The organism is Photorhabdus noenieputensis (genome assembly GCF_018448935.1).
GTDB lineage: Bacteria > Pseudomonadota > Gammaproteobacteria > Enterobacterales > Enterobacteriaceae > Photorhabdus > Photorhabdus noenieputensis.
In genome coordinates, this window is sequence record NZ_RCWC01000011.1 from 1 (window position 1) to 57,671 (window position 57,671).

General features: G+C 44.5%; 36 protein-coding genes, 1 pseudogene and 1 other annotated feature (1 of these 38 running past the window's edge). Of the genes and pseudogenes, 24 read left to right on the forward strand and 13 right to left on the reverse strand.

Annotated features, from left to right (window positions below; translation table 11 throughout):
* Together EAE91_RS09775 and EAE91_RS09780 are read right to left on the reverse strand one after the other, a co-directional pair.
* A pseudogene (locus EAE91_RS09775) lies at positions 1–208 on the reverse strand (site-specific tyrosine recombinase XerC); the annotation flags it as partial.
* Positions 195–3,518 carry a CHC2 zinc finger domain-containing protein gene (locus EAE91_RS09780; RefSeq protein WP_214088331.1) on the reverse strand — a complete coding sequence of 1,108 codons (3,324 nt, stop codon included), beginning with the start codon at positions 3,516–3,518 and terminating at the stop codon, positions 195–197. The gene EAE91_RS09780 and the pseudogene EAE91_RS09775, both read right to left, overlap by 14 nt.
* Positions 3,519–3,617: 99 nt before the next feature.
* Here EAE91_RS09780 and EAE91_RS09785 point away from each other — a divergent pair, with 99 nt between their 5' ends.
* Positions 3,618–4,016 (forward strand): helix-turn-helix domain-containing protein, encoded by a 399-nt coding sequence (locus EAE91_RS09785; RefSeq protein ID WP_036838980.1) that lies wholly within the window; start codon positions 3,618–3,620, stop codon positions 4,014–4,016.
* A 74-nt stretch (positions 4,017–4,090) separates the two neighbouring features.
* Positions 4,091–4,333 carry a SymE family type I addiction module toxin gene (locus tag EAE91_RS09790; protein ID WP_214088332.1) on the forward strand — a complete coding sequence of 81 codons (243 nt, stop codon included), beginning with the start codon at positions 4,091–4,093 and terminating at the stop codon, positions 4,331–4,333.
* A 92-nt stretch (positions 4,334–4,425) separates the two neighbouring features.
* Here EAE91_RS09790 and EAE91_RS09795 read toward each other — a convergent pair whose 3' ends face one another.
* From EAE91_RS09795 to EAE91_RS09810, 4 genes are all read right to left on the reverse strand, one after another.
* Positions 4,426–4,767, reverse strand: a complete 342-nt coding sequence (locus EAE91_RS09795) for a DUF6572 domain-containing protein (RefSeq protein WP_214088333.1) — start codon at positions 4,765–4,767, stop codon at positions 4,426–4,428.
* 9 nt (positions 4,768–4,776) lie between these two features.
* On the reverse strand, positions 4,777–19,674 hold the full coding sequence (locus EAE91_RS09800; RefSeq protein WP_214088334.1) for a hemagglutinin repeat-containing protein: 14,898 nt from the start codon (positions 19,672–19,674) through the stop codon (positions 4,777–4,779).
* 59 nt (positions 19,675–19,733) lie between these two features.
* The gene (locus tag EAE91_RS09805) at positions 19,734–21,398 is read right to left on the reverse strand and encodes a ShlB/FhaC/HecB family hemolysin secretion/activation protein (protein WP_244868767.1); all 1,665 of its coding nucleotides are present in this window, start codon (positions 21,396–21,398) and stop codon (positions 19,734–19,736) included.
* 607 nt (positions 21,399–22,005) lie between these two features.
* The gene (locus EAE91_RS09810) at positions 22,006–22,650 is read right to left on the reverse strand and encodes a YtjB family periplasmic protein (RefSeq protein ID WP_214088410.1); all 645 of its coding nucleotides are present in this window, start codon (positions 22,648–22,650) and stop codon (positions 22,006–22,008) included.
* Between the two features lie 115 nt (positions 22,651–22,765).
* On the opposite strand from EAE91_RS09810, the gene serB reads away from it, so the two are divergent.
* The 4 genes from serB (at position 22,766) to EAE91_RS09830 (ending at position 27,834) form a co-directional block, all read left to right on the forward strand.
* Positions 22,766–23,743, forward strand: a complete 978-nt coding sequence (serB, locus tag EAE91_RS09815; protein WP_214088336.1) for a phosphoserine phosphatase — start codon at positions 22,766–22,768, stop codon at positions 23,741–23,743.
* Between the two features lie 34 nt (positions 23,744–23,777).
* Complete coding sequence (gene radA, locus EAE91_RS09820; RefSeq protein ID WP_214088337.1) at positions 23,778–25,160, forward strand: DNA repair protein RadA; 1,383 nt, start codon at positions 23,778–23,780, stop codon at positions 25,158–25,160.
* A gap of 13 nt (positions 25,161–25,173) precedes the next feature.
* A complete protein-coding gene (gene nadR, locus EAE91_RS09825) occupies positions 25,174–26,409 on the forward strand; it encodes a multifunctional transcriptional regulator/nicotinamide-nucleotide adenylyltransferase/ribosylnicotinamide kinase NadR (protein WP_214088338.1) in 1,236 nt (411 codons plus the stop codon).
* 678 nt (positions 26,410–27,087) lie between these two features.
* Positions 27,088–27,834, forward strand: a complete 747-nt coding sequence (locus tag EAE91_RS09830; RefSeq protein ID WP_214088339.1) for an ABC transporter ATP-binding protein — start codon at positions 27,088–27,090, stop codon at positions 27,832–27,834.
* A 38-nt stretch (positions 27,835–27,872) separates the two neighbouring features.
* On the opposite strand, the gene ettA is transcribed toward EAE91_RS09830, so the two are convergent.
* Complete coding sequence (gene ettA, locus EAE91_RS09835; protein ID WP_214088340.1) at positions 27,873–29,540, reverse strand: energy-dependent translational throttle protein EttA; 1,668 nt, start codon at positions 29,538–29,540, stop codon at positions 27,873–27,875.
* Between the two features lie 496 nt (positions 29,541–30,036).
* Between ettA and sltY the strand changes: the two genes are divergently transcribed.
* Entirely contained in the window at positions 30,037–31,953 is a 1,917-nt protein-coding gene (gene sltY / locus EAE91_RS09840) for a murein transglycosylase (RefSeq protein WP_214088341.1), read from the forward strand.
* A gap of 59 nt (positions 31,954–32,012) precedes the next feature.
* Positions 32,013–32,333 carry a trp operon repressor gene (gene trpR, locus EAE91_RS09845; protein ID WP_214053857.1) on the forward strand — a complete coding sequence of 107 codons (321 nt, stop codon included), beginning with the start codon at positions 32,013–32,015 and terminating at the stop codon, positions 32,331–32,333.
* A 36-nt stretch (positions 32,334–32,369) separates the two neighbouring features.
* Here the strand turns inward: trpR and yjjX are convergent, their stop codons facing one another.
* A complete protein-coding gene (gene yjjX, locus EAE91_RS09850) occupies positions 32,370–32,900 on the reverse strand; it encodes an inosine/xanthosine triphosphatase (RefSeq protein ID WP_036777059.1) in 531 nt (176 codons plus the stop codon).
* 54 nt (positions 32,901–32,954) lie between these two features.
* On the opposite strand from yjjX, the gene gpmB reads away from it, so the two are divergent.
* The gene (gene gpmB / locus EAE91_RS09855) at positions 32,955–33,602 is read left to right on the forward strand and encodes a 2,3-diphosphoglycerate-dependent phosphoglycerate mutase GpmB (RefSeq protein ID WP_214088342.1); all 648 of its coding nucleotides are present in this window, start codon (positions 32,955–32,957) and stop codon (positions 33,600–33,602) included.
* Here gpmB and robA read toward each other — a convergent pair.
* Positions 33,599–34,474, reverse strand: coding sequence for an MDR efflux pump AcrAB transcriptional activator RobA (gene robA, locus EAE91_RS09860; RefSeq protein WP_214088343.1), 876 nt, complete (start codon positions 34,472–34,474; stop codon positions 33,599–33,601). The genes gpmB and robA overlap by 4 nt on opposite strands.
* Positions 34,475–34,977: 503 nt before the next feature.
* On the opposite strand from robA, the gene creA reads away from it, so the two are divergent.
* Positions 34,978–35,463 carry a protein CreA gene (gene creA / locus EAE91_RS09865; RefSeq protein WP_214088344.1) on the forward strand — a complete coding sequence of 162 codons (486 nt, stop codon included), beginning with the start codon at positions 34,978–34,980 and terminating at the stop codon, positions 35,461–35,463.
* A gap of 67 nt (positions 35,464–35,530) precedes the next feature.
* On the opposite strand, the gene arcA is transcribed toward creA, so the two are convergent.
* On the reverse strand, positions 35,531–36,247 hold the full coding sequence (gene arcA, locus EAE91_RS09870) for a two-component system response regulator ArcA (protein WP_214088345.1): 717 nt from the start codon (positions 36,245–36,247) through the stop codon (positions 35,531–35,533).
* A gap of 658 nt (positions 36,248–36,905) precedes the next feature.
* Between arcA and thrL the strand changes: the two genes are divergently transcribed.
* From thrL to thrC, 4 genes are all read left to right on the forward strand, one after another.
* Positions 36,906–36,974 carry a thr operon leader peptide gene (thrL, locus tag EAE91_RS24965; RefSeq protein WP_110882773.1) on the forward strand — a complete coding sequence of 23 codons (69 nt, stop codon included), beginning with the start codon at positions 36,906–36,908 and terminating at the stop codon, positions 36,972–36,974.
* Positions 36,913–37,032: a sequence feature (Thr leader region), on the forward strand. (Overlaps the previous gene by 62 nt.)
* A 25-nt stretch (positions 37,033–37,057) precedes the next feature.
* Positions 37,058–39,517 (forward strand): bifunctional aspartate kinase/homoserine dehydrogenase I, encoded by a 2,460-nt coding sequence (gene thrA, locus EAE91_RS09880; protein ID WP_214088346.1) that lies wholly within the window; start codon positions 37,058–37,060, stop codon positions 39,515–39,517.
* A gap of 2 nt (positions 39,518–39,519) precedes the next feature.
* Complete coding sequence (thrB, locus tag EAE91_RS09885; protein ID WP_214088347.1) at positions 39,520–40,449, forward strand: homoserine kinase; 930 nt, start codon at positions 39,520–39,522, stop codon at positions 40,447–40,449.
* Positions 40,450–40,452: 3 nt separating this feature from the next.
* On the forward strand, positions 40,453–41,751 hold the full coding sequence (thrC, locus tag EAE91_RS09890; protein ID WP_214088348.1) for a threonine synthase: 1,299 nt from the start codon (positions 40,453–40,455) through the stop codon (positions 41,749–41,751).
* Between the two features lie 49 nt (positions 41,752–41,800).
* On the opposite strand, the gene yaaA is transcribed toward thrC, so the two are convergent.
* Positions 41,801–42,577, reverse strand: a complete 777-nt coding sequence (gene yaaA, locus EAE91_RS09895; RefSeq protein WP_214088349.1) for a peroxide stress protein YaaA — start codon at positions 42,575–42,577, stop codon at positions 41,801–41,803.
* Positions 42,578–42,801: 224 nt separating this feature from the next.
* Here yaaA and EAE91_RS24585 point away from each other — a divergent pair, with 224 nt between their 5' ends.
* The 7 genes from EAE91_RS24585 (at position 42,802) to EAE91_RS09925 (ending at position 51,716) form a co-directional block, all read left to right on the forward strand.
* Positions 42,802–42,924, forward strand: a complete 123-nt coding sequence (locus EAE91_RS24585; protein ID WP_280520277.1) for a hypothetical protein — start codon at positions 42,802–42,804, stop codon at positions 42,922–42,924.
* Positions 42,921–45,428 (forward strand): hypothetical protein, encoded by a 2,508-nt coding sequence (locus EAE91_RS09900; RefSeq protein WP_214088350.1) that lies wholly within the window; start codon positions 42,921–42,923, stop codon positions 45,426–45,428. The genes EAE91_RS24585 and EAE91_RS09900 overlap by 4 nt, the downstream gene beginning before the upstream one ends.
* Before the next feature lie 133 nt (positions 45,429–45,561).
* Positions 45,562–46,515, forward strand: a complete 954-nt coding sequence (tal, locus tag EAE91_RS09905) for a transaldolase (protein WP_214088351.1) — start codon at positions 45,562–45,564, stop codon at positions 46,513–46,515.
* A gap of 90 nt (positions 46,516–46,605) precedes the next feature.
* On the forward strand, positions 46,606–47,181 hold the full coding sequence (gene mog, locus EAE91_RS09910) for a molybdopterin adenylyltransferase (protein WP_214088352.1): 576 nt from the start codon (positions 46,606–46,608) through the stop codon (positions 47,179–47,181).
* A 137-nt stretch (positions 47,182–47,318) separates the two neighbouring features.
* Entirely contained in the window at positions 47,319–47,879 is a 561-nt protein-coding gene (locus EAE91_RS09915; RefSeq protein ID WP_214088353.1) for a chorismate mutase, read from the forward strand.
* 490 nt (positions 47,880–48,369) lie between these two features.
* A complete protein-coding gene (locus EAE91_RS09920) occupies positions 48,370–49,476 on the forward strand; it encodes an AAA family ATPase (RefSeq protein WP_214088354.1) in 1,107 nt (368 codons plus the stop codon).
* Between the two features lie 5 nt (positions 49,477–49,481).
* Positions 49,482–51,716 (forward strand): S8 family serine peptidase, encoded by a 2,235-nt coding sequence (locus EAE91_RS09925; RefSeq protein WP_214088355.1) that lies wholly within the window; start codon positions 49,482–49,484, stop codon positions 51,714–51,716.
* 216 nt (positions 51,717–51,932) lie between these two features.
* Here EAE91_RS09925 and EAE91_RS09930 read toward each other — a convergent pair whose 3' ends face one another.
* Positions 51,933–53,564, reverse strand: a complete 1,632-nt coding sequence (locus EAE91_RS09930) for a sodium/sugar symporter (RefSeq protein ID WP_214088356.1) — start codon at positions 53,562–53,564, stop codon at positions 51,933–51,935.
* 492 nt (positions 53,565–54,056) lie between these two features.
* On the opposite strand from EAE91_RS09930, the gene EAE91_RS09935 reads away from it, so the two are divergent.
* Genes EAE91_RS09935 through galM form a run of 3 tightly spaced genes read left to right on the forward strand, consistent with a single transcriptional unit; the run spans position 54,057 to position 57,404 of the window.
* A complete protein-coding gene (locus EAE91_RS09935; protein ID WP_214088357.1) occupies positions 54,057–55,130 on the forward strand; it encodes a UDP-glucose--hexose-1-phosphate uridylyltransferase in 1,074 nt (357 codons plus the stop codon).
* Between the two features lie 22 nt (positions 55,131–55,152).
* A complete protein-coding gene (galK, locus tag EAE91_RS09940; protein WP_214088358.1) occupies positions 55,153–56,313 on the forward strand; it encodes a galactokinase in 1,161 nt (386 codons plus the stop codon).
* Positions 56,314–56,321: 8 nt separating this feature from the next.
* Positions 56,322–57,404: a galactose-1-epimerase gene (gene galM, locus EAE91_RS09945; protein ID WP_244868769.1), complete on the forward strand. Its 1,083-nt coding sequence runs from the start codon at positions 56,322–56,324 to the stop codon at positions 57,402–57,404.
* A 110-nt stretch (positions 57,405–57,514) separates the two neighbouring features.
* Here galM and satP read toward each other — a convergent pair whose 3' ends face one another.
* Positions 57,515–57,671, reverse strand: partial view of an acetate uptake transporter gene (gene satP / locus EAE91_RS09950; protein ID WP_036777030.1) — the 3' portion only. Its footprint extends 413 nt past the window's final position; only the last 157 of its 570 coding nucleotides appear in the window; the start codon falls outside the window, past its right edge — the gene reads right to left on this strand; the stop codon is at positions 57,515–57,517.

Sequence of the window (57,671 nt, forward strand, 5' to 3'; positions counted from 1 at the left end):
CCCGGTCCGTGGCCCACAGGATAAAGTGATAGGTGTGATGGGTCTGCACTTTCAGCGTGGTTTCCGACCAGTTCCGTTCCTGCCGCCAGGCCACGAAGCGCAGCAGCAGTGCATACAGGCTTTTCGGGTCATGTGCCGGCCCTACAGGCTGACGATAGACGTCATCGACGGTCAGGAGACTTCCTTTGCGCGGTTTACGGTTTGCCATGATTAACCTCCGTTTCGGATTGGGGATGGGCGGCTGAGGCAGCGGGCGGTGGGGCCTTTTGCGTTTTATGTCTGTTAACCGTTTTCTTTCCGGCTCCGCCCGGTTCTGTTGTTAAGCCTTGTGCTGTCTGTGCTGAGGCCGGATTTTGTCTGTCCGGCTGTGTACCGACCTGGGGCCGACCTGTACCCGACTGAACACCCTCTGACCCCGACCGGAACGCCTTGCCCGCAACAGCGTCATTCGTCATTTCTGTTTCATCGGGCAGGGGGATTGAAGTCGGTTTTTTTTCTGTCTTGATAACTGCTTTTTGCTTTACCCCGGCCACTTCCGCCGACAGGTCTGATGTTGCCTGCCCTGAGGCCGGATTCTGATTTACCGACGGACTGCCGACCATGCCCCGACCCGTGCCCGACTGAACATCTCCTGACCCCGACTGGAACACATTGCCTGTCATTTCTGACCGGGATTCAGTCATCTCCAGTAACCCGCACAGATGCGGTTGCCCGGTATCTTCACCATCCCACAACAGCGTATATTCGTAGGTCAGCCCGCGGCGATGCAGCAACAGGTATTCCATTTCCAGCAACCGCGCCAGATGCACTTTCAGTTGCGTATCGCCCCAGTGCAGAGCGGTCCGAATATCCCGCCGGGTAAAATGCAGTTCATCGACCTTGACCGCCTGTTGTCCGGCGGTTTCCCGTACCCAGTCCTGTATCAGCAGCAACAGCTTGCGCGTCTGCGGCGGCATTTCATCCAGCGTGCGACCCAGCACCTCATGCGCCAGCCGGTTAGCCAGGGCAATGTCGTCCTGGGTGACTTCGATATATTCGATAACCTGCCCGCGGTGGGTGGTTTTCTTCACTTCACGTTGATACTGGTGCAGCAGGGCAATGGCCTGTATCAGCGTCAGGTATTTCATGTGGTCGCGCCGCATCCGGGTTTTGTCTGACAGGAACGTCAGTTGGTGGGCGTAAGGATTGACCACTTTCAGCGGCCTTAACAGACGCTGGGCGTTCTGGTGTAACTGCGTCAGATAGCCTTTCTCCGAGTCAGCCAGCAACCCGGCCAGTGTCTGGCGGTGCCGCTGCATGGCGTGGATAGCCTGCGTCTGCTCGCGCGATTCGTTGACCGTCAACACCAGACAGCGGTTCAGCAGTTCTTCATCCACATCAATGGCCGTCGTCGTTAACATCAGCATCACCGGTCCCTGTACCTTGTATTCCCGCGTCACCAGTTCGCCGCTCTGTTCGTTCTTGCCGGTGCTGGCGATTTTCAGCTCGCCGTCGGACTGCAACAGTTTCAGGGCATAAGCCGCCTGCCGTACGCCTTCTTCTTCGGCTATCGCCAGTATCTTGTGTTGCAGGCTGGTTTCCCCCAGATAGTAGAGGCTCTGCCCGGTCATTGCCGAGTACTGGATACGCTCCTCTTCCGGCATCAGGTTCAGCACCGCCTCCATCAATGACGATTTCCCGGCAGCGGAACTGCTTTGTATCAGCACGGCCAGCGGTTTATCGAGTTTGCGCGAGACTGCCGCCAGATACCCGGTCAGCAGATTGGTGGATTCGCCGACCACCCCGCAGGCGGCCATGTCGTTGATAATCTGTTCTGTTAAGTTCGGCGATGTCAGCAACGCTAGCGCGGCGGCTTCGTCTTCCGCGCTGACCGTGACCGCCGTTGTCCCTGAGGCTTCGGCGTCGGCCTGCTGTTGCGCGTCCTGTTGCTGCTCCAGCATCAGCAAGACCCGCCCGGCTTCGCGTTTGATGACCGACAGCTCGCATTCCAGCTCTTGCGCCGCCGTGCTGATGTAGTTCTGACGATGCCGCGCGTGATACATGTCCAGCGTATCCACATGGAACAGGCCGGACGTTTCATCCCGCACCTGCACATTGACTTTCATCACATCGGGCACCGGCGATTTTTTCATCCCCCGTATCCGCCAGATACGTGGCCCGCTTTTCATCAGCAGTTCACCGCAGGCCGTGCGCTCACAGGGCACGGGGGCAACAGTCAGCTCTGGTGGGGCGGCTAAGGCAGCCGGTTTAGCCACCCCGGCATTGTGAGGCTTTTCCGTCACACCCGGCGATACGGATACGGGTAGCTCATGGCTGAACACCGCGCCCGGGGCCGTTCCCTGTCCCAGCCAGACCGCCTGTTGCAAGGCCAGCCCCAGCGCATGTTCGGCATTGCCGCTTTTCAGCGCATAGTCATTGGCATCCATGCCCGGTGGGAACTGCACCCGCCACGCCTCGATACCGGCTTCCAGTAAATCAGCCGCCACATTAGCCGCGCCACGGTCTCCGGCCTCGTCCCGGTCAAAGGCAATCAGCACCCGTTTCACGCCGTGATACTGCAAGGCTTCGAGGTGCTCACGGTTAAACCCGTTCACCCCGAACGCGGCAATCACGTTACGGAACCCGGCACACCAGAAGGTCATGGCATCGATCAGCGCTTCGCACAGGATAATTTCCGCAGCGGCTTTCATCGCTGCCTCATTCCAGACCCCGGCCAGTGGTGAGGACAGGTACAGATGCTTTGGGCTGTCTTTCAGGACTTTGTAATCCGGCTGGGTTCGGCGACCATACAGTTGCAGCACCCGCCCGCGGCTGGCCACACTGGCCGATTCGGCCCAGCCGATTATCGGCACCACGACGCAGCCCCGGAAGTGGTCCTGCCGGGTGGTGGTACGCAACACGCCCAGCCCCGACAGCTTGCCGCGCAACTGCTGACCTTCCTGACTGTCTTTGGACGGCAACAACCCCGCGGAACCGCTGATACCGTGATGGCCCGCATACCCCAGTTTAAAGTGGCTGACCAGTTCAGGATGATTCAGCCCGCGTCGTGCCAGCCAGGCTTTGGCTTCCGGTGACGCCAGTAAGTGCTGATGATAAAAATCAATCACCTGATGCAACAGCGCCTGCCCGTCATCGTCCAGGTCGGCCAGTTTCGGGCGCGGCAGGGGGGCCGCCTGTGATCCCGGCGGGGCGGCTAACGAAGAAGCGGCTATAACTGCATTGTCCATGTCCGGCAACCCGGCCAGCTCCCGCAGACGGCGGATAGCGATTTTCAGCGTCACCCCTTCCGTTTGTATCACCCAGTCCAGCACTGACCCCGCTGCGCCACAGCCAAAGCAGTGATACAGGTTCTTAGCCGGCGATATCACCATTGAGGGCGTTTTCTCGTGATGGAACGGACAGCGCAGCACATAATCCTCACCGCGTTTTTTCATCGGACGGCCTTGCTTACGCGCCAGCCCCAGTAACGAGACGGTTTGCTTTAAGCGGGCTAAATCGGTATCGGGAATGCGGGTCATAAGTCTTTCCTTTTGAACCTTGTCAATAGACATGTTTGCGATATATAATAATCGCATTAAAGAGATTTTACAACAGCCAGCTAAAAAGGAAGGGGTACAATGGCGGACATTTGTGTTTTGCAAACAGGTATTGATATGTCCGTATTTTCTGAACGGCTTAAGATGCTCAGAGAAGCTCGGGGATTAACCCAGTCACGGCTTGCCGAGATGATTGAGGTACTGCCCAGAGTGTATAACCGCTGGGAGCGGGGACACATCGTCCCTCAACTGGAGTCCCTGATTAAGCTGGCTGATGTTTTACAGGTTTCTCTCGATGAACTGGTTGGCCGCCGCGAGACCAGCAAAGATGTGAAGATACGTAACCACATATTGCATGAACTCTGGCAACAGGCTGATTCGTTATCCGATGAGGAGCAGAAGGCGTTGATTATGGTGATTGACAGTTTTGTTACCAAGTCAATGATGGAAAAAGTTGTTATGAAGAGCGCTAAACGCTGAGATGACGCGGCAACCATGAGTTCGCACCTCATGATGGCCGCTGACCACACAACCAACTATGTAGGAGTTGATTTATGGCTGAACGCGATTGTAATGTAAATTCAGGCGGTTCGAAAGCGCAACGCCGCTATAAAGTCGGCTATATCAGCCGATGTCACGCCGACCGCCACACTGGCATGACCCGCTATTACAGCCAGCACCCCAGTTTGCATCTTAAAGGTAACTGGCTGGAAGAAGCGGGCTTTGCCACCGGGCAGTCGGTGCAAGTGAGGGTTGAGCGGGGGCAATTGGTTATTCAGGTTGTTACGGAAGATTGAGTTTGCAACTGGAAAGTTAAAAAGGGTCGAAATTAGCGCAGTGAGCAAGCCCTCTGCGCTAATTTGGTCATTGAGATCATATAATTAATTTTTTAAATGACCTCACTTTCCTCATAAGTTAATTCTATGTTAATGGAAGATAATATTGCGTTTACTCTCTCCATAAAATCAATACATTCCTGAGGGATCTTGTACTGGAAAAACACTTTAAACGTTATATTCCTACCCTGAGCATCTGGGAGTTTTTCGTATACTTCTCCGCTTTCAACAAATGCAATATATCTATTAATTTTTTCTTGCAATTTGAAGAGGTGTTCATTAATACAAGATGACCATTGCAAATGATCAGTTATAACCAAGATTACCTGTTGGGAAGCTATATCCTCTTGGGTCATTGTAATTAAATCAATTTTATTTATATCTTCTACAGACATATAGCCTCCTTAATTATCCTTTGCGTTTGGCCTTACTATTTCAACTTCTGTCGGTGGTATCTTAGTTCCACTTTCAAATCCCGGCCTACCTTTCCCAACAACTGTACCTCCTCCCTCTTTGAGTTCTGGAAAACCAGTCTTTTGATTCTTTGTTAGTGGTGCAGTTTGAGAACTTTTACATTCTATGCACCTGATAGATCCATCTCTATCTTTAGCCATAATATCAACCCTAACTTTGGTCCCTTCGTTTGTCTCTATGGTAACTTCCCTAACCGGGGTTTTTAATTTAGGGTCTTGTTTTAACTTATCGTAAACAGATTGTTCAAATTCCTTACCCTTCTCATAATTCTGCCGTATTTGTGAATCAGAGTTAGGTGATTGAACTTTTGTTTTCACGCCATTTTCAAACGTATAGTACCCACCGTTGTTACTATAAATCGTGTTTCCTGAGGCATCTACTTTTCCTGTATTGCCATAAACACTACCTTTTGGCCCAGTAACTGAATTTCCTTTTGGGGTATAACCAGTAGGTAATGCTGCGCCTTTTCCGACTACATTTATAGAAGTTCTATTAGCTTTTGCCCCAATAGCCCCGACCGCAGTCTCCAGCAACATCAGGTTCCGCTGCTCTTCCTTCACGTACTGCGCCGCATCCGCTTTGGACAAGCCCGATTTTTCCAGCTCTTTTTGACGCAGTTCCGTGTTAAAGAACCCGGAGAGGGGTCCGTTGCCGCCATTTAACCAGCTGCTCTGCTCTGAACGACCTATTTTGTCATTGGCACGGTATCCCGATACCGCCAGTTCTTTACCCAACTCATGGTTGATGAATGCCAGTTCTTCACGACTCAACTCACCATTCAACGCCATCTGTTTCAGGGTATTGATGGTTGCATCACTGGCCTGCCGATATTCAGTCCAGACCCCTTTACGGCAGCTGTCATCCTGACACGATGCCAGTTTACCGCGCATGTCCTCCACTGACGGCAAGCCTTTATCCAGAATGCGCTGGCTCAGCTCCTTAGCCTTACCGCACGCTTCCGGTGACAGCGTGCGGCAATCACCCAGATTTCGCGAGGCCAGCGCATTATTCTCAATCGCATTCTTCCCGGCTTGGGCACCGGTGACGGCGCTGCCGGTGGAGTCACCGGCAATGCCGCCTGCCAGCCCTGCTGCCAGGGTAGAAAGAGTGCTGATGGTCTGTTTTTCCTCTTCACTTAAGTCACTGACTTTAGCATTTTCTCCGTGAATATGCTTCATCAGTTCTCGGGCGGCCAGTTCACCGCCCGCCGCTCCTGCTGCCCCCGCCAGCGCATTGTTACCACTGACTTCGGCGGCCACTGCCCCCAGAATGGCATGGGCCAGGGTATTGGTGACGACATCGACCTTGTGAGTTTTCGGGTCGGTAGTCAGGTCTTTAATCACTCCGGCCAGGTAAGGGGAAGCGCCGCCCGCCAGTGCCTGACCAATATTTCCGCCCGCGAGTCCCTGAATGGCCGCGGTAGCCGCCTGTAAAGCGGTGTGGTATTTCCCACCGGTGCCCAGGCCAGACTCATTCAATGCCTGATTATAGGCGGTCTTGTAAATCTGGTCTTTAATGAGTTCCGGGGTGATGTCGGTTTTACCTTCATCCTCCAGTACTTTTATGGCCGCTTCTCTATCCGGCTTACTGATGTTCTCCAGTTTGGCGTTGGCCGCTTTGGTGGCGATAATGGCCCCTTCGGTGCTGGCGATATCAATCACCTGCGCACTGATTTCGCCAATCAGTTGGGCCTGTTTCAGCCGTTGCTGTTCTTTCTCTTTGTCAAAGATAGGACTGAGAGCATTATTGGCATGGTCGGTATCCCGGCTCAGGGTGGTGACATCCTGTTGCTGGTTGTCTTTGTCCCGGATAATCAGGGTACCGTCGCTGACCGCGGCGTGAGTGGTGCTTTGGTCATGGCCTTCCCGGTTAACGCCGCCCAGGGTATTGGCCGCCAGATTACTGAGAATCATGCCGCCGGCTGAACCGCCCGTGCTGATACTCACGCTATGGTGTTCGGTTTTAAAATCCGCTTTGTTTTTGATATCGCCAAAGCCCAGAGTGCCGGTATCGAGGGTGTTTTTGTCTTTGTCTGCGGTACTGGCAATGACTGCGCCGTCAAGCTGGGTGTGTTCCCCCACTTTCACTTGATAGCCGCCTTTACCGGCGAACAGTCCGGTTTGTTCCTGTACGGAGTCAAAGTTGCTGTGGATTTTGTCGCGGCTGGCGCTGAGGTTCAATGAACCGCCCGGTTGTGGACCGAGAGTAACACTGACACCGGCACTGACGTTCTGCTGCTTCATATCGTAGCGGTTGCTGTCCTGCTCGCTGCTGAGCGTCAGGTGGCGTTTGATGTCGGCGGTAATCTGTTCGCCGCTGACCTGAGCGCCTTTGAGCGTCGCATCACGACCGGCGTTGAGGGTGACGGTTTGCCCCGCATCCAGCGTAGTTTCGTTATGGCTGATGCCGTTGCCGCTTTCACTGCCTTTACCGCGGTTAGTGCTGGCAGAGAGGTTGATACCCGTGCCCCCCGGTCCGGCAGTGAAACCGATGCCCAGTGAGCTGCCGCGACTGCTGTTTTTGCCGGTGGTCTGTTCGGTGTTCTGGCTGGATGAGAGCTGGATATCCCGGCTGGCATTGAGTTGCAGGTCTTTGCCCGCCTGCAACTGGCCGCCATGAATGCGGATATCGCCGTTCTGGTCTGGTGTGCCGGAAGCGGTGAGGGTGAGATTATCCCCGGTCATCAGGCTGCTGCCCTGTTGAGTGGTCTGGTGCTGTTTCAGCTCTGACTGGGAGGACTGGCTGCCGTAGGAGAGGTTGACGCCCACCAGATTGTTATTAGCTTTGTCGCCACCGCCTTTAGCGTCGGCCAGACGGGCTGCCTGGACTGCCTGTATCCCGTTAAGGGCGGCTTTGGTGCCTTGTAAGGCTTTCAGGCGGCTGTCACTTTCATTGTTGGCGGTTTGAACCGTTTGAACGGCGGAATTTATGGCCCCGCCTGCGGTGCCGGACAACGCCACGGTCAGGCCGCTTTGTTTCTGTTCGGTTTTGGTGATAGCGGTGTGACTGTTTTCCGCGCTGGTGATGTTAATGTTTTGACCGGAAAGTTGCATATCTTGGCCCGCCACTACATCACTGCCGTGAATGTTGAGCTGTTTTCCGGCGCTGAATGTCACACTGCCCTGGCTGCTGCCTACCGTACTGCCTTTGTTGAGGTTGCTGTCGATATCGGTAGTGGATTTTTGGCTGGCTTTGCCGACGGAGAAGCCGATACCGCCGGTTCCCATCAGACCGGATTTTTTCTCTTGTTTGAAGTGTATTTCATGACGGGCTTCATCAGCGGTGGTGATGGTGAGCTGATTGCCTGCGGCCAGATTAACGTCCTGAGTGCCTGCCACGTTACTGCCGGTGATATTCAGGTTATTCCCGGCCTGTACAGTCACGCTGTCGCCACTGAGCGTGGTGCTCTGTGCGCGGCGTTCATGCACTTCGTCGTGGGTTTCGACGGAGGATTTGGAGAGTAAGCCTTTACTGGTCTGTTTGCTGTGTTCTACCAGGTCTGATGAAGCGGTACCGGCATCTAGTGTGATGTTGTTCCCGGCCTGAGCGGTAAGCTGTTGACCGGCGTTCACGTTAGCCGCAGTAGCATTGAGGTTATTACCCGCTCGCAGTGCCAGGTTGCCGGCGGTGGTTATCTGGCTACCGACGTCACGTTGTTGTGTCAGATGGCGATAGTTGTCGCTCCCCCAGTCACTGTTTTCTGTGCGATGAGTGCGCAGGGTGTCCAGAGTCAAGTCGAGGCCCGCTGTTATCTCTGTCTGACCGTCTTTGCCCGCGTTCTCCACATCACTGGCCGTGAGATGGATGTTGTTGAGGGCTTTTAGCGATAAGGTGCCGTTGTCATTCTGGACATAAATGCCCGCAGGCCGATCTTGCCAACGGTCAGCACCTGCTCCGCGCAGGGTAGAGGCACTGGTGATATCCCGATCTGCCTGTGCAGAAACGCGGTCACGGCCCCGAATTTGTCCGCCGAGGTTGGTGATGTCCTGCCGGGCGGTTAAATCCACTTTGCCGCTTTGGATAAAGCCGCTGTTGGTCAGATTGCTGGCTGTCAATTTGGTGACTTCACGTCCGCTGATGGAGCCGCTGTTGGTAATATCTTTTCGGCTATTTATTGTTACTTTTTTGCCGGAGAGCAGGGCGCCGTCACCGGTCAGGTCGCCTTTATTTACGCGAGCGTAGACCTGTGGCACGGTGACCACCTGCGTGGTGCCGTCTGGCAGAGTCACGTTCCGGTTGGTCAGCCAGATAATGTCAGAGGTGAGCAGCGCCATCTGAGAGGGACTCAAGGCGATGCCGGGGGTGAGCTGTTGCTGTTTGCTGAAGGCAACACCGGCTTCCATTAACGCTTTGAACTGGGTTTCATCGTTGTTGTGGCCGGCCAGATAACGCTGACCAGTCAGTTGGGTGATTTGATCACGTACCAAGCGTTGTTCGTAGAATCCATCTCCCAGGCGTTTGTGCGCTAGTGACGGGTCGCGGGTTAACTGTTGTTGCATGTAATCCGTGCCTAGCCACTTTTTATATTGGGTGAATTTAGGGTCGGTTTCCACTAAATAATGGCTGTCACTGCCCGGCTGTACGACAAACAGGCTGTTGTCCGGCAGGCGGGTATCTGGAGCAACGATACGGATAAGAGGTTCGACGCTTTGACCTTGGACGGTATCAGACGGTAGCGTCAGTTCAAATTGTTGGCCTGTTGGTAACACCAGTGGGCGATCATCTAATGCACTACTGTTTGGTAGGATGACCGTCACAGGAGGGAGTACCGGTTCAGTTTGTTGAACTGGTGGAAGTACCGGGTGTTCAGTCAGAGCATCTCTGTTTGGTAGTGCCACTGCGCCGGACGATAATATCTGCTCAGTCTGTTGACCTGTTGTAGGTGAAAGTGTTGGGTATTCAGTGAGTGCATCTCGGCTTGGTAGTGCCACTGCGCCGGACGATAATATCTGCTCAGTCTGTTGACCTGTGGGTGAAAGTGTTGGGTATTCAGTGAGTGCATCTCGGCTTGGTAGTGCCACTGCGCCGGACGATAATATCTGCTCAGTCTGTTGACCTGTGGGTGAAAGTAATGGGCGATCAGTCTGTATGTCTCTGGTCGGTAGTGTGATGGCGTTGATAGTGGCATTGGTGAATGTAACTTCACCAGCTTCCGCCATTCTTGAGGTCAGATTAATCCCGGTTGGTATACTTTGAACACGGCTTGTTTGCCTGTCATCTATTGTTATGCCGGTAGAGTTTGGACGAGTGTTGCCCTGCCAGGCTAGGGCTTTCAGGTCAATGGTTTCGGTTATCGGTGCTGGGTTATAGTCGTCCCAGTCTTTTCCCTGGGAGGTTTTGGTTCCTCTGAATCGACGTTTTTTCTTTTTGGCATACCAGCGGATTTCGCTACCTTCATCTGTGATGATACGTTCGCCTTTGGTGGCGTTATTGTGTAGCTCGTCAATATCACCCCCGAGTATTCCACCCGCTACGATCTGACTGTCGTCATTGGTCAGCATCGCGCTATTGATGGTCATATTACCCCCGGACAAAATTTTACCCGGATCACTCTCTTTTATCTGGGTTTCATTGATGGTACGGGTATATCGGTACTCGTAAAACTCATCATCACTGCTACCATCCGGCATAACAGCAGTGTGTACGCCGTATTTGTTGCTGTAGGAAGTGTCTACTTGTGACCAGTCATAGCGGGTAGTGTGGCCGCTCAATACTGCTTCATGACGCCGGGATTTTTCTGTTTCGACGATATGGGTGACCAAACCGTTGTTGGTATTTTTGATAATAGCGGCATCAATCTTTAGGCTACCCCCGGCCTCAATGGTTGCCGCGTGGTTGTTGAGTCGGCCAGCTTGACTAGTAGCAGCCAGGTTCTCATCCAGTTGTCCACCAATGCGCATATCCCCCACGCTGAAAATATGAGCATGGTTACGGTTGTTGAGGGTTCCGGTGCCGATATCTAGTCGATCTCTAGCGGCAATGACGGCGGCTTTGCCATCTTTTGCTGTGTTATTGAGAGTGCCAGTCTTAAGGGCTATTTGGTCACCGTAAATACGTCCGGTTCCGGTGTTGTCCAGTACTTTGTTGGCGGTGAGATGGGTCAGTTCGCCGTCAATTAACCCGGTGTTGGTCAGCGTGTTTCGGACGTTGACTTCGGTTTGCTTGGCCCTGATTTCCGCAGCTTGGGTGTTGGTGAGATTTAGGGCTTCCAGGTGCGCCTGTTCGGCTTTAATTTTGCTGTCATTGATGATGTTGCCGTCGGTTTCCAGAGACAACTTGCCATCGGCGGCGATGTTACCGGTGTTGTGGAAGTCTTGTTTTAATTTCACCTCTATATCGCCCTGCGATAAGATTTGGCCGTCACCGCTCAAGGCGTTGGCTTTAATTTTGACCTTTTCACTCCCAGTCAGTGTGCCTTGCTGGTTATTCACCGTCAGTTTCTGGGTTTTATCTTCGATGGTGAGTTGTTTTCCACCGGAGATTAGTCCTTGTTCGTTTTTTAGAGACTGATTAATGATAGCTTGCAGGCGGTTGGCTCCCTGTAATGTTCCCTGGGTGTTATCTATCTGTTGAGCTTCAATTATCAGGTCTTGGGCTTCGGTACCTTGGTCAGGGTGATTAGTCTCCCGGTTAATGAGTTCTGCTGTTTTTAGTGTCAGTTGTTGGTCACTATGGATAAGGCCGCCAGTATTGTTCGTTTGTTTCGGGGCGTTAATCGTCGCGTCACCTATGGCTCTGACCTGTCCGCGACGGTTGTCGAGCTGTAGGGTATTCAGGTTCATGGTGTCTGTTGACAACAGTTTACCGTCTTGGTTATCCGTATCGGCTTGCCCGGTGTCGATGGTGAGTTTTTTACCCTGAATGTGTCCGTGTTGGTTATTCAGTTTGCCACTGGTCACGGTGGTGTTGTCATCGCCAATAATACGGCCATGCTGGTTGTCCAGTAGCTGCCCGTTTGTGTCAATATTGACGGTGTTTGCTGACTTCAATAAGCCATTGTTGTTAATAAGCGTCTGGCTATGAATCTCCAGTCCACTGTTACCAGCAATCAGTCCTTTTTTGTTGGTAAGGGTTGTACTGGTAATCTTAGTTTTGCCATCTGCGGCGATAAAACCAGCGTCGTTGTTTAATTCACCGATATCCAGTGTCAAATCTCCGCGAGCAGAGAATTTGCCTGATTTATCTTTGTCGCCGGTGTTATTCAGGCGTTGGCCTTGAGTGTTGAGGTTCAGGTTGCCATCAGAATGGATGGTGCCTTGCTGGTTATTAAGTGCTTGGGTAATCAGTTTTATCTGTTGGGTGCCAACAATGGTGTCTTGGAGATTATTTACGGTTGCGATTTTGCGATTAGTAATCGTACCAGCCTGATTATGTAAATCACCGCTGGTAATTAACATGTCGTCCTGGCTGCGGATACCGCCCCGATCACCACTGTTTTTATTAGTCAGTGAATGGCCGTGTGTATCGAGAGTAAGTTTACCTGCGGATTGCAACAGGCCGCCGCTGTTGTCAGTTTGGTTCACTGATAATGTTAGAGAACCTTTTTCGCTGGTGAGGGTTCCGCCTTGGTTTTTCAGTTCACCGCCGGTAACGATCGTTGTTCCTGTACCTTTGATAAAACCATCTTGATTGTCGATTTCGTCGGCAGTAAGGGTCATCGTTCCTTCACTGATAACGCCTCTGGTATCGCCGCTTTTGGCGGTGGTCAGTTTTTTTCCGTGAGTATCTATCGTCATGTTGCCGTCAGACTTTATTAGTCCACCGGTACTGTCTAACTCGCCGCTATCGAGTTTTAGATTTTTCTTACTGACTATAGTGCCAGTTAGGTTGCTTAATGTCTGTTGATGAGAATTGATGTGAGTTTCATCGCCACGGATATATCCGAAATCATTGATGAGTTCACCTGTAATCAGTTTTAGGCTATCCAGTGCGAGTATTCCGTTAAGTTTTCCGCTATCGGTATTCGTCAGTTTCTGCTGTTGGGTATCCAGTTTCAGACTGGCTGAGGATTGTATCAGCCCACGTTGGTTGTTGACTGCTTGTGTTGTCAGATCGGCTTTTCCTTTCGAGAGGATTTTACCGTCAGTGTTATCAATTTCACCGGCTTCTAGGGTTAGGTCACTGTCGCTGCGTATGCCGAGGTCATCCCCGCTTTGCGTATTAGTCAGCTTTTGGCCGTGGGTGTTAAGAGAAAGGGTTGTTTTGGATTGCAGCAAACCACTTGTGTTATTCAGTTCACCGGTATTCATGGTGAGTTGTTGATTCTGGCTGGCTATTTTACCGCTGGTATTATCAACGGTTCCTGTTGATGTCACGTTGAGCTGTTTATCGGCGATGACTCTTCCCTGTTGGTTATCGATAGCGCCCGCGGTTATTGTCAACTCTCCCTTGCTTGTTATCCCTTGTTTAGGCTGGCTGTTGCGGTTGGTTATTTTGCCTTGTTTCCCATCTAGAGTCAGGTTTTTATCCGCATGGATCCAGCCAGCTTCGTTATTGATGCCTTGAGTAGTCAGTTTGACATTGCCTGCACTGATTATGCCTCCGGTCTTGCCGCTGTTGAGGTTAGTCAGTAGTTCACCTTGTGTATCGAGTGTCAAATCACTCGCGGATTTCAACAAGCCGCCGCTGTTATCGGTTTTTTTCACAGTCAATGTGAGTGCGCCGGTTTCACTGGCGAGGGTTCCGCCTTGGTTTTTCAGTTCACCGCCGGTAACGGTGGTTGTTCCTATACCTTTGATAAAACCATCTTGGTTGTCAATTTCACCAGTGGTCAGCGTCAATGTTCCTTTACTGATAACGCCACCGGTTTCGCCGCTTTTGGCGGTGGTCAGTTTTTCTCCGTGCGTGTTCAGTGTCATATCACCGATAGATTCTATTTTCCCGCCGGTACTGTCTAACTCGCCGCTATCGAGTTTTAGATTTTTATTACTGGCTATAGTGCCAGCCACGTTATTTAGCGCTTGCTGATGGGTGTTAATGAGGATTTGATCACCACGGATAGAGCCGTGGTCATTGATTAGTTTACCGGTAGTCAGTTCCAAAGCATCTTTCGCTATGATTGCGCCAGTAGTGTTATCAATTTCACCGGTTTCTAAGGTCAAGTCACTGCCGCTGCGTATGCCGAGGTCATCCCCGCTTTGCGTATTAGTCAGCTTTTGGCCGTGGGTGTTAAGAGAAAGAGTTGTTTGGGATTGCAGCAGACCACCGGCGTTATTCAGTTCACCGGTATTCATGGTGAGTTGTTGATTCTGGCTGAGTATTTTGCCGCTAGTATTATCAACGGTTCCTGTTGATGTCACGTTGAGCTGTTTATCGGCGATGACTCTTCCCTGTTGGTTATCGATAGCGCCCGCAGTTATTGTCAACTCTCCCTGGCTTGTTATCCCCTGTTTAGGTTGGCTGTTGCGGTTGGTTATTTTGCCTTGTTTCCCATCTAGAGTCAGGTTTTTATCCGCATGGATCCAGCCAGCTTCATTATTGATACCTTGAGCGGTCAGCTTGACATTGCCTGTACCGATTATGCCTCCGGTCTTGCCGCTGTTGAGGTTAGTCAGTAGTTCACCTTGTGTATCGAGTGTCAGATCACCCTTGGATTGCAACAGTCCGTTGCTGTTATCGGTTTGTTTCACGGTCAATGTGAGTGCGCTGGTTTCACTGGCAAGGGTTCCGCCTTGGTTTTTCAGTTCACCGCCAGTAACGATCGTTGTTCCTGTGCCGATAATCACACCGTCTTGGTTGTCGATCTCGCCAGTGGTTAGCGTCAATGTTCCTTTACTGATAACGCCACCGGTATCGCCACTTTTGGCAGTGGTCAGTTTTTCTCCATGTGTGTCGAGTGTCATATCACTGATAGATTCTATTCGTCCTCCGGTATTGTTGAGTTCTCCACTGTCGAGCTGTAGGTTTTTCTTGCTGAATATGGTGCCAGCCAAGTTATTTAGTGCTTGCTGATGGGTGTTAATGAGGATTTGATCACCACGGATAGATCCGCGGTCATTGATTAGTTTGCCGGTAGTCAGTTCCAAGGCATCTTCTGCGACGATTCCGTTTTTACCGCTATCGGTGTTAGTGAGTTCATGCTGTTGTGTATCTAATTTCAAACTGGCTAAGGATTGTATCAGTCCACGTTGGTTGTTGACTGCTTGTGTTGTTAGATCGGCTTTTCCTTTCGAGAGGATTTTACCGTCGGTGTTATCAATTTCACCGGCTTCTAGGGTTAGGTCACTGTCGCTGCGTATGCCGAGGTCATCCCCGCTTTGCGTATTAGTCAGCTTTTGGCCGTGGGTGTTAAGAGAAAGGGTTGTTTTGGATTGCAGCAAACCACTTGTGTTATTCAGTTCACCGGTATTCATGGTGAGTTGTTGATGCTGGCTGACTATTTTACCGCTGGTATTATCAACGGTTCCTGTTGATGTCACGTTGAGTTGTTTATCGGCGATGACTCTTCCCTGTTGGTTATCGATAGCGCCCGCAGTTATTGTCAATTCTCCCTGGCTTGTTATCCCCTGTTTAGGCTGGCTGTTGCGGTTGGTTATTTTGCCTTGTTTCCCATCTAGAGTCAGGTTTTTATCCGCATGGATCCAGCCAGCTTCATTATTGATGCCTTGAGCGGTCAGTTTGACATTGCCTGTACCGATTATGCCCCCGGTCTGGCCGCTGTTGAGGTTAGTCAGTAGTTCACCTTGTGTATCGAGTGTCAAATCATCCTTGGATTTCAACAGTCCGCCGCTGTTATCGGTTTTTTTCACGGTCAATGTGAGCGAGCCGGTTTCACTGGCGAGGGTTCCGCCTTGGTTTTTCAGTTCACCGCCGGTTACGGTTGTTGTTCCTGTACCGATAATCACACCGTCTTGGTTGTCAATATCGCCAGTGGTCAGCGTCATATCGCCGGTAGACTCTATTCGTCCTCCGGTACTATTGAGTTCTCCACTGTCGAGCTGTAGGTTTTTCTTACTGGTTATGGTGCCAGCCACATTGCTCAGCGCTTGCTGATGAGTGTTAATGTGGGTTTGATCACCACGGATAGATCCGCGGTCGTTGATTAGTTTACCGGTAGCCAGTTCTAAAGCCTCTTCTGCGATGATCCCGCCGTCGGTGCTAGTCAGTTCATGCTGTTGTGTATCTAATTTCAAACTGGTTGCGGATTGTATCAGTCCGCTTTGGTTGTTGACCGCTTGTGTTGTCAGATCGGCTTTTTTCCGCGAGAGGATTTTACCGCCGGTGTTGTTGAGGTTTTGGCTAGTTAGCGAGGTTTCACCTTGCGCATCTATTACGCCAGCGGTGTTATCAATTTCACCGGCTTCCAGCTTCAGATCACTGCCGCTGCGGATACCGCGTTTTTCTCCGCTCTGTGCGTTAGTCAGTTTCTGGCCTTGGGTGTTGAGCGACAGGGTTGTGCCGGATTTCAGCAGACCACCGGTATTGTCAACTGCCCCGGATGTCACGGTGAGCTGTTTATCAGCTTCTACAGATCCTTGATGGTTATCAATAGCACTTGCAGTCAGCGTTAAGTCTCCTGAGCTACGGATACCCTGATTAGGCTGGCTGTTGCGGTTGGTTATGGTTCCCTTCTGCCCGTCAAGGATCAGGTTTTTACCCGCATGGATTAGGCCCGCATCGTTGTTAACGCCTTGGGTCGTCAGCTTCATGTTGCCTATGCTGATTATGCCCCGCTCTTTGCCGCTGTTGGTGTTGGTTAGCAGCCCACCTTGTGTATCCAGTGTCAGATCACCCGCGGATTGCAGTAGTCCACCGCTGTTGTCAGTGTTGTTTACCGTTAATGTTAATGAGCTGGTTTTGCTGACAAGTTTTCCTCGTTGGTTGTGGAGGTCTCCACCCGTTATCGTTGTCGTTCCTGTACCGCTGATGGTGCCATCGTGGTTGTCGATCTCGCCTGTTTTTAAGGTGAGCGTTCCCTCACTGGTAACGCCGCCAGTGTCGCTACTTTTAGCGGTGGTGAGCTTTTTCCCGTGGGTGTCTAATGTCATGTCGCCATCAGATTTTATTTGTCCACTGGTACTGTCGAGCTCTCCACTGTCAAGTTGCAGATTTTTCTTGCTCTCTATGGTGCCTTTTTGGTTGCTTAGCCGTTGTTCATGGGTATCGATGTGAATGCCATGACCAAGGATAACGCCCGCATTATTAGTCAGGTTACCGCTGGAAATGCGCAATGAGTCTTTGGCAATGATACCGCCAGTTTTGCCACTGTCGGTATTGGTCAGGGCTTGGTTTTGGGTATCCAACAACAGGCTTGACTCTGATTGGATCTGTCCACGAGTGTTATCTAATGCTTGTGTGGTCAGTTCCGCCATCTGTTGTGACAAGAGTTGGCCATCGGTATTGTTAACGTTACCGGCGTTAAGGGTGGTTTTTCCTTTAGCGGAAATAATACCAGCGGTGTTGTTGATATCTCCTGTACGGAGTTCCAGATTACCTTTACTTAATATGGTGCCTTTTTTGATCTCTTTTTCGTCACCATTTTTAGTGTCTTTAGTATTAGTCAATTTCTGTCCATGAGTATTGACTATCATGTCACTGTCGGATTGTAACAGACCAGACGTGTTATCCAGCTCACCGCTGTTTAGGGTGAGTTTTTCTTGAGCAATAACTTGTCCTGCGGTGTTGGTGAATTTATGTCCTTTGGTTTGGCTATCTATTCGCTGAGCCAGTAATGATCCTTGATGGTTATTCAACGCCTGACTTTTTGTGGTGAGCTCTGTTTTGGCTTCGATTCGTCCGTCAACGTTTTCAATGTCTTTCCCAATGATCAGTTCTGTGCTGCCACCGGTTGCAGCGATTTTGCCCCGGCTGTTATCAAGCTGTGTTGCGGTAAGTTGGATATCTTGACCGGCTTCCAGGTGTCCATCTTGGTTATTCAGAGCATCATCAACAGTCAGTTCCAAAGCGCCTTGTTTGGCTGCTATGATTTTGCCTTTGCTGTTATCCAAGGTGGCGGCGTCGATTTTCAGGTTGCCATTACCTTTAATCTCGCCATTTTGGTTATTCAGCGTCTTGGCAGTGAGGGACATCTTATCTTTGCCATTCTGCTGCATTACTCCACTCTGATGGCTTAATGTGTCTGTTTTTATTGTAATCTTGTCGGCGGTAGTGACTGCTTTTTTGTTCAGTTGCAGGTTGTGGGCTTGTATATCCAGCTCGCCATTGGAGAGTAGTTTGCCTCCGTCACCTATCCACTGATGGGTGTTGAGTGACAGTTTACCTTTGCCGGCGAGTTGAATTGTCCCTCCTTCCGTGTTGTCCGCTTTCTCGTGGACGATTAGGTTCAGGTCATCTCCATTATTGGCGATTTTTCCATGATGGTTGTCCAGATTTCTTGTGGTGATAGCCAGTCGTTTTCCTTCATTGAGAATGGTCCCGCTTTGGTTATTCAGTGTTTGGGTGTTCAGTACCAGCTCGCCGTTGCCGGTTTGATTAATTTTCCCCTGATTGTTGGATAAGTTTGGAGTCGTTAAGTTGATTTCTCGTGCTACCAGTGTGCCACCGTCATTGTTAAATTGGCCTGGTGTTTTAGCTGTAAAGCTGTCAGCGGTGACTGTAGCGTTGGCGGTGCTCACCTCTTGCTGATTGGCAGTGAGTTGAATGTTGTTAGCAGAAGTTTGGCTGCCGCTGAGATCAATCTTTTTACTCTGTGCTTCCAGAGTATTGGTTGCCAGATTTTTTCCATTGGCCTGAATGTGCTGTTTGGCGGTCAGTGTCAGCGATCCGGGCAGCGTGGCTTTTCCTTTATTATCAATACCGGCGGATAGGGTGCTGCCGCTGGCGCTTTGTATCGACTCCGCTTTGATTATGGTATTGCTTCGTGCGGCAATTGTGCCACTATTCTCAATCAGTCCATCAACTGTGAGGCGAACTTCACCGGCGGTTGCTCCGATGTGGCCGGCGTTACGTACCCCTACACCAAATTCGGTACCCACCAGCATGATTTTATTGGCGTACATGCCGCCCAAAGCTGCTACATCCAGCGTAAATGATGGATTTTTGCTGCCGCCAGCGGATTTTTTCTCAATGTTCTGGTGAGCTGCATCAACGATATTACGTCCGGTTGTGATTTTTAGATCTTTCGCGTGTAGTTTGCCGTTGATTACCACCGAGCGGGCAATAATTTCAGTGTAATTTTGTTGTGAGCTGTCCAATCCCAGGTCTTCAATGCGGACTTCTCCTCGCTCAATATCAAAGCCTTTCAGTCGGCCTTGTTCCATCATGGCCTGTCCTGTGGTGAGTGTTGCGCGATGGGCGTTAATGAATCCGCAGCCGTTGCAAGTGATGCCCGCCGGGTTGGCAATAATAACGTCGGCTTTTTGTCCGGCGACTTCTATCCAGCCATTAAGTTTACTGGCGTTAATACTGTTCACTTCATTGAGAATGATTTTGGCTTCTGCTTTGGCAAGCCAAGGATTGCCTGCCACCATACCGCCCAGTTGAGTTTGGACAGCATTGTGACTGTTGTTAAGGATGACGCCTCGTTGATCGGTATCAAATTGGCTGTAGGTATTACGCGAGATACCTGCGGCGTTAGGGGTCTGAATATCGATTTGTGGCGTACCGTTTGCGCTGTTCAGGATAGTCGGTTGCTGATTACCCGGTGCCTGTCCGTCGGCCACAATATTTGCTTGCGCTGTTAGGGAGATGCTGCCGGTCGCCAATAACAAACTCAGTCGTAACGCTGTTAACCTGCACAGGCATTGTGATGATTGCCGACGACTGCGGCGGCGTACCGTACTACCTTGCCCGGAGGTGGCAATATCAGCCACGACCATCAGCATGTTCCGGGCTTTGTTAAAGATAATACGATACAGATGCTTGTTCATTGTTTTTCTCCACTAACACTTTTTATCTGCGATAACTTTGGCTGCGTTGTTATTTTGAATTAGTACTGCCAGTACAAACTGAATCCGGTTGTGACTGATGAGGTTTGGAAGCCATCCGGTTTGGATAGCGGGATACCGGCAAACAGGTCATAGCTCACGCCTTTAAGACTGCCGCGACAGCCCAGAACGCCACCTGCCAGATGTTTTCCCAGTCGTTGCTCATTCCCCGGTCCGCCAATTTCGCCGTAATCCATGCCCATATATAGGGATTGACCATTCAGCGGTGTTTGCCATTCCAGTTCGTTACGGCTGTACCAACCATGATCTCCATTCAGCGTACGTTCGCCGTCAAATCCGCGTACGGTCCAGCGGTTGCCAATTGAAAATTGATCCTGTGGCGTCAACGTCCTGGCGCTTATTTGGCGCAGGTACTGGGTTTTGTAGACGAATGGCTGAGAAAATAGGGTAAATGGCGCAGAAAGTGCCGCAGAAAACTGGGTTGTTTTAATTAAGGCAGTGGCTTCGCCACGGACCTCTTCTGGCGCGGGCTGTGCCCCAAACCAGCGAGTTCCCCGCTGGTAAGTCACTCCGGCATCCAAGGTTGCACTACCGATGTAGTGACGATGAGATAATCCCAATTTCCAGCCAGCCGTTTCCCGGCGCTGTACGTCGATTTCCAGGTCATTAATGAAACTTTTGGATGTGCGACGATAAATTTCGCCGTTAACCACAGTTTTCTGACTGGCGTTACGATGCAGGATTCGGCTGAGTTGGACATTCAGGTTTTTGCTTTCGCCGCTGTATTTGTCGTCTCCATTTGGTCTAGCTACCTTTTGGTTGTAATCGTAATTACTGGCAGTGATGCCTGCCATCCAGTATCCCACCGGTAGGGAGTAGTGGATGGTGTAGTTTTTGCTGCTGCGGCCAGAAGGGGAGTGAATATCGCGCCCACCGGAGATATAAAATAGATCACTCAACGCAAGAGGATTATCCAGATATAAAGTTAATCCGCCTTGGTAACGTCCGGTACTTTTAGAACCTGAATCGTCCAGATAACTAGCGAGTCGCCAGTGTCTTGACTGACGCCAGTTCAGCACGATATCGCTTTCTCCTAACTGTTCATTCGGTACAATTTCCATGTTGGCTTGAACAGTAGGAAAGCGTTGTAAATTTTCTAATCCCTGCTCAATATCCCGTAGGTCAAGCAGCTCCCCTTCACGGGGAGGGAATGTGGTTATCCGTTGAATATAATTGCCACTTTCAGCGGTATAGCGAATATGCCCAATTTTGCCCGGTATGATCATGAGTTTTAATGTCTTGGAATTAAGATTCTGACTGGGAGCTAATACTCTGCTCGTGACATAGCCATGATTAATTAACCGGTTTTGTATCCGAGTCATTAATATATTGATCCCTTGGGTGCCCAGACATTGGTTTTCTCCCTGTTGGGCTAAACGCTTTAGAGGTAACCAGTGAGGAAAATGTTCCGTGCCTTCAAGAACGACATGCGTAATGGGAAAGCAGGGCGTATCGTCAGGAAATTGAGAAGGTACTGCTGTTTCTGGAACAGACAGACGAATATCCGCCGGTGGCGGTGTTAATTGGGCTTCCAGTGCTTTCTGTCGTTCTTGTTGATGAATGAGTTGCTGATCTGAAATTTCGGCGGCTTTAACATCGGTAGTAACAATAAGAAAACTAGCAAAAATAATAACCTTTTTTTTCATTATTCTTTGGCATCCCGCACGCATCATATAATTTTTGGGGCGCTATTAGTCATGAATTTGACTTAATAATCAATATGTGGATATTAATCACTGATGTGATTGAAAAATACGGGTTGTTATAAATCTACAATAAAAACAATTGGATATGTTTTTGTTAGAAAATGAGCAATAATGGAAAATACTTTGTTAATTAATGAGTTATGTAATTAATATTAGGTATTTTTAATTTAATTCTATATATTGATAAATATGTGATACATATCACTAAGAATATTATTATGTAAATATGGTTAAAATAACATATGAAACTATTTTCTTGGGTATTAAATGAATGAAGGATTTTTTTCTTTCAGGTAAGATTGATTATTTTTTATCAATTGCTGGCTGTTTATTTTTCAGCAAAGGGATGAAGTTTTAACTCATTGCTGATTGGGAAGTAAATAGTTTTCATTCTCATTTATTCTATAGCGGCATTGAGTTTTATTTATTCCCTTTTGATTATCAGAATCAATTCATCACGCCTTCCTGCTCCATTTGCGAATTGACTGAATAACAAAATAAACTGCCGCTATTAGTTTCGATATCGAGATGATTTAACGAAAAGTTTTTACTCTGATTTTTCCTCTTCTTCACTTGATTTACTGTTGGCTGTCAGTAAATAAGGCGATTGTTGCCATCGACTTGGCGTTAATTGCAATAGGTTATGCGCCAGAATAAAACCAATTGCTAAAGCGAGTAAGATCATGATCCGAAGTAAGTTAGTCGTGTTATCCACCTGCTTGGACTCGGTTGCCAATTTGTGGGTATCCAGTGTCAGGCGCAGAAAACCTTTTGGCTCATCTTTTCCTGGGATGGGAACGACTATCTGGTAGTTAAAATAGCTGCCTGCTTTTTTACCATCCAAAGATAGACGATCCCGTACTGAGACGTTCTCTCCGCTATGAGCAACCTGTGTTCCATTGTTAAGATAAACACTGGCATCAAGTATGCGGCTGTTTGTTGTCAGATGATGCAAATTAGCCAGTATCTGCTCATTATTAAGATCTTTGCTGCCACTCTCCATATAATCAGATAAGCTGAATGCAACTTGTTTTGCCAAGGTTTTTGCCAATTCTTCAAATTGATCCATCTGGGCTTGTTGGTGAGAACGGCTAAAATAAGAAACGCCCTGCATTAGAAATACTAATAAAGCAATGCAAATCAATATAATAGCTGTTTTATGCAGTCGGAATTTTAATTTAGCTTTGATCATAGTTATCTCTTCCAAGCTTTGGCTCATGCAATGTTGCCAGATGCAGTACAGAGAGGATAGTTTGAAGCGCAATTTTTTACTGTCAAATCATGTGGGATTACAGGAGTAGGGATTAATGTCTAATAACCTGGCTTATCACTATTTGCCGGAAGAGGTCCATAAGTGGCCGGGATTACCACTTTCGTTAAGTGGTGAAGAAGTTATGCCATTGGATTACCGGGCTGGTGATAGTGGTTGGTTAATATATGGTCGTGGCTTGGATAAACAACGTATCAGCAATTTTCAGCATCGGCTTGGCGCTGCTATTGTCATTGTCTCTTCATGGCGCATTGATGATTATCAGGTAGTACGTATTGCCGGGAATTTGACTACGCGTATTAAGCGGTTAGCTGATGAATGTCGGTTGGATGTGGTGCCTTTGGGGCAGATCCCTCGGTTGCGATCACCGGGTTTGCTCGTGATGGATATGGATTCAACGGCAATTCAAATTGAATGTATTGATGAAATAGCCCGTTTGGCTGGCGTAGGTGATAAAGTCGCTGAAATTACCGAGCGAGCGATGCAAGGAGAGTTGGATTTTTCTGATAGTCTGCGGGAGCGAGTTGCTCAGTTGGCAGGGGCTGATGCAGATATTCTGCGGCAGGTTGTAGAAAATTTGCCACTTATGCCGGGGCTGACCAGTTTGGTGCGTAAGTTACAATCCCTCGATTGGCATGTGGCAATCGCATCGGGTGGTTTTACCTATTTTGCCGACCATTTGCGTCAGAATTTACGTTTGGTGGCAGCGGCAGCCAATCAGTTAGAAGTAAAAAATGGCAAGTTGACAGGTAAGGTTATCGGGCCAATTGTTGATGCTAAATATAAGGCTGCCACATTGGTGAAGTTGGCGAAAAAACTGGATATCCCATTGGAACAGACTGTCGCGATTGGTGATGGCGCTAATGATTTGAAGATGATCCGCAAAGCAGGGTTAGGTATTGCTTACCATGCTAAACCGAAGGTTTATGCGCAGTCGAAAGTGACCATCCGTCATGCTGATCTCATGGGAGTATTGTGTGTGTTAAGTGGCGGTCTCAAACACGAAGAGCGTTAATGAAGAGCGTTAATATAGTCTTTAGGAGTGCAGAGTGGCAAAAGCAGCAAAGCGGGCATTTGTCTGTAATGAGTGTGGGGCGGATTATCCCCGCTGGCAGGGACAATGTAGTGCATGTCATGCCTGGAATACCATTACGGAGGTGCGCTTAGCCGCAGCACCTTCTTCCCGTAATGAGCGGTTTAGCGGTTATGCGGGAGATGCTGGCGTCAGCAGAGTTCAGAAATTATCAGAGATTAGTCTGGAAGAACTTCCTCGTTTTTCTACCGGATTTAAAGAGTTCGATCGGGTGCTTGGCGGCGGGGTTGTTCCCGGTAGCGCGATTCTGATTGGCGGTAATCCGGGAGCCGGGAAAAGTACCTTGTTGTTGCAGACGATGTGTCAGTTGTCTGCGCAGATGAAAACTTTATATGTCACTGGGGAGGAGTCATTACAGCAGGTTGCAATGCGTGCGCACCGGTTGGGGTTGCCGGCTGATAATCTGAATATGTTGTCAGAAACCAGCATTGAACAAATTTGTCTGATTGCGGAGCAGGAGCAGCCAAAGTTGATGGTGATTGATTCTATCCAGGTGATGCATATGGCGGATATTCAATCTTCTCCGGGGAGTGTCGCTCAGGTTAGAGAGACCGCGGCTTATCTGACTCGGTTTGCTAAGACTCGCGGTGTTGCCATTGTTATGGTTGGTCATGTGACTAAAGATGGCTCATTAGCGGGGCCGAAAGTGTTGGAACACTGTATTGACTGCTCTGTGATGCTTGATGGTGAAGCGGATTCCCGCTTTCGCACTTTACGGAGTCATAAAAACCGTTTTGGGGCCGTTAATGAGCTTGGTGTATTCGCCATGACAGAACAAGGATTGCGTGAAGTGAGTAATCCATCCGCTATTTTTCTGAGCCGTGGTGATGAAGTTACCGCTGGTAGTTCTGTCATGGTGGTGTGGGAAGGGACTCGTCCTCTGTTGGTAGAGATTCAAGCGCTGGTGGATCATTCAATGATGACCAATCCACGGCGGGTGGCTGTGGGGTTGGAGCAAAACCGGCTTGCTATTCTGTTGGCGGTTCTTCATCGTCATGGTGGTTTGCAAATGTCCGATCAGGATGTGTTTGTGAATGTGGTGGGAGGCGTTAAGGTGGCGGAAACCAGCGCGGATCTCGCTTTACTGCTCTCTTTAGTCTCCAGTTTTCGGGATAGGCCGTTACCCCGTGATTTAGTTGTATTTGGTGAAGTTGGGTTGGCAGGAGAAATCCGCCCTGTTCCCAGTGGACAGGAACGCATATCCGAAGCCGCTAAACATGGTTTCAAACGGGCGATAGTGCCTTATGCCAATATGCCAAAAAAAACGCTGCCAGAGATGCAAGTTTTTGGTGTGAAAAAGTTGGCGGATGCGTTATCTGTTATGGATGATTTTGATTAAACAGGGGGGAGATATGGGCCAATTTGACTACCTCAAAGAAGCGATTAAACAGACAGGTTATACGTTGCAACAGGTTGCCGATGCAAGTGGTATGACCAAGGGTTATCTCAGCCAATTGATTAATGACAAAATTAAAAGTCCCAGTGCCCAAAAACTGGCTGCTCTCCATCACTATTTGAGGTTGCAATATCCTGTACAAAATAAAACTGTTGGAGTGGTATTCGGCAAGTTCTATCCATTACATACCGGGCATATCTATCTGATTCAACGGGCTTGTAGTCAGGTGGATGAGTTGCATATTATTCTTTGCCATGACGAGCCTAGAGATCGGGAACTGTTTATGAGCAGTTCCATGTCTCAGCAACCCACAGTGAGCGATCGTCTGCGCTGGTTGCTTCAAACGTTTAAATATCAGAAAAATATCCATATTCACTCTTTTGATGAACAGGGAATTGAACCCTATCCACATGGTTGGGATGTGTGGAGTGACGGTATGAAAGCCTTTATGTCAAATAAAGGCATTAATCCAACTTATATATATTCCAGTGAAACTCAGGATTCTCCCCGATATAAAGAGCATTTAGGAATTGAGACAATTCTTATCGATCCACAGCGCTCATTTATGAAAATCAGTGGTCGGCATATTCGCCAGGACCCATTCCGTCATTGGGAATATATTCCTACGGAAGTCAAACCTTTCTTTGTTCGTACCGTAGCGATTCTTGGTGGCGAGTCCAGTGGTAAATCCACGTTAGTTAACAAATTGGCAAATATTTTTAATACGACAAGCGCTTGGGAATATGGTCGTGATTATGTTTTTTCTCATCTGGGGGGAGATGAGATGGCGCTACAATATTCGGACTATGACAAGATTGCATTAGGGCAAGCTCAGTATATTGATTTTGCCGTAAAATATGCGAATAAGGTCGCATTTATAGATACCGATTTTGTCACTACTCAGGCATTCTGTAAGCGATATGAAGGACGTGAGCATCCGTTTGTTCAGGCATTAATTGATGAATACCGATTTGATTTGGTCATTCTACTGGAAAACAATACCCCTTGGGTTGCTGATGGTTTGCGTAGTCTTGGCAGCGAGCAGGATCGTAAAGAGTTCCAGCAACTGCTGGAGGATATGCTGAAAAGTAATAATATTGAATATGTCAATGTGGATTCACCCGATTATGATCAGCGTTTCCTGCGTTGTATTGAACTAATTCAGCAACTTTTAGCGGCTAATCCGAAATGAAACGTCAGTTGAATCGTTTGTAATTAGATTCATATATAATATTTTATATGATAAATTAATAAATATATATCCAATCACAATATGCGCTGTGGCTGGATATTTTTATTTTTTTTTGTAAGTAATAAAATATATAACAGCTATTAATATTTTTGATACTTATATTGATTATTTATTTCTTGAATAAAAACAAAATTAATAATTAAATACTTCCCGGTTGATTTATAAATAAAAGTTTTTGTATCTTTGATTGGTTGGGGAATAAGAGAAGGTTGATTTTTTTATTAATAATTTAATGTTCGATGTTTCGCTGTTATTATGATAATTAAATATTAATTTTAACATGTTGTTATGATATTAAGGTGTTTTTATCTATAAAAAATTATTTGTCTGATGTTATTTTTTTATTTGTACTGACAAGATAGTTGCCTATTGTTAATGAATGGTCGATAGGAATGAGTTGATCTTGTTTAGTAAAATTTTGATTTTAGCATACAGATAGTCATTTGAAATAGTCACTGGTAGAAATATTGATATACTTTCAATTGAGATATTTCTTATATGATTTTCCCTCGTTTGTGTAATCTTATAATGATGAATATCTGTATTTTTACGGATTGCTCTGGCTGTAAGAGTTACTGATAATGCCAGATTTCTTACACTATTAATTATGCTGAGATAATGAATTTGAATCAAATCGCTACGATTGAAGCCATTGATATTTCATATGGTTTTTCGAAAAGTAAAGCTAACCAGAAAATGATTTCAGACATCACTCTTTCTATTTTTCCAGGTGAATTTACTTTGATTAATGGGGATCTCTGTTCAGGAAAAAGTACTTTGCTGGCAATGATTTCTGGGTTATTGCCTCTCGACGGAGGAAAAATATTAATTGCTGATAATGAATTGGGGAGGATGAATAACTTCGAGTTAGATAGATTCCATTTGATAAATTGTGGTTTTATCTTTCAAAGAATTAATTTATCTAATGAACTTACGGTCCTGGATAATTTGCTATTATCTCTCTCTTGTGGAATCACGGCTTCTCATCAGGGGGCAATAGTCAGGGCAACCAAGGCACTGAATATTGTTGGCCTGAAACACAAGAAAGATATATATCCCAAGGAATTACGTGATAATGAAAAACAACGGCTAGCAATAGCCAGTGCCATTGTGAAAAGTCCTCGGTATTTGTTTGCTGACGAGCCAACCCATTATCTTGATAATTATGACTGCCAAATAGCGATTGATATCTTAAATTTTATTGCTCATAACCAAAGAGGTACGGTTGTTGTGGCTTCACAGGATAATAGGCTTATCAAACATGCAGATCGTATTATTACTTTGAAAGAAGGAAAGGTTATCCATGATACGTATCTTACACACAACATAATGAATAAGACTATGAGCTTATATCTAAATAATTGAGCGGAAAACGGCCTGTTGTCAGGCCATTTTCAATATGATTATTTGCTGATTCTCTTATATTTAATGCGATGTGGTTCCAGTGCTTCTGCTCCGAGAGTCCGCTTCTTATAGTCTTCGTATTCACTAAAGTTACCTTCAAAGAAAGTGACTTTACCTTCATCTTGATAGTCAATGATGTGGGTTGCGATACGATCAAGGAACCAACGATCATGGGAAATAACCATCGCACAACCTGGGAATTCCAGCAAGGCGTTTTCCAGTGCGCGCAAGGTTTCAATGTCCAGGTCGTTGGTTGGTTCGTCGAGCAACAGCATGTTACCGCCAACTTGCAGCAGTTTAGCCAGATGCAGCCGTCCTCTTTCACCACCAGACAACTCACCGACACGTTTACCTTGATCAACACCTTTGAAGTTAAAACGGCCAACATAGGCGCGACTTGGCAGCTCGAAGTTACCGATACGCATGATATCCTGGCCGCCGGAAATCTCTTCCCAAACGGTTTTCTTATCATCCATGTTGTCACGGAACTGATCGACAGAAGCGAGTTTGACGGTTTCACCTAACGTGATGGTGCCTGAATCGGGTTGTTCCTGGTTGGAAATCATACGGAACAGGGTAGATTTACCGGCACCGTTAGGCCCGATAATCCCAACAATCGCTCCTTTTGGCAGAGAGAAGCTCAGATTATCAATCAGAACCCGGTCGCCATAGGATTTGGTTAGATTTTCCACTGCCAGAACTTTGTCGCCCATGCGTGGTCCAGGTGGAATGAACAGTTCGCTGGTTTCGTTACGTTTCTGGTATTCAACGCTATTTAATTCTTCAAAACGGGCCAGACGTGCTTTTCCTTTTGCCTGACGGCCTTTCGGATTTTGGCGAACCCATTCCAGTTCTTTCTCAATGGATTTACGACGCGCGGCTTCTGTTGCGGCTTCTTGAGCCAAACGAGCATCTTTCTGTTCCAGCCATGAAGAGTAGTTACCTTCCCACGGAATACCTTCACCACGGTCAAGTTCCAGAATCCAGCCAGCAACGTTATCAAGGAAGTAACGGTCGTGGGTAATTGCGACAACGGTACCTTCGTAATCGTGCAGGAAGCGTTCCAGCCAGGCGACAGATTCGGCGTCAAGGTGGTTAGTTGGCTCGTCCAGTAGCAGCATATCGGGTTTTTCCAGCAGCAAGCGGCAGAGTGCCACACGGCGGCGCTCCCCCCCGGAGAGATGCTCGATTTTTGCATCCCACGGCGGCAAACGCAGGGCATCAGCAGCGCGTTCAAGCTGGTTATCAAGGTTATGGCCATCGTGGGACTGAATAATCGCTTCCAGTTCACCTTGTTCTTTAGCCAGTTTGTCAAAATCAGCATCAGGATCAGCATAGGCTGCGTAGACTTCATCCAAACGAGTCAGCGCGTGTTTTACCTCGCTAACCGCTTCTTCCACCGCTTCGCGGACAGTGTGCTCAAGGTTTAATTTAGGCTCTTGTGGTAGATAGCCAATTTTAATTCCTGGTTGTGGGCGAGCTTCCCCTTCGATATCTTTATCGATGCCAGCCATAATGCGCAGTAAGGTCGATTTACCGGCACCATTCAGGCCAAGAACACCAATTTTTGCTCCCGGAAAGAAACTCAAGGAGATATTTTTCAGAATATGACGTTTCGGGGGAACAATTTTTCCGACCCGATGCATGGTGTAGACGTATTGAGCCACGTTGCTATAAGCCTCGCTATCTCTGATTGTGATAATGCCTGTTTTGCGAAGCAAGTCGCATGGACAGGGCGCGTTGATGCCTGATTATATCTGTTTAGGTTATTGATGTTCATCTGAACACGATTTGTCACAGTTTACCCGATTTAAGTCAATAAACTCTATACCCGTCATCTTTCAAGTTGCCTCTTTGTTGGCTGCACTTGCTCACCCCAGTCACATAGTTTGCTATGCTCCCGGGGATTCACTCCCTTGCCGTCGCGATGCATCTTGAAATCAATAGGGTATATAACCCAATTGCTCGAATAAAATGATCTTAGGTTGAGTTTGTTAAAGCGAATTAATTTATTATATAAAAAACTAACCTGTTATGAATATATGGTTATATATCTCATCATAGGATAAATTCATGTGGTAAGCGGTGGTAATTATATTATTATGGTGTTTATGTATTCGTAATATTAACCTGTTTGATTTTATCTCCCAGAGGAGCGTGATAATGGCTAAGTGGCAATACCTTACGGTAGCTATAGGGTTAGTTTTTATTTCTGTAGCAGCAAACGCTGATTCTCTGGAAAATCAGCGGCAGAGATATCAGCAAATTAAGCAAGCGTGGAATGTCGGCGATAGGGCTGAAATCGCGAGGCTGATGCCAACATTGAAAAACTATCCTCTTTATCCTTATCTGCAATACCGGGAGTTGACTCAGGATCTGTCGCTTGCTACATCGACGCAGATCCGTGATTTTATTGATCGCCACCCTAATTTGCCTCCCGCACGTTCTTTATCATCCCGTTTTATCAATGAGCTTGCACGCCGCGAAGAGTGGCGCGGGGTATTGGCATTCACGGCTACGGTACCGAGATCTACGGCAGCCCGCTGTCATTACTATTTTGCCAAATGGGCTACCGGTGAGGAACAGGTTGCCTGGCAGGGAGCGAAAGAAGTTTGGTTGAATGGTCGCTCTTTACCAGCCAGTTGCGATAAATTATTTGATGTTTGGCAGCAAGCCGGCCATTTATCAGCAAAACTGATATTACAGCGTATCAGCCTTGCGTTAAAAGCGGGAAATACGTCGTTGGTCAGTTACCTCGCTAAACAATTGCCATTGGGATACAAAAGTATCAGTGAGGGGCTGATTAAATTGCAGGATGATCCTGCGACTGTGGCGGATTTTGCTAATCATATTGGGCCGACTGATTTTACTCGTATAGCCACTGTAGCGGCTTTCTCGCGTTTCGTGCGTCAAGATCCGGAGCAGGCAAGAGCGATCATCCCATCAATTGTCAGAGTGCAAAAGATGAATGCAAGTGAACGTCAGCGATTAAAAGATATTGTTGCCTGGCAGTTAATGGGTGATGTGAGCTATGAACAAGAGAAGTGGCGTGATGATGTGATCCGCGATAGCCAATCTGTTGCATTGCTTGAGCGTCGTATTCGTTTGGCGTTGGGTCATGCAGATGAGCGTGGTGTGGCTCAATGGATAAAATTGCTACCGTTAAAGAACCAAGATAAAGAGGAATGGCGTTATTGGCGAGCCAATGTTCTATTGGCACAGGGTAATAAAAGCGAAGGTGAGGCAATATTGCGTAAGCTGACAGAAGGCCGTGGTTTTTATCCAATGGTTGCTGCGCAGAAACTGAATGTCAGTTATCCGCTGATGATAAATAGCGCAAAAAAGCCAGACGCTGCTATTGCTTCAATACCCGAAGTACAGAGAGTCAGAGAACTACTGTATTGGCAAATGGATAATCTTGCTCGCATAGAGTGGAGCTACTTGGTCGCCAGCCAGGATAAATTAAAACAACAGCAACTGGCGCGTTATGCTTTCGACCAAAAATGGGCGGCTCTTAGTGTACAGGCGACAATAACTGGAAAAATGTGGGACTACCTTGAAGAACGTTTTCCATTAGCATGGCCGAGGGAATTTAGTCACTTCACTGCAAATAAAGGTATTTCTCAAAGTTATGCGATGGCGATAGCCCGTCAGGAAAGTGCCTGGAATCCGCAAGCTAGTTCGCCAGTCGGGGCCATTGGGTTAATGCAGGTGATGCCAAAAACGGCCGAGGATACGGTTAAGAAAAATGGAATCCAAGGATATATAAACAGTAGCCAACTTATGAACCCACTGACAAATATCGAAATCGGTACTGCTTATCTTGAATCGGTTTATCAGCGCTTCGGAAATAATCGGATACTTGCCAGCGCTGCTTATAATGCCGGACCAACTCGTGTAGAGCGCTGGTTATCTAACAGTAATGGGCGACTCGATGCGATAGCTTTTATTGACAGCATTCCATTTTCTGAAACCCGCAATTATGTCAAAAATGTTTTAGTTTATGATGTTTTCTATAGTCATTTTATGGGTAAATCATTAAATGTGCTGACTAACGCGGAATGGCAAAGGCGTTATTGATTTGTGGCAAACTATGTTATGCTGCTGTACTAGTTAAATAGTATGATGACTGATTGATTATGACGACGAATCATCTAACAGACCCGGCACTTTCGCCGCAAGATCATGAAGATTGGCAATGTTTCGTGACATTACTCCAACAGGCTTTTGCTGAAGATCTACAGCATCCGATTTTACAGTTATTATTGACGCCAGATGAACGGACAGCACTGGCTACCAGAGTACGAATCATCAAGGAGTTGATGAGTGGAAAAATGAGTCAACGTGAGCTGAAAAATGAACTTGGGGTGGGGATTGCGACGATTACGCGCGGCTCTAATAGCCTGAAATTTGCCTCAAACGATGTGAAGGCTTGGTTGGAACAGCAATTACTGAAATAGCAGGCCGCCAACTGCGGCCTAATGATGAATGCCTGTTTAACGGGCGTTCAGTTCTTTATAAATTTCATGATGTACCGGTACTAAAGCGAGTATCAGAGCTTGGTGGTACACACTGGTACGAGTCAGGATGCCATCAGTAAAAAAGCCAATCGCCCCATCTTTCTGCTTAATGTTATTGATGCCTGTAAGGTAGGCCATTTCGTGGCCTAATTCTCGACCTTCTCGAATACCATCAAGAATTTTCTCTGGCAGCATTAGACTGGCTGAACGAGATTCTCCGCGAATTTGCTGATATTCCACAACCATCCAGGCAAATGTCATATCATCTTCAATACCTGCTTCCACACCGACCCAAAAATCTGCTTCAGGACGAACTTGTCTGGCCGCCATGACACGCTGACGGGCACCAGTACGGGTTTCCGTGTTACCAATGGGTTGTTGTGGGACGCTACTGTCTACATTGATATCTTCGATCCGATAAGTACCTGGCCCAAAAACATCATCAAAGGCGAGACTAATGGCTTTAATTTTTGCAGGGTTGGTGGTTGCAGCAATAACGTGATACATAATAGATGAGTTATCCTTTGAACGAGTATTTACGCAGTATAACGGAAAATGAAAATGTTACAGGTATATCTTGTTCGGCATGGGGAGTCCGAATGGAATGCGGCACGTCGTATTCAGGGACAATCTGACAGCCCTTTGACCGAAACAGGCGAACATCAAGCCAGATTAGTGGCGCAAAGAGTAAAATCGGAAAGTATTACCCATATTATTACCAGCGACCTTGGACGGACACGCCGAACGGCGGAAATCATTGCTGAGGTTTGTGGCTGTGAAGTTATTCTGGAGCCACGTTTGCGCGAGTTGAATATGGGGGTGCTTGAACGCAGAATTATTGATTCTTTGACCTCGGAAGAGGAGAACTGGCGTAAGCAAGTCCTTGATGGCACACCTGGGGGACGTATCCCCGAAGGTGAATCGATGGATGAACTCGCTGTGCGTATGAGAGCTGCGCTGGAAAGCTGCCGTAATCTGCCGGTTGGTAGTCGGCCGTTGTTAGTCAGTCATGGCATTGCTTTGGGATGTTTGGTTAGCACAATACTGGGATTGCCCGCGCATGCTGAACGTCGTCTTCGCCTGAGAAATTGCTCTCTGTCCAGAGTGGATTATCAACACAGTCCGTGGCTGGCGTCAGGCTGGATTGTAGAAACGGCAGGCGATATCACACATCTGGATACGCCCGCACTGGATGAATTACAACGTTAATGCTGGATAGGAATGAGATACTGAAATTCGATGATATGGTTCGCCGCTTCCTTGTCTCTATCATTGGTATTGGTAAGATAATATCGCTCGATATCGTATCCTTTCCTACGTGTCAGGTTTAGCATTGGCAGGCAAATACCGTAGACGGTAAACAGAAAATCCTGTAAGCCATCTTTGGTGCCGTAGTAACTAAATGAGACGTATTCTCCAGCCGGTAATGTAACAGGTTGGCTTCCTGCCACATCAAACAGGGCATATTGGGGTTCTACCGCTGTTGTGTACAACACGGTTTGTTCATCTTCTTTTTCTGGATTGGGAGTCGCATGATGAAGGCCATAAAGTACAGGAGGTAACACTTCCGCATTTTTCAGATAGTAGGTCCAGAAATTGTGTCGCATTTCAGTACAAAAACTGGACCATTGTTCCAGTGTATAAGAACAGGTCTGCTCTATACCAACCAGTGGTTGTTCCTCTAGAGTGAGATAGGTTGCTTCGGGAATATACCTCTTATCCAGCAATATGGGCGGGCGAATACCTGTGGCGCACCACTCCTCACTGAGACGATAAAGTGCAGGTGTTTTATTAAATTGTTTTTTAAATGCGCGAGTGAAAGTTTGTTGGGAGTCAAACTGGTACTGTAAAGCAATATCCAGAATAGGGCGGCTGGTTAAACGTAAAGCAACGGCTGCCCGTGATAACCTTCTGGCACGGATATAGGAGCCAATAGCCTGGCCGGTAATGTCTTTAAACATACGTTGCAGGTGCCATTTAGAATAACCTGCTTTAGCTGCAACATTATTGAGTGATAACGGTTGATCTAAATGATTATCTAGCCAACGTAATAAATCACGAATGATGCCGGTTTGATCCATACATCTCCTTAGTCGTTAAGACCAGAAAGAACAATATAAGAACCTATACCCGTTATCTTTCAAGTTGCTTCTTTGTTGGCTGCACTCACCCCGGTCACATAGTTATCTATGCTCCCGGGGATTCGTTCCCTTGCCGCCGCGATGCATCTTGAAATCCATAGGGTATTACTACTAGGCTATTTTGTTTGCCACTTGAACAGGCTTACAGAGTGAGTAAAACGAATCATTCCTATGTATTGCGTATCTGTTCTGGTGTCTGCGTACTGTTGGTGTTCATAATGTATTGACAAGCGTGGCATTCAACAATAACTCTACTAGATATAAGAGCTAAGTGTAAAACAAGTCTTATATTTACAATAGGATACTTATTCGTATTATTATTTCACTCATTACTTTGTGAAATTATTCTAATAAGTAATTATTGCTATTGGGTGGTATTACCGCCTATTTGGTATCTGGGTGGTGAAATTTTACGCTTGATTAATTGAGGCACGAGACTATATATGTTAAAAATCATAAAGATACTAGTAACAACAACATTGTTGTTCATACCTGTGGCGACTCAGGCTGAAGAGATTGGCTCGGTAGACACTGTTTTTAAATTTATCGGGCCTGATCACAAAATTGTCGTGGAAGCGTTTGATGATCCTGATGTTAAAAATGTGACTTGCTACTTGAGCAGGGCAAAAACAGGCGGAATAAAAGGGGGCTTAGGACTTGCGGAAGATACTTCTGATGCGGCGATTTCTTGTCAGCAGGTTGGAGAGATTGAACTAACAGACAAGATTAAAAAGAGCAGTAAAAAAGGTCAGGTGGTTTTCCAGAAACGAACTTCACTAGTGTTTAAAAAGCTTCAAGTCGTCCGCTTCTACGATGCAAGCCGTAATGCATTAGTCTATCTGACATATTCCGATAAGATGATCGATGGTTCACCGAAGAATGCGATCAGTGCTGTACCCATTATGCCGTGGAAGGCGGTGGAAAATTGAGGGGCAGGATGGGGTCCTACAGGGATATCCCATCCTGTCATTTTTACAGGCTTACCGATAGTTCAAGTTATGCTTCCAAATCACCACAGAAACGATAGCCTTCACCGTGAATGGTGGCGATAATTTCCATCGTATCTGGCGTTGATTCGAAATGTTTACGGATGCGGCGAATCGTTACATCAACGGTACGATCATGAGGTTTCAGTTCACGACCTGTCATTTTTCTCAGTAAATCTGCGCGTGTTTGGATTTTGCCTGGATTTTCACAGAAATGAAGCATGGCGCGGAACTCGCTGCGTGGCAATTTATACTGCTCTCCCGCCGGGCTTATCAGAGAACGGCTATTGATATCTAATTCCCAACCGTTGAATTTATAACTCTCAACCTGGCGACGTTCCTCGCTAATATTACTCAGATTCATAGTACGAGAAAGCAGGTTGCGAGCGCGAATAGTTAATTCACGCGGATTAAATGGTTTGGTGATGTAATCATCCGCACCAATTTCCAAGCCAAGGATTTTGTCTACTTCGTTGTCACGGCCGGTCAGGAACATCAGGGCAACATTTGCTTGCTCACGCAGTTCGCGAGCAAGTAACAAGCCATTTTTGCCTGGAAGGTTAATGTCCATAATCACCAAGTTAATGTCACTGTTTGACAGAATGTGGTGCATCTCTGAACCATCGGTGGCTTCATAAACGATGTACCCTTCAGCTTCGAAAATGCTTTTTAGGGTATTGCGAGTGACAATTTCGTCTTCAACAATCAAAATGTGCGGGGTTTGCATGGTTGCTACCTAGAATCGCTTAAAAATAAATCAGAATGATTCAAACTACTCTTATCTCAGGATATTTACTGGTTATTATTTGTCATCACTGAAATTATAGCTTAAATCAGTAATAACATTTATTGATATGTTTTACACTGAAAGTAAAAGTTGCTTTTCCTTTGGTGGGTATATACCCAAAAAACTGGTTAAACAGTGTTATGTTAGTCCATTAACAGCAATATAACAGCTTGCAATGCATTTACCATCTAAAAAAACTACCTTTTATTGACGTACATCAAAATTGATTGTAGCACGTTAATATTATTTATATTGGTTATTTTATACCTTGTATTCAGTCATGCAAATGACAAATTTTTATTAATGTACAGCGTATCTTTTGTATAAAAAACAACCTCCCATGAGCTTGATGGTGAACAAAAATAACTGATTTTTGCTAAAAGATAAAATATATTGTTAATTTTGTTAAAAATGGATTTAATGACTAAAAGATTGTATCCAATGAGAAATATTTGTTTGCATTGACGACCATGAAATGCATTATTCCAAGGCTAAAAATATCAAAAACATAAGATTATTTAGAGAAAATGTTTGACTTCGCGCACAAAATCATTTAACCAATATAGGGTCGAACCCATTAAATGACAGACAGGAACCTATGCAAACTATCAGCCTGAAAACCACAATTATTACCACCACCGGAACCACAGGTTGCGGGGCGGGCTGACGCATACATAAAACAGAGAAAAAAGCCCGCATCCAAATCAGATGCGGGCTTTTTTTTGGCGTGGAATCAGGAGAAACATGTTAATGCGAGTGCTTAAATTTGGCGGAACTTCGGTCGCTAATTACCAGCGTGTGCTGAGCGTTGCCGATATTGCAGAAAAAAAACTTTCCCAAGGCGGAGTTGCGTTGGTGCTTTCCGCACCGGCAAAAATTACCAATCATTTAGTGGCGATGATTGAAAAAACGGTAGCCGGGCAAGAGATCATTACCCATATGCATGATGCTGAGCAGATCTTTGCTGATTTATTACAGGGATTGGCACAGGTGCAACCTGGTTTTGCTTATGAACGGTTAAAAATGATGGTTGAGCAAGAACTGGCTCAATTGAAACAGGTTCTGCATGGTATTTCGTTACTCGGGCAATGTCCGGACAGCATTAACGCTTCCCTGATTTGTCGCGGGGAGAAACTCTCTATCGCCATCATGGCGTCTGTATTGCAGGCGCGTGGTCACAAGGTCACGGTGATTGATCCGGTAGCAAATTTGTTGGCACAAGGCCATTACCTTGAATCTACGGTAGATATCAACGAGTCTACGAAGCGTATTGCTTCTCTGAATATTCCTGATGACCATATTGTTCTGATGGCTGGATTTACGGCCGGAAATGATAAAGGGGAGCTAGTTGTTCTGGGGCGTAATGGTTCTGACTATTCTGCTGCGGTTTTGGCGGCTTGTTTGCGGGCGACATGTTGCGAAATCTGGACTGATGTGGATGGCGTTTATACCTGTGATCCCAGAGTTGTGCCGGATGCGCGGTTACTAAAAGGCATGTCCTATCAGGAAGCGATGGAACTCTCTTATTTCGGTGCCAAGGTGTTGCATCCACGGACTATTTCCCCGATTGCTCAATTTCAGATCCCTTGTTTGATTAAAAATACCGCTAATCCAGAAGCGCCGGGAACACTTATTGGTGACGGGCAGAAAGATGAAAGTACACCGGTAAAAGGGATTACCAACCTGAGCAGTATGGCGATGATTAACGTATCAGGCCCGGGAATGAAGGGAATGGTGGGGATGGCGGCAAGGGTATTTGCTGTTATGTCTCGCAAAGGGATCTCTGTTGTGCTGATTACTCAGTCATCTTCGGAATACAGTATCAGTTTTTGTGTGCCTCAACGTGAATTGGAGCGTGCTCGCCAGGCGCTAAGTGAAGAATTCTATCTTGAACTGAAAGATGGTGTTCTTGACCCTTTGGATGTGATGGAAAATCTTTCCATTATCTCTGTTGTTGGCGATGGTATGCGTACCTTGCGTGGCATCTCTGCCCGCTTCTTCTCGGCATTGGCTCGCGGTAATATCAATATCGTTGCCATCGCACAGGGATCTTCTGAACGTTCTATCTCCGCGGTTATCGATAATGAAGTAGCAACGACAGCCGTTCGTTTGTGCCATCAAATGTTATTTAATACCGATCAGGTGATCGAAGTTTTTGTTGTCGGGGTTGGTGGTGTCGGCAGTGTTTTGATTGAGCAGATCCGTCGTCAGCAAACTTGGTTGAAGCAAAAGCACATTGATTTACGGGTATGTGGTATTGCTAATTCACGGGCTATGTTGACGGACATGAGAGGTATTTGCCTTGATAATTGGCAGCAATGTTTATCAGAGGCCAAAGAACCTTTTAGTTTGAGTCGTCTGATCCGTTTGGAAAAAGAGTACCATTTGCTGAACCCGGTGATAGTGGATTGTACCTCTAATCAGCAAATTGCTGATCAATACGCCAGTTTCCTGAGTGATGGTTTTAACGTGGTCACGCCGAATAAAAAAGCCAATACGTCATCAATGGCTTATTACCATCAGATTCGTAAAGCGGCAGAGAAATCTAAACGCAAATTTCTGTATGACACTAACGTCGGGGCTGGTCTGCCGGTGATTGAAAACTTACAAAACCTGCTTAATGCGGGTGATGAACTGATTCAGTTCAATGGCATTCTTTCCGGTTCTCTCTCTTTTATTTTCGGTATGCTAGATGAAGGAATGTCACTATCTCAGGCGACGTTACTGGCAAAAGAGAAGGGTTATACCGAACCCGATCCGCGTGATGATCTGTCTGGCATGGATGTTGCTCGTAAACTGTTGATCCTCGCTCGTGAATCAGGTTATGAACTGGAACTGGATGATATTGATGTGGAGCCTGTACTGCCAGCTTCCTTTGATAACAGTGGTGGCGTGGATACTTTCCTTGAGCGTTTACCCTCTCTTGATCAGGTTTTCAGCCAGCGTGTGGCAGAAGCCAAAGGGCAGGGAAAAGTGCTGCGCTATGTTGGCATAATTGAAGATGGCCGTTGTAAGGTGAAAATCGCCGCAGTAGATGGCAATGATCCGCTTTATAAAGTCAAAAATGGCGAAAATGCGTTGGCATTCTACACGCGCTACTATCAGCCAATACCGCTGGTACTGCGGGGATACGGAGCGGGTAATGATGTTACTGCCGCAGGTGTGTTCGCAGATATGCTACGTACCTTGTCTTGGAAACAGGGAGTTTAATTGTGATTAAAGTTTATGCGCCTGCCTCTATTGGTAATGTCAGTGTTGGGTTTGATGTACTGGGAGCTGCGGTCTCTCCGGTTGATGGTACTTTATTAGGTGATTGCGTTACTGTCCGGGCAGCGGAGAGCTTCAGTTTAAGTAATGAAGGACCGTTTGTGGGGAAGTTACCTGAGGAGCTGGAGCACAACATCGTTTATCAATGTTGGCAATTATTCTGCCAGCGTTTGGGCAAACCATTACCGGTGGCAATGACGCTGGAAAAAAATATGCCGATTGGTTCTGGCCTTGGCTCCAGCGCTTGCTCTGTTGTTGCTGGTTTGATGGCACTGAACGAGTTTGTGGGCCTCCCGTTTAGTGAGAGTCAATTACTGGCAATGATGGGGGAACTGGAAGGACGTATTTCCGGCAGTATTCACTATGATAATGTTGCTCCATGTTATCTCGGCGGTTTACAACTGATTATGGAACAGGGGGATATTATCTGTCAGTCGGTACCTTCCTTTGATGAATGGTTATGGGTGATGGCCTATCCGGGCATCAAAGTTTCTACCGCAGAAGCTAGAGCAATTTTACCTGTGGAATATTCGAAGCAGGATGTTATCGATCATGGACGCTTTCTTGCTGGTTTTATTCATGCCTGTCATACACGGCAACCAGAACTGGCAGCTAAATTGATGAAAGATGTGGTGGCTGAACCGTATCGTACTCAACTGCTGCCGGGCTTTGCCAAGGCACGTGAAACCGCAAAACGGGTAGGTGCATTGGCGTGTGGCATTTCTGGTTCTGGCCCGACCTTGTTCTCCATTTGTAATGATATGGCAGCCGCAGAAGAAATAGCAGAGTGGCTGCAACAGCACTATGTTCAAAATGATGAAGGTTTTGTACACATTTGCCGTCTGGATCTCGCAGGCGCACGACAGATAGGGTAACTGATGAAACTGTATAACTTGAAAGACAACAGCGAGCAGGTGAGTTTTGCACAGGCAGTCAAGCAGGGGTTAGGCAAACAGCAAGGGCTTTTCTTCCCGCAAGATTTGCCGGAATTTAGTCGTGAAGAAATTGACCAACTATTGAAACTGGATTTTGTTACCCGCAGTGGTCGCATTCTTTCAGCGTTTATTGGCGAAGAAATTCCGCCAGAACAACTGGCGACACGAGTTAAGCACGCTTTTACTTTTCCGGCACCTGTTACCAAAGTGGAAAATGATGTTGCAACGCTGGAATTATTCCACGGCCCGACTCTGGCATTTAAAGATTTTGGTGGCCGTTTTATGGCGCAAATGTTGGCACAAGTTGCTGGTGAGCAGCCGGTAACTATCCTGACTGCGACTTCCGGCGATACGGGGGCAGCAGTAGCGCACGCCTTTTATGGGCTAAATAATGTACAGGTGGTAATCCTCTATCCACAGGGCAAAATCAGCCCGTTACAGGAAAAACTGTTTTGTACATTGGGCAGTAATATTCACACAGTGGCGATTGATGGCGATTTTGATGATTGCCAGGCGTTGGTTAAACAGGCGTTTGATGATCAGGAGTTGAAACAAGCTCTGTATCTCAATTCAGCCAACTCAATTAACATCAGCCGTTTGTTGGCGCAAATTTGCTACTACTTTGAAGCGGTTGCTCAGCTACCAGAAGATCAGCGTGAACAACTGGTTATCTCTGTACCGAGTGGGAATTTTGGTGATTTGACTGCGGGTTTATTGGCAAAATCGATGGGATTGCCGGTAAAACGTTTTATCGCTGCCACTAATGTTAACGATACGGTGCCACGCTATCTAGAGGATGGAAAATGGTTGCCGCATCAGACCGTTGCCACGCTTTCCAACGCAATGGATGTGAGCCAGCCAAACAATTGGCCACGGATTGAAGCGCTGTTTTGCCGTAAATCTTGGCCGTTGAGTGAATTGGGATATGGTGTAGTCAGTGATGACGTGACAAAAGAGACGATTAAGGAACTGGCTAAACTGGGTTATATCTCTGAACCTCATGCCGCAGTTGCTTATCGTGTTCTGCGTGATCAATTACAAAACGGTGAATACGGATTATTTCTCGGTACGGCTCATCCAGCGAAATTTAAAGAGAGCGTGGAGCAAATTCTGGGTAGGGAATTACCATTGCCCGAAGCTTTGGCTGAACGGGCTGATCTGGAGTTGCTATCCCATTACTTACCGGCAGATTTTGCTAGGTTGCGAGCTTTCTTGATGGAAAGAGCACCCAAGTCATTATGAAAATGGGCGCCGCACAGATCATGCGGCGTTTATTATTGATAATAAGGTTTTAATGTTGTTCAGGGCGCTTAAATACCAACTCATTTCCTTTGGATAACGATTCATCAAAGGCGTAGCCATCCAGATTAAATTCCGCCAGACGGTCAATTTGCGTTAATTGATTCTGAATAATAAACCGGCTCATTAGCCCACGAGCTTTTTTCGCATAAAAACTGATGATTTTATACTTACCATTTTTCTCATCGAGGAATACAGGTTTGATAATTTTACCGGCTAACTTTTTCGTATTCACGGATTTGAAATATTCATCGGAAGCCAAATTAACCAACACATTATCACCTTGTTGTTCCAGCGCCTCATTGAGTTTTTCTGTGATCAGATCTCCCCAGAAAGCGTAGAGATCTTTACCGCGTTTATTTTCCAGTTTTATCCCCATTTCCAGCCGGTAAGGTTGCATCAGATCCAACGGACGAAGTACACCATAAAGGCCAGACAGGATACGCAGATGATTCTGAGCAAAATCAAAATCCTTATCGGAGAAAGATTCAGCCTGCATACCGGTATAAACATCACCTTTAAATGCCAAGATGGCTTGACGGGCATTTTCTGGCGTGAAATCAGCATGCCATTCGCCAAAACGAGCGGCATTCAAGCCGGCAAGTTTATCGCTGATACCCATCAAACTCGCAATTTGGGCAGGCGTCAGTTCGCGACAAACACTGATTAATTGCTTTGATTGGTCGAGTAATTCTGGTTGGCTATATTCTTCCGTGGCAAGCGTGCTTTCATAATCAAGGGTTTTTGCTGGTGAAATAGTAATAAGCATAATATCGTCCCGGTTGTTCAGATGAGGATACTTTAACAGAAGATAGGATAATAAAGAATGAATCACGACGATAGCGGAAACTTTGTGCGTGGTATCTGTAGGGTAACAAGCTGATAATTTTGTACTTCATTTTGTTGAACAATATTAGCTTTAATGATAATAATATTCAAATATTTCCCTTATTCCAGTAAACTAATAAATATCGTCAATTAAAGGAGAAAGAGGTGAATAATAAAGAAAGGTCTAAATTAATACGCTTACCTAAACAAGTAAGAGAAGATGAAGATATTAAGATTGAATCTTCAAGACTTGGCATCATTTTTATAATTAATGCAGGTAGCAAATGAGCATTTCTGCAATTAAGAATAATTTAACAAAGCAATATAGCACCTTAATTATATTTCCCGTTGAGGTAATAGTTAATTTATTATCTTCTTTTTTTTTATTTTTCATATTGATTTACATAATAACACTTCCTTTAACTAGTGGTTTAGATACGAGTAGTGTTGGCTTTATTATTTTCTTAATTGTAATATTAAGACCCATCTTGAGTGTGATTAATAATCTAAGTCTATTTTTCATCACTAAAAAGCAGGCTTATATTCTCTCAACATTTAGTAGTTGTTTCACTAATAAAAAAGATGCCCAGCAGAATGAGCATGATATTGTAAATTATTCCACCTATGATGTTAGTGTGGTTTTGATGATATCTAAGGTAATCTGTTTCATTTATCTCTCTGTTCTAATGGTCATTAATGTTGAAGGGGGAACAGTTGGCTTACTGTCTTTGTGTTCTATATTGATACCATTATCATTTTTTCTATTTAAAAAGCGAGCTTATCTCTCTAAGCAATTAGCAAAGATAAGAAAATGGAGATATAAATTTATTGGAGATAATTTCGAAGCTCTGACTACTATATTGTTAACTAGATACCAGGGAGGGAAACTTTTAAGTTTTAATAGAATTATTAATATTGAAGAAAAAGTAAAACGTATTGATTCATTGTGGAGAGCTGTAGATATTTCCTCAAATGCATTTTTAAAAATTATTCCTGTTTTGTTTCTCATTTTGATTGGTAAGGAAATATATAATAGTGATAAACTACTTATTCTTTTATATTCTCTAATTTTGGTTAGTGAATATCTTGGTTTAGTTAGATTACTAACGCCATTTTATGATGGTTATCTGGCTAAATTGTCAATTATTAGGAGATGTAAAAATTATCGATACAAACCAGAAGAGTATTATGATTTAGATGGAGAGCAGGGTTTTATTGAGAAAACTATTCTGGGAAATATATATTTATCAAAAGATCTAATCAATAGAAGCATATTAAATAAATTAAGTTATGAAATTTTTCAGATTGATAAATATATTGATATGAGTTCAAACATTAGCGATCTATCAAGGGGACAATTGAATCTTATTTTTGCTGTAAGAAATGTATATATGGCTATAATTGATAATTATAGAGGCCATATTTATTTTGATGTTAATAGAGCTGGTTGGGATTCTAACTTATTATTTGATTTGGAAAGTATAATTTCAAAAATAAAGGCAGAGTATGAAATTGATATTATATTATCATTTTCGCATAAATTTAATAATATTGAATTGGAAACAAAAAATAAACCTATAAAATCGACGTCAGATAATGGCGTTATACTAGGTGAAAGTTATAAGATTAATAAATCAAAAATTTCTCAGTTTCTATATGTTTTTAGTTATAACTCTGTAATTGGAACTTTACTATTATTCATTGCTAGTCTTTCGTTATTCGAGTTGGGAAGAGTGACATACAATGAATATGATAGTGAGATTTATAAGATAATATCTATATCTCTATTAGGTATGATTTCATTGATTGTAGGATCATATTTAATAGAGCTTAAGATAAGAAAAAGAGCAAGACAAGACGTATATAGTTCCATTAAAAGTAACTTTAGAGTGGAAGGTTTCAACTTATTTAAGCATGAATACAATGTAATAATAAATAAATTTACCATGTATGCCAAGGATATTTTCTGGTTTGGTTCGATATTTGTCGGGACTGTACTTTTATTTCTTAATTCTGAAAATTTTATGATTGTGTTTGGTACCATGCTTATATTTCTTACTAGTATTTATTTATTGTATCCTCTGTACAAGGATAATAGAAATAAACACTATAAAGAGCTCCATGCTTTATCAATTCATTTTTCTTATATTAAAAAACTACCTCAATGTGGTCCAGCTAATCGTTTTTGTCGTGACACTATTTTATTTGGAATACGTAGTTTATATACCGTAGCATCAAAACGATATTTAATTAATTCTTTGGCTTCTATATTAGGTCTTATAATATCGAGTTTGATAATTTTTTATTCTTTATATCCCAGTTTTGAATCAGATAACATTACCGCTGCTATAAACTTAGATAATAGAATCGTCATTTTTTATTTCGCTATATTTGGATATTTGTCAGAAATTGTATCTATTAAAAGGATCACTGAACACAACAATATTTATTATAAAGAAAGAGATTTATTTTCTAAATTATCAATTTTAGAGCAAAGTTTGGAAAAAGATAGAGTTATACAATTAGTAGGAAATAATGGAAGTGGTAAGACTTTTTTTCTTAAGAAATTATCTGAAATAAAAGGATACATATATATAGACCATAATTTTGATCCCTATTTAGCAAACGATAGATTTTTAGATTATCTCAATAAATCTGATTCAGAGGTGATTATATTTGATGAGTTTGATTGCAGGAAATTAATAAATAGAATTGATAAAAATAAGAAAATAATCGTTGTCTCACATATGGAAACTATTGGTTCAATATTGAACATTAGCGAAGTGGTATGAAAAGATTGGCTACAGAGTGAATGACTGCGAGTGGTCGTTTTACCGCCTTGCAGCAAGGTCTTACCGTGTTATTATCAGTGGATGGCTCAATAACAATGCCACAATTTCACGCATAACGATGAGATATGACAAAATGACCGATAAACTAACCTCCCTGCGTAAACTGACAACAGTAGTAGCAGATACCGGGGATATTGCGGCGATGAAACTTTATCAGCCACAAGATGCGACAACTAACCCATCTCTGATCCTTAACGCTGCACAGATTCCTGAATACCGTAAACTAATTGATGAAGCAATTGCGTGGGCGCGTGAACAGAGCGATTCCCGCGAGCAACAGATTGTGGATGCTAGTGATAAACTGGCAGTAAATATTGGTTTGGAAATTCTCAAACTGATCCCTGGCCGTATTTCGACCGAAGTTGATGCCCGTTTGTCTTATGACACTGAACGCAGTGTTGCCAAAGCTAAGCGCTTGATTAAGTTGTATAACGAGGCAGGTATCAGCAATGATCGGATTCTGATCAAATTGGCTTCAACCTGGCAGGGTATCCGCGCGGCTGAACAGCTAGAAAAAGAAGGGATTAACTGTAACCTGACACTACTGTTCTCCTTTGCTCAGGCGCGTGCTTGTGCGGAAGCCGGGGTTTATCTGATTTCGCCATTCGTTGGTCGTATTCTTGACTGGTATAAAGCGAACAGCGATCAGAAAGAGTTCGCTCCACACGAAGATCCAGGCGTCATTTCTGTGACTGAAATCTACCAATACTATAAACAACATGGCTATAACACTGTAGTTATGGGAGCAAGTTTCCGTAATTCCGGTGAGATCTTGGAATTGGCCGGTTGCGACCGTTTGACTATTGCCCCTGCGCTGTTGAAAGAGCTGTCCGAAGCTCAGGGTGAAGTTGAACGTAAACTGGGTTATACCGGTGAAATTAAAGCGCGTCCAGAGCCATTGAATGAAGCTCAGTTCTATTGGGAACATCATCAGGATGCAATGGCAACAGAAAAACTGGCGGATGGTATCCGTAAATTTGCTATTGATCAGGGCAAACTTGAGAAGATGATCGCTGATCTGCTGTAATGATAGGCGATAAACTATTCTTTTAGCGTTAAAGGCGGCATAATTGGCCGCCTTTTTGTTATTTAGTTAATTGTGTTGATTGAGGTTTATATGAATGAACTGCGCATTGGCCTGGTATCCGTCTCTGATCGTGCATCAAGCGGTATTTATCAGGACAAAGGGATTCCGGCATTGGAAGAGTGGCTGAAAAGTGCGATTACCACCCCTTTTCAGATAGAGACTCGTCTGATCCCGGATGAGCAGATCATCATTGAACAAACCTTGTGTGAGTTGGTGGATGAAATCGGCTGTCATTTGGTTTTGACCACTGGTGGAACCGGCCCGGCTCGTCGAGATGTGACGCCTGATGCCACATTAGCGGTTGCAGACCGTGAAATGCCGGGTTATGGCGAACAGATGCGTCAGATTAGTTTGCAATTTGTTCCAACGGCAATTTTATCCCGTCAGGTTGGTGTTATCCGTAAGCAGGCTCTTATCTTGAATTTGCCAGGGCAACCAAAGGCAATCGCAGAAACGCTGGAAGGTTTGAAAGACGAGAATGGCAATGTTCTGGTATCCGGCATTTTTGCCAGCGTGCCGTATTGTATCCAATTGCTGGATGGCCCGTATGTGGAAACTAATGATAAGGTAGTCGCCGCTTTTAGGCCGAAAGGTGCTCGCCGTTGAATAATGAGTTGATTGTAGAAAGAATCAAAAAATCGAACTTTTATCTGCCGCCTATAAAAAGGCAACTTCAACATTATAAGTTTATAATTCATTTGGTATGTTGATTAGTTGCTTTAAATAAATTTTTAGGTGAAAAAATGGAATGGTCAAAAAAGGTAAGGATTAGCTTTATTGCTGGTTTGGCATTGGTTATGAGCGCAATGTCACCAACGGTGACGCTAGCAATGGAGGCAAAGGCGACGGTAGCTCAGTTGATTAATCAGCGCCTTTCTTACATGAAAGATGTGGCGGGATACAAGGCTGAAAACCATTTACCTGTTGAAGTTTTGGCTCAAGAAGATAAGGTTCTTGCTAAATCAATAAGTGAGGCTGAATCTTTCGGATTAAATGGAGAATCAGTTAGGCCGTTCATTATAATCCAGATGGATGCTGCAAAGGCGATTCAATATCGCTATCGAGCTGATTGGTTATCAGTTCCTGAAAATGGTTGGCAACCGAAGTCGCTAGATGATATTCGGATTAAAATTAGTGGGCTGAATACGGAAATCTTCCAACAAATTGCAATTTTGCTCAAAGCCGGAGAGAAAATAAGCGCTTCTGACAAAGAAATGTTTATGAAGAATATTCAACAACATAACTTAAGAGATTCAGATAAGCAGCAAATTTTCGCGGCGCTTGAGAAAGTGAAATTAAAATAAATCACAGTCTCTCGTTCTTTAGCAAGAAAAGGCGGTCTTTTTGATGTGAGCCTTTGGAACTAGATTTGCTTTACGGTTTTTCAAGCTACCAGTAGCACGTACAGCAACAATCTGTTTCGGCATACAGATAACCCTGCCCGATGCACGAGACACTGATAATGTTGTACAGGGCTTGATACCTCCCAGATTAAAGCGGCCTTATAGTTTTTCACTGAACGTCATACGTTAAAAGTAATCCCCTACGGGCGAACTTGCGCCTTATATCTTATTGATGGTAACTCCTCGGAAGTTAAATTTGACGTATACAGCGTAAAAGCCAGTGTGCTGACAAAACCGAACCAAAGACTAAGCTTTTTCCTTAACTCCTGCCTGTAATTGTGGCGATAATTTATTTTTTTAGGTTGACAAAATCGACATTATTCATGACATTCATGCATATTGGCATGACAAAAAATCATTTTTGATTGTCATTATATTTAAGGGGTTGGTTATGAATATCGTTGCTGAGGACATTGTTGCCCTCATAGAAGCGTCTTTGGATGCTAATTATACAGAAGTTAGAAGTGTCAGTAATAGAATAGCTAAATCCATCAGTGCCGATGATATGGATGTTGCCAAAAAAATTAAATCCATAGTAAGACGTAAGGGAGTTCCACTTCGTAGTTCGGGATATAGTGATAGTTTACCTGTTGACCCCAAATCAAGAATGCCTCTAATTGAGGAGCACCAGTGGTCAGTGACCCCTATTTTTTTGGGCGAGTCTGAAAGTATTACTTTTAATGCTTTTATTGAAAGTGTTAAGCATCAAAAAAAACTAATTGAAAATGGGTTATCAGGAAGATTGGGGTTACTGTTATCAGGTCCACCGGGTACCGGTAAGACATTGATTGCTGGTCATGTTGCTTCTCAACTAAATAGGCCGTTATTCGTTGTCAGATTAGATTCAGTAATATCATCATTATTGGGTGATACGGCTAAGAATTTAAGGCAAATTTTTGATTATGTACCTTCTAGAAATGGCATATTGTTATTAGATGAGGTTGATGCGGTTGCCAAGATACGTGATGATCGGCACGAAATAGGTGAGCTTAAACGTGTTGTGAATACTTTGATACAAGGTTTAGATTCACTGGATGATAGCGCAGTAGTAATTGCGGCAACTAACCACGCAGATCTTTTAGACCCCGCGATTTGGCGACGTTTTCCATATAAAATTCGCTTTGGTATGCCAAACCTTGAAGTTAGGGAGTCTCTTTGGAATCATTTCCTGTTCCAAGACAAGGGCATATCAAAGGAGTTAAAAGCACTATCTATAATATCAGATGGATTAAGCGGAGCAGATATTGAAACTATAGCAATAGCAGCGAGAAGACAGGCAATTTTGACTAATTCGGGTATTGATATTATAGCGGTCATTCAAGCAATAATTGAGGGTGATTCACATAACTCGATTATACCTTACAGAGAAGGGTTAAGTTCGGATAATAAAAAAAGTATCGTTAATTTGCTTTCCGAAACTAAATTGTTTACTCAGGCTGAAATCGGTAGTTTTTTGAAGCTAAGTAGACAGACAATTTCAAGCTATCTCAAGGAGTAGGAATTATGGCTGAGGGTGTTAGAAGTCCTTTATTAAATCCTGTACTATCTTTTTTAGATAAGCCAGTTCCCAATACAGTGAGTGGTGGCGGAAAAAACTCTAAAGATATAATTTGGGCGCGATTAGATGCTCAAAAAAAGAAGCTATCAAAAGAGCTTAGACACATCAGCGAAGATGATGGTATTGTTTCCCATTCAGGTAAAATTCATCTATTAGCTAAAATGTTTGATGATTCTCTTGCACCATCTTGGATCCCTGATAATTTATTTGAAACAGATGATTTAACAAGAATAGTTGCTCCGGCTTTTGATGGATACCTAGTCGAAATCTCAGGTTCTAAAATCTCTAGTTTGATTGAGAAAATAGAAAGAGCGAAAAATGGTCGAATTAAAGTCGATATTTCTCGTCTTGAAAGTATTATTGGTTTTGATAAAAATCAAGTATTAAGAGGAAGAAAGGCAAAAGCTGTCTTTGAAGCGTTCGATGATGTAGAAAAGCAGTTCAATGTTTGGGTTTTACCATTCCATGATAAAAAAGCAAGAGTATCTGTTAAGAAAGAACTTGAAGAGTTTGCTAATCAAAAGATTATTGGTTTTGGTCATTCTAAATTTGATAATGTTTTTAAAAATGAAGAAATACAAAAAAAGGGAAATAGATATTTCCCAAGAAAATTGGATGAGTATTTAATCGACGGAATATTATCATTTACCACAGTAATAAATAGTTTAGAGAATTTTAATAAATTAATTAGCTCTGGTATTGTTTATAGAATTGAGCCGGTGCATCATGTTTCAGTAAAATCAGTGCTACCAGGTAGCGGTAAAGAACCAATACCTAATTTATCTAACTTGAAAAATATCCCAACAGTAGTAATTGTTGATGGTGGTTGCTCTGCTGTTTCTTATTTACCTTTTAATGTAATGAGTATTACTCCATTAGTAGATCAGCATGATGCAGATTTAAAGCATGGTAATAAGGTTACTTCAGTAATTTGCCAAGGATCTGCGTGGAATAATAATCTCGCTTTACCTGAGTTGGAGTGCAAGTTTATTAGCGTTCAAGCAATTAATAAAAAAGGAGTCGCTATCCAACCAACAACCGAACAATTTATTAACTATCTTAGAGATGTTGCCAATGAGACAAATGGGGTATCTCAGATATGGAATCTTTCATTTAATGAGAGTGAGCCATATTATTCGAATGAGGAAATTAGTTATTTAGGGCATGAAGTTAATAGAATTGCCCGTGAGTTTAACATATTACCAATTATTTCAATCGGTAATGTAAGTAGATCAAATAGTATAAGATTGTGTCCCCCTGCCGATTGTGAATCTGCTTTAACTATAGCGGGACGATGTGCGGATGAAAATGGTATGGCAACTACACCTTGCTCGATGAGCTTGCGAGGGCCTGCTCCAGCAGGGATGAAAAAGCCAGAACTATCTTGGTTTTCAACGTTACGAATGATTGGTGGGGTAATAGATACTGGAACTAGTTACAGTACACCTCTTATTTCATCAATAGCAGCCCATGCATTTAAAAATCTAAAAGAACCTACTCCTGATTTAGTTAGAGCGTTGTTAATAAATAAAGCTGATAGGTGTGTACATGATTTGCGTCTAGGTTGGGGATCACCTTGGAAAGAAGGTAATAACCTTCCTTGGTATTGTGATGAAGGGACAGTTACTCTCGCTTGGAATAGTAAAATTCGTGCAGGATTTGCATATTATTGGAATGATATTTTTCTACCTACTGAAATGTTGGAAGATGGAAAAATTAAAGGAGAAATAATATTAACAGCAATATTAAAACCCTTGGTTTCTGAACTGGGCGGCGAAAATTATTTTGCTACTAGACTACAGTGCTCTTTGCAGAGCATTAGTAACGACGGTAAAGTAAAAAATCTTCTTGGTACTATGAAGGAATCTAAAGAAAAAGAACTTCGGTCTCGCCAAGAGTTAGCTAAATGGAGCCCGATAAGGCATCATGGCAAATCTTTTTCAGGAGTATCCGTTGATAATACGAAGTTAAGACTCTATGCTCGAATTTTTACTCGTGATTTATATCAGTTTGATATGTCATCACACCATGAACTATCAGAACAAGAGGTATCATTTGTCTTAACTTTTAAAAGTCACGATAAAGATTCTGGTATTTATAACTCAATGAAACAACGTTTAGGACCAAAAGTTGAAGTTGGAATAATTGAGCAAGATATTGATATCGATAATACAATATAAACACATAGTATCCACCTGTATTAGCTGCTTGATACAGGGGCGAATTAGAGATTTTTTATCTATCTATGTAAATTAATTGTTAGTAACGTGTCAATCCTCGCAGATGAGAGGCTTTTTCATTTCTATGCCGCTTAAAAAATTGAAGTGAACACTAGAAGTTGGATTTAAGGGGCTCACTTCACTTTTTTGCGGTAGTCTCAATTGGTGGGAGATTGACTACCAGAAAACAACGTACAACACAGCCAGAATAATCATAATGGCATAAGACGCAATATTAAAACTGCGGTCGGTGGCAAACATAGATGAAACTAATACGATGCCTTTAGGATCATCGTCATTAGCCGATGTACTTAAACTCGTGAATGCAATAACGACCAGAGTAAAGAGTAATGTGTAGAGCATTTGATCCATAAATGGCATCGAAAATGGCATAAATTTCAGGAATAAGGCGAAAGGTATCGATAAAATCACACCAATTATCGCCCCTTTACTGGTTGTTTTTTTCCAGAACAGGCCAAGTAAAAATACGGCTAAAATACCGGGGCTGACAAGACCGGTATATTCCTGAATATATTGGAATGCTTGGTTAATACCGCCAAGCATTGGCGCAACAAAACAGGCGATAATCAGGGCAATAATGGCAGAAATACGGCCAACATTAACCAGTTTGTGGTCGCTTGAGTCAGGCGCGATATATTCCCTATAAATGTCCATAGTGAAAATGGTGGCGGTCGAATTGAGCATTGATGCTAACGATGAAACAATAGCGGCTGCTAATGCGGCAAATACTATACCTTTAAAACCTACAGGTAGAAATTGGGTTAACCACGGATAAGCTTTATCTGCGTGCGCTGCATCAGGAATATTATTTAGCGCAAGATTGCCTAAACCTGCCATTAATTCCGGGGATGTTGTTATCACGTAAGCGGCAATGCCCGGCACAACAACCAGGAAAGGCAGAATAAGTTTTAGAAAAGCGGCGAAAACAATTCCTTTCTGTGCTTCCTGCACTGACTTGGCAGCAAGAGTACGTTGAATAATGTATTGATTGAAGCCCCAATAATAGAGGTTAGCAACCCATAAACCGCCAATCAGTACAGCAACACCAGGCAAATTTATGAATTGAGGATTACTTTTATCTAAAATCATTTCAAAGTGTCCTGGTGCTGCATCAACCATTTTTGCAAATCCGGCCATTATACCGTCACTACCGCCAATATAGCTGATGGCGATAAATGTTGTGAGTAATCCACCTAATATCAGGAAAAACACTTGAATAACATCGGTCCAAACGATAGCTGAGAGGCCGCCGTAAATAGAGTAAACCAAGGCAAAAATTGCCAGCCCAATAATGGAATAGATCAATGGAATATTCAGAATGGTTTCAAGTGCTAAGCCACCCAAATAAAGTACAGAGGTCAGATTGACGAAAATATAGAGTGAGATCCAAAACACCGCCAGAATGGCTTTTAAATTTTTATTAAACCGTTTTTCTACAAATTCGGGAATAGTATAAATGCCTTTCTCAATGAAAACGGGTAAGAAATATTTACCTACGATAATTAATGTAATTGCTGCCATCCATTCATAAGACGCTATTGCTAAGCCAATGGAATAACCAGAGCCGGACATGCCGATAAATTGCTCGGCAGAAATATTTGCTGCAATTAATGAAGCGCCTATTGCCCACCAAAGTAAAGATTTACCTGCCAGGAAGTAATCTTCCGTGCTTTTATCTGAGCCTTTCTTATTTCTAGATACCCAGAGTCCCACGCTGATGATAATGGTAACATAGAACATAAATACTAATGTATCTACCAAGCCTAAACCGTGTTTTATACCCGTCATCTTTCAAGTTGCCTCTTTGTTGGCTGCACTCACTCACCCCAGTCACATAGTTACCTATGCTCCCGGGGATTCGCTCCTTTGCCGTCGCGATGCATCTTGAAATCCATAGGGTATTATAGTGGACATGTTTCTTTTCCTGGGTAGTTTATTTGATACTAAATTGTAAACGTTACCATTTGATGGGAATGTAATCAAAATCACAAAATTGTTATTAAGTATCGTATTTGTAATTTATCTTAATTCTTAATAGTTCGTTTTAATTAAGAGATTAAGTAAATTTACTGTGACTTTTAACTCATGTTTGCAGAATATATCAAAGTTAAACACCTTATCTCTCTTTTAGGCTTATATTTAAGCTTTTTATGTAATCATTTACATTTGCGTGATTAGTATCTCAGATTAGTGTTAATGTCCGTTGTTAAACTATGTCCGGTCTGAGTGTGAATAAAGATTTCCACAGCCAGTGTTGAAAAGTATAAGGTAGAGACTGCCATGCCCAAAATTACATTCAATCCTGTTGAACATCCCCATCGTCGTTATAATCCGTTAACCGGGCAATGGGTTTTGGTCTCTCCTCATCGAGTGAAACGGCCGTGGCATGGGCAGGATGAGCAGCCATTGATGGACAATATCCCAAGCTATGATGAGCAATGTTTTCTTTGCCCATCAAATACACGCATTTCCGGTGATAAAAATCCTGCTTATCAAGGAACCTTTGTTTTTAATAATGATTTTTCGGCTTTAATGCCTGATTCACCTGATGTGCCTCAATTGTTTCACCCATTGTTTAAAATACAGGGAGTACGAGGATTAAGTCGAGTAATCTGTTTTTCTCCTGATCACAGTAAGACGTTGCCTGAATTGCCGGTTAAACACATTCGTCAGGTAATTGATACCTGGAATGAGCACATTGAAATACTGGGTAAGGAATATCTTTGGGTTCAAGTTTTTGAAAATAAGGGTGAAGCAATGGGATGCTCTCAGCCTCATCCACATGGGCAAATCTGGGCAAATAGTTTTCTGCCAAACGAAATTGAACGTAAAGATAAACAACAGCGTGCTTATTATCAGGAACAGGGTTCCAATTTATTGATGGATTATGTTCAGGCTGAATTAGTTGATGGTGAGCGGGTGGTGGTCGATACAATCCATTGGTTGGCGGTTGTGCCTTATTGGGCAGCATGGCCCTATGAAACCATGTTGTTACCTAAAGTTCATGTTCGTCGTATGAATGAATTAACGGATGAACAACGCGATGATTTGGCGGTCGCGCTTAAAAAGCTTACCAGTCGTTATGACAACTTATTTCATAGCTCTTTTCCCTATTCTATGGGGTGGCATTTTGCACCGTTTTTTGAACAAGGCACCGATATTGAACATTGGCAACTGCATGCACTTTTCTATCCGCCATTATTGCGATCAGCTACTGTGCGAAAATTTATGGTGGGCTATGAAATGTTTGCTGAAACACAACGTGATTTAACGGCAGAGCAAGTAGCTCAGCTTTTGCGTGCTGTGAGCGATGTACATTATAAAGAGCAGCAATGTTCATTATCGAGTGGCTGATACCATATTTGAGAGTAATGTGATGAAAACTTTAATTAATCGCGTTAAAGATGTTTTTGATTTAGTATTTCATTATATGCCGACACATATTATTCAAGCGCCAGGTCGGGTTAATTTGATTGGAGAGCACACTGATTATAATGATGGCTTTGTATTGCCATGTGCTATTAATTACCAAATTGTGGTTGCGGCGGCGAAACGAGAAGATAATATTATCCGTGTTGTTTCGGTTGATTATGGCAATCAATTAGACGAATTTGATATTAGCCAATCTATTATATTTCACGAAAGTAAAATGTGGGCCAATTATATTCGCGGTGTTGTAAAGTGTCTGCTCAGTCGTGGATATATATTTAACGGAGCAGATATTGTGGTAGCGGGTAATGTGCCGCAAGGGGCGGGATTAAGTTCATCGGCGGCACTGGAAACAGTGATTGGTCAAACAATTAAAAACCTTTACCACTTAGCCATTAGCCAAACGGAAATTGCATTAAATGGGCAGCAAGCTGAGAATGAATTTGTCGGTTGTCATTGTGGCATTATGGATCAATTAATTTCCGCGCAAGGTAAGAAAGAGCATGCGTTATTAATTGATTGTCGTCATTTGACCACGCAAACCGTATCTATGCCGAAAGATATTGCAGTTATGATTATTAATTCAAATAAAAAACGGCAATTGGTTGGCAGTGAATATAATATTCGTCGGGCTCAATGCGAACAAGCAGCGGCATTATTTGGGGTTAAAGCTTTGCGGGATGTGGCATTAGATGAATTTGAAAAATGGAGTGCTGAGCTTGATAGCATAGTGGCTAAACGCGCACGTCATGTAATCACAGAAAATGAACGTACACTTCTAGCAGCAAAAGCATTAGCAGAGGGTGATATACCATTAATTGCGGAACTTATGGCGCAATCACATCAGTCAATGCGTGATGATTTTGAAATTACCGTGCCTGAAATCGATACGTTGGTTGATATTGTGCAGCAAGCCATTGGTAAACAGGGTGGAGTGAGAATGACCGGTGGTGGGTTTGGTGGTTGTGTGGTGGCTTTAGTACCACAAATTCTGGTTGATGTGGTTAAGGCTGCGGTAGAGCAACACTATTTTGCGTTGACAGGTCTGAAAGAGACTATTTATGTGTGTCAGGCTTCGGAAGGTGCAAGTTTGGTTGAAACACAGTAGGCAATAAAATGACAGATGCTTACTTTGAATTATTGAACTCTTCAATGACACAAGATGTTGCTTGGGATGGAAAAAAAGCAAATCTTGTCTGCCTTTCTAATGTTTCAGGTTTTTCTATTGTGTTGATGGACATTGGCGCATCTTGGCTAAGTTGCCGTGTACCCTTATTAAGTGGAGAGAAAAGAGAGGTTTTACTAGGTGTTGCTACCTTAAAAGACTTTTATAAACAGACCAGTTATTTAGGTGCTACCGTAGGGCGATACGCTAATCGTATTGCAAATGGATGTTTTAATCTTGATGGTAAAACTTATCAATTACAGGTAAATCAGGCGGGAAATTGCTTGCACGGTGGGATTGAGGGTTTTGATAAGCGGCGTTGGACAATCACTGCAAGAGATGCTTATTCGGTGAGTTTTACATTACAGTCACCGGATGGTGATCAGGGTTTTCCTGGTAATGTCGTTGTGACCGTTCGTTACGTATTAACCAATGATAATCACGTAATCGTGGATTATTTAGCCCATACAGATGCTGCGACGCCCATTAATTTGACTAATCACGCTTATTTTAACTTGTTGGGAGCTGACTCTGGAAAAACATGTTTATCGCATCGTCTAGAAGTGAAAAGCGACGACTATTTACCGATTAATGAAAATGGTATTCCATTGGGCCAATTGGCTCCAGTTGATAATACAGGTTTTGATTTTCGAAAACCTAAAGCAATTAACAGTCACTTTATGCTGGATAAACAACAACAGATTGTTAATGGATACGATCATTCATTCTGGTTGCAAGCAACTTGTTTGGACACGAATCATGTAATCTCAGTCACTTCCCCCGATGAAGCAATCACAATGAAAATATTCACCACAAAACCGGCTGTGCAGTTTTACACAGGCAATTGGTTGGGTGGAACGCCTAACCGTGATGGTGGGCGATATGAGAACTATGCGGGAATGGCATTTGAGCCACAATTTTTACCGGATTCTCCCAATCATCCTGAATGGGAGCAAGAAAGCTGTATACTTCGTCCTAACCAACGCTATAAGCATCGTATTTGCTATCAGTTCGAAATCCACAATGCTTATTAAACTTCAAGCGAGTTCAACGAGCATTAAACATTGGAAGAAATAGGATAGCAATACGCTCATAACGGACTGGAAGAGGGGGAAAAATCTACCTTCTTCCAACCCTTGGTTTATTATGCTTTTATCTCGCCAATGGGCAGAATAGTGCGTCCATACTGTTCATTTAGCACTTCTGCCATTGCCAGATAAAATGCGCTGGCACCACAAATTATCCCTTCATAGCCAGCAATCGTCAGAAGAGTGGTATTTCCGGTAAAGTTGCCAATGGCT

Bases quoted from the DNA above. Each gene is read 5' to 3' on its own strand.
- EAE91_RS09780 (WP_214088331.1), bottom strand. From the start codon at position 3,518: ATGACCCGCATTCCCGATACCGATTTAGCCCGCTTAAAGCAAACCGTC.
- EAE91_RS09785 (WP_036838980.1), top strand. From the start codon at position 3,618: ATGGCGGACATTTGTGTTTTGCAAACAGGTATTGATATGTCCGTATTT.
- EAE91_RS09790 (WP_214088332.1), top strand. From the start codon at position 4,091: ATGGCTGAACGCGATTGTAATGTAAATTCAGGCGGTTCGAAAGCGCAA.
- EAE91_RS09795 (WP_214088333.1), bottom strand. From the start codon at position 4,767: ATGTCTGTAGAAGATATAAATAAAATTGATTTAATTACAATGACCCAA.
- EAE91_RS09800 (WP_214088334.1), bottom strand. From the start codon at position 19,674: ATGAACAAGCATCTGTATCGTATTATCTTTAACAAAGCCCGGAACATG.
- EAE91_RS09805 (WP_244868767.1), bottom strand. From the start codon at position 21,398: ATGAAAAAAAAGGTTATTATTTTTGCTAGTTTTCTTATTGTTACTACC.
- EAE91_RS09810 (WP_214088410.1), bottom strand. From the start codon at position 22,650: ATGATCAAAGCTAAATTAAAATTCCGACTGCATAAAACAGCTATTATA.
- serB (WP_214088336.1), top strand. From the start codon at position 22,766: ATGTCTAATAACCTGGCTTATCACTATTTGCCGGAAGAGGTCCATAAG.
- nadR (WP_214088338.1), top strand. From the start codon at position 25,174: ATGGGCCAATTTGACTACCTCAAAGAAGCGATTAAACAGACAGGTTAT.
- EAE91_RS09830 (WP_214088339.1), top strand. From the start codon at position 27,088: ATGAATTTGAATCAAATCGCTACGATTGAAGCCATTGATATTTCATAT.
- sltY (WP_214088341.1), top strand. From the start codon at position 30,037: ATGGCTAAGTGGCAATACCTTACGGTAGCTATAGGGTTAGTTTTTATT.
- trpR (WP_214053857.1), top strand. From the start codon at position 32,013: ATGACGACGAATCATCTAACAGACCCGGCACTTTCGCCGCAAGATCAT.
- yjjX (WP_036777059.1), bottom strand. From the start codon at position 32,900: ATGTATCACGTTATTGCTGCAACCACCAACCCTGCAAAAATTAAAGCC.
- gpmB (WP_214088342.1), top strand. From the start codon at position 32,955: ATGTTACAGGTATATCTTGTTCGGCATGGGGAGTCCGAATGGAATGCG.
- robA (WP_214088343.1), bottom strand. From the start codon at position 34,474: ATGGATCAAACCGGCATCATTCGTGATTTATTACGTTGGCTAGATAAT.
- creA (WP_214088344.1), top strand. From the start codon at position 34,978: ATGTTAAAAATCATAAAGATACTAGTAACAACAACATTGTTGTTCATA.
- arcA (WP_214088345.1), bottom strand. From the start codon at position 36,247: ATGCAAACCCCGCACATTTTGATTGTTGAAGACGAAATTGTCACTCGC.
- thrA (WP_214088346.1), top strand. From the start codon at position 37,058: ATGCGAGTGCTTAAATTTGGCGGAACTTCGGTCGCTAATTACCAGCGT.
- thrC (WP_214088348.1), top strand. From the start codon at position 40,453: ATGAAACTGTATAACTTGAAAGACAACAGCGAGCAGGTGAGTTTTGCA.
- yaaA (WP_214088349.1), bottom strand. From the start codon at position 42,577: ATGCTTATTACTATTTCACCAGCAAAAACCCTTGATTATGAAAGCACG.
- EAE91_RS09900 (WP_214088350.1), top strand. From the start codon at position 42,921: ATGAGCATTTCTGCAATTAAGAATAATTTAACAAAGCAATATAGCACC.
- tal (WP_214088351.1), top strand. From the start codon at position 45,562: ATGACCGATAAACTAACCTCCCTGCGTAAACTGACAACAGTAGTAGCA.
- mog (WP_214088352.1), top strand. From the start codon at position 46,606: ATGAATGAACTGCGCATTGGCCTGGTATCCGTCTCTGATCGTGCATCA.
- EAE91_RS09915 (WP_214088353.1), top strand. From the start codon at position 47,319: ATGGAATGGTCAAAAAAGGTAAGGATTAGCTTTATTGCTGGTTTGGCA.
- EAE91_RS09920 (WP_214088354.1), top strand. From the start codon at position 48,370: ATGAATATCGTTGCTGAGGACATTGTTGCCCTCATAGAAGCGTCTTTG.
- EAE91_RS09925 (WP_214088355.1), top strand. From the start codon at position 49,482: ATGGCTGAGGGTGTTAGAAGTCCTTTATTAAATCCTGTACTATCTTTT.
- EAE91_RS09930 (WP_214088356.1), bottom strand. From the start codon at position 53,564: ATGACGGGTATAAAACACGGTTTAGGCTTGGTAGATACATTAGTATTT.
- EAE91_RS09935 (WP_214088357.1), top strand. From the start codon at position 54,057: ATGCCCAAAATTACATTCAATCCTGTTGAACATCCCCATCGTCGTTAT.
- galK (WP_214088358.1), top strand. From the start codon at position 55,153: ATGAAAACTTTAATTAATCGCGTTAAAGATGTTTTTGATTTAGTATTT.
- galM (WP_244868769.1), top strand. From the start codon at position 56,322: ATGACAGATGCTTACTTTGAATTATTGAACTCTTCAATGACACAAGAT.